The organism is Paraburkholderia sp. J8-2 (assembly GCF_905220195.1).
In the GTDB taxonomy this organism is placed as follows: domain Bacteria; phylum Pseudomonadota; class Gammaproteobacteria; order Burkholderiales; family Burkholderiaceae; genus Paraburkholderia.
In genome coordinates, this window is the sequence record NZ_CAJMZA010000045.1 from 1 (window position 1) to 48,681 (window position 48,681).

The following is a 48,681-nucleotide window of genomic DNA, read 5'->3' on the forward strand; positions in this document are numbered from 1 at the left end:
ATCTCCGAAAGAGAGCCGGGGTTCTGGCGTTTGGGCGTCGTGAACAAGCATTCACGGGTCCACACGCTCCCTGACGAATTCGGCACGGATGCTCATGTGCACATCGTCGCCGACAGCGGAGGACCATTTTGTTAGCCCGAAAGCTGCACGGCTGAAATGGCCGTCGGCGGAGAAGGCCAGCGTTTGGCGAGTGCCTGCCGGCTCGTGCGGGTCTGAGTCGAAGGTGACTGTGAGTGTGACGGGACGTGTCGTCGTGCGGATCGTTAGGTCACCTGTCAAAAGGCAATTCAGCGGACCGGTCCGGACAAGGCGAGTGCTGACGAAGTGAATGGCCGGATAGTGCATCACGTCCAGCATGCCACCGCCTTCAACAATTCCGGTGACAAACGGCGCGTTCGCTTCAAGGCTTGTCGCGTCGATCGTCACCATGACCCGGCCTGAAGCCACGCCCTCGAATCCATCGAGCTCGGCACCTATGCGGCTGAAGTGCATCGTGAGACTCGAGTGCCAGACGTTCGTGACGTCGAACGTCACACCCGAACGGCCTGGATCGAGTCGATACTGAGCCAGCGGAGAAGACACATCGACCGGATCGGCGCTAACCCCGGCCGCCGCACACGCAGTGCAGACAAACGTCGCAATTGCAATTGCGTGTGGCCTGAGACGACCGATGGACAGGCCACGTCGACAGATGGGGTTATGTTCCCGCACGCTCTACCTCCACTTTTCGGGATGCCCGCCAAGCGCGCTGCAGAAGTCGACAGCTATCGTGCGCAATTGACCCTCAGCCATCTGTGCTCGAGTCACTCGCACGGCCCCGTGACGTGCTGAGGGCACCGGGAAAACGCTCCGCATGCCCTCTTTATTCCGTCGCGTTTGAAAGTCGAAGCATTTTGTTGTGAATCTGTAAGGAAAAAATCTTCAGCAGCTGTGGAATAGGCATGCATGTGCGAGGTTTACCCACCAACACGGTGCGACCTCGGAACGAGCGAGCCGGGTCTGATCGCAGACGAACCACTTCCACGAAGCCTGCAAATGAGCCGAACGATAATTCAGCCTCTCTGGGTCCGCACGACACACTGGATCAACGCGGTGGCGGTCGTGCTGATGGTGACAAGCGGCTGGCAGATTTACGATGCCTCGCCTGTCTTTGCGCGACTGACGTTTCCCGCGAGCGTGACACTGGGCGGATGGCTGGGCGGCGCATTGCAGTGGCACTTCGCGATCATGTGGTTGCTGGTCGCGAATTATCTCGTCTACATGTTCCTCAACATCCTGTCGAAGCGCCTCTGGAGAAAGCTTCTGCCGATCCGTCCCGGGGCGCTAGCAAGGGATCTTTCCGCCGCGCTGCGCGGCAAGCTGAAGCATGAGGATCTGGCGCGCTACAACGCCGTTCAAAAGCTGGCATATGTGGTGGTGATTGCGGATATCGCGATCGTGATCCTTTCCGGGTTGGCGGTCTGGAAATCGGTTCAGTTCCCCTTGCTGCGAACGCTCATGGGGGGATACGACAACGCGCGTGTCGTCCACTTCTTCGCCATGAGCATTCTCGTAGCGTTTTTCGTCGTGCACGTCGTCATGGTCGCATTCGTGCCGCGCTCGCTGCTCCTGATGATTCGCGGACGGTAATTGCCCATGCGCTCCGGCAAAAGACAACCCAATGCCTTTCTCGTCTCGAACGCAGATTCGATCATCAAGGACGCGCGTAGCGAATTAAAGAGTCCCGCGCGCAGATTGCTCGGCAGACAGATACTCACGCTCGGCGGCATTGCCATGCTTTCGGGCTGCGATCTCTCGAGCGACAAGTCGGTGAATACCATGCTGCGCAAGATGTCGTTCTTCAACGACCGCGTGCAGGCGCTGCTCTTCGATCCGAACAAGATGGCGCCGACGTATCCAGAGTCGATGATCACGCGGCCTTTCCCGTTCAACGCGTTCTATGACATCGACGACGTACCGGAAGTCGACCCCGCAACCTGGCGGCTTCAGGTAGGCGGACTCGCGAACGGCAAACGCACATGGACGCTCGCCGAACTGCAAGCGATGCCCCAGGAAAGTCAGATCACACGTCACATCTGTATCGAGGGATGGAGTGCGATTGGACATTGGGGCGGCGTACGCTTTTCCGAATTCCTGCGCCGCGCCGGAGCAGACATGACTGCGAAGTACGTCGCGCTCCATTGCGCCGATAACTACTGGACCAGCATCGATATGCCGACAGCGCTGCACGCGCAGACGTTGCTGACGTTGACCTACGACGGGGACGTGCTGCCGCCGAAATACGGCTTTCCCGCGAAGCTGCGCATGCCGACCAAACTCGGCTACAAAAATCCCAAGCACATCGTCGCAATCACCGTGACGAACGAGTATCCCGGCGGTTATTGGGAGAACCAGGGATACAACTGGTTTGGCGGTTCCTGAAGGGGAATCGGCCTTTTCCTCAACGCGTATCTGCTATACGGAGTATTCATGACCATTCGACTGAAAGTTGGCGCGGCCATTGCCGCAATGGCGCTTGCCGGCGGCGCGCTGGCACAAACGCCCGATGCCAAGCCAACGCGTATTCGCGGCAATGTCGTGTCTCTCGACGGCGATGTTCTCAAGGTCCATCGCCGCAGTGGCGATACGGTCTCGATCGCCCTCGCGGCAAATGTTCCCGTGTCGGCCGTCAAGGCGATGCAGCTCTCCGACATCAAGCCGGGAACGTTCGTCGGCACGGCCGCGACGACCGGCACGGACGGCAAGCTGACTGCAACGGAAGTCGTCGTTTTCCCGGAAGCCGCACGCGGCACGGGGGAGGGCCACTACGCGTGGGACCTCGGCCCGAACAGCACGATGACCAATGCGAATGTCGATACCGTCGTGCAGGGCACGGACGGCCGCAATCTCAAGCTGTCGTACAAGGGCGGCAGCAATGAGGTAACGGTGCCGCCGAATGTACCCATCGTCACGTTCATGCCGGCGGCGCGCGCAGATCTGGCGCCGGGCAAGCAAGTCTTCGTGGTCGCGAAACCCGGGTCACAGGGCACGTATGCCGCGCAGCGCGTGGTGGTCGAAAAGGACGGCGTCGTCCCGCCAATGTAAGCGACAGCGTCGCGGCTCTCCCACCTGGGCGATGACTTTTGCCGAAAGCATGCTCATCGCCAGGTCGGAATGAGGGATGCTGCGAGCAGCACGCCCATCGCGAGATTGAGCATGCGCCAGTGACGCGGCGTTCGAAAGAACCGCGCGAGTAGCACGCCGAGCGCACACCAGAGTGCGAGCGACGCGCACGCAGCAACGCCGAATGCCGTGCCGAGCAGCATCGCGAGGCGGTTCGGATTGTTCGCGAACAGCGTGAACGACGCTGCCGCACCGACCGTCATCGCCCAGCTTTTTGGGTTGAGCCAGAGCAGCAGCAAACCGTTGACGAGCGTAACCGGACGCGCGGGGCCGTTGCCTGCACCCGGCGGCCCGCTACGCGCGATGCGCCACGCGAGCCACAACAGATACGCAGTGCCGAGCACCTTCACCGCCGTTTGCAGCGACGGGAGGGCGAGCAGCAAACCGCCTAGTCCAAGTGCAGCGACCGCAGCGAGCAAGGCAAGGCCTATCGCGATGCCTAGCATCAGTGGGATCGAACGTACGAAGCCGAAGCGCGCGCCCGACGCGGTGGCGAGCGTGGTAGCGCCGCCGGGCGTCACGGTCGAGACGGCGACGAAAAGCACGAGCGGCAGAATCGAGGTCATGGGTGCCCATCTGCGTGAGTGAGAGGTGCACTGTACGGATCGGCAACGCATCGTGAAAGGTAATAATATTGATGCGCTCCATTACGCGGAATAATGCATCGATGAGCCGGAACCTGGACCTCGACCTCATACGTACCTTCGTTGCCGTTGCCGATAGCGGCAGCATGACGGTTGCCGCGAATTTGCTGCACATGACGCAAGGCGCCGTGAGCCAGCAGGTGAAGCGCCTCGAAGACGTGCTGGATTGCCTTTTATTCGTACGCAAGACGCGCAAGCTGGAGCTTTCGCGCGAGGGCGAGGCGTTTCTCGTGAAAGCGCGCCAACTGCTGCGGCTCAACGATGAAATCTGGGCCGACATGACCGGCCAGCCGCTGCGTGGCGCGCTGCGTGTGGGCGTGCCTTACGACCTCGTGACGCGGCTCGCGCCCGCCATGAAGGCATTTGCCGAAGCCCATCCACACGTCGACATATCGCTGGTCTGCGCGGCTTCACCGGAACTCAGCGACGCAGTCGATAGCGGTCATGTGGACGTGTCGTTGCTCGAATATGTCGCGAGCGAAGCCGCGGGCGAAGTGGTCTGCATTGAGCCCCTGGTGTGGGCCAACGGGCGCGGCAGCGATGCGTGGCGCAAGCGGCCATTGCCACTGTCGATGGTGGACGAGCACTGTGCGTTCCGCCAGGTTGTACTCGGCGCGCTCGCGGACAAGGGCATTGCGTGGCGCACCGTGTTCGAGAGCGGCAACATCGAGGCGACCGCTGCGACGGTGCGCGCGGGCCTTGCGATCACGGCCTGGCTCGCCTCCACGGTGCCGGTCGGTGTGGAGATGCTCACGCCTGAAGCAACCGGCTTGCCTGCGCTGCCTGCGTTCGCGATCTGCCTGCGATTTCCAGCGACAGTTCAACCCGCAGCGCAGGAATTCGCGCGCTATGTGCGCGAATCGATGGCGAATGAACCAGGCACTCGGCGCGCGCAGCTAGCGAACATTGCGTGACGCACCTTACAAGCGCTACGGCAGCGTCTGCTGGGCGCGAAGCTGGTGAAAGCCTTCAACCACCTGCCTGCAGCCACGCTGGCACAGGGGCCAACGCCGCCGCATGGCGGGATGCGGCTCGAGGCATCCCGCCGACTAAGGCGCGATCCAGGTGCCGCGCCATTTCCCTTCATCAAACACGAGACTGGCCCGCATATGCCCCGCGGGATTCAGATCGAGGTAGTCGATTCTCGATACGGTCACTTCGACCAGGCAGAAGTTTTCGAATCCGTCTGTTGGGTCGAGATCTTCGCCATGCGCGGCAGCATGCGCTTCAGCGGGAGACGCAACCGGCGTCGCTGGCGCAAGCGGCGTGCGATAGACGATCAACGTTCGAGGTCGGCTTGCGTTCCATGCCGCTCTCGTTTCCGACGGCGCCTCGACAAGTCGTGCAACGCCATAGAGTCGTATTTGCACTCCAGCGTCAAGATCGCAGCCGACAAGCGATATGCGCGAGTCGCGCCGCAATTCAGCCACTTTCGTAGAGCGCACGTCGGTATGAAACATGACTGCACGCTGCTCGCGAGCGGCGCGTCGCAGCACAACCGTCCGCACGGCGGGTGCGCCGTCCAGCCCGATCGTCGCGGCCTGCAGCATCGTAAAGGGCGAGCGCTCCTTGCGGGCGTTTGCGCCGGCGTGCAGGTGTGCCCAGACCGCGTCGACGATCTGATCCATATCTGGCGCGTTACAGACCACGCACGATACCGCCATCGACTCGGATGTTTTGCCCCGTGATGTACCCCGCGGCATCCGACAAGAGGAACGCCACCGTTTGCGCGATCTCCTGTGTCTTGCCGAAGCGGCCAACCGGAATGCGGGCGACGATCTCGGGCGTTTCGGGCCAACTGTCGATAAATCCCGGCAGAACGGAATTGATTCGAATATTGTCCTTGGCGTAGCGATCGGCGTAGAGGCGTGTGAACGAACTCAACGCGGCGCGTAGCGCAGAAGAAACGGGCATGGCCTGCTCGGGCGCATCGGCGGCGAAGCTCGAAATATTCACCACCGCGCCGCCGCCTTGTTCGAGAAATGCAGGCGTCACACGGCGCAGCACGCGGGCGACGTTGAGCACGATGAGATCGAGCCCGAGATGCCACTGTTCGTCGGCGATAGAAAGCAGATCGCCCTTCGGTGGGTGCCCCGTGTTGTTCACCACGGCGTCGATGCGGCCGTACTTTTCGAGCGTTTCGCTAACGAACCGGTCGATACAGTCCGGATCGGTTACCGAGCCCGTAAAGCCGAATCCGCCCAGCTCTTTCGCCAGTTCGGCCGCGCTGCCAGAGGGCGACATCAAGGCCAGGCGGTAGCCGCTGGCTGCCAGTTCGCGCGCGATCGCTGCGCCCATGCCCTTGCCGGCCGCCGTGACGAGTGCTACTTTTTCTACTGCCATGTTGCTCTCTCCTTGAATGGATTCAGCGCCGCAGCGCTGCGCTGCATGGGACTTCGTGCAGAAACTGTATGGCGTTATGATTGAATTGTCGAATGATGTTTATTATGGTCTGACAATAAAATTTCTACTGGCTCGCTATTGAACCGCTGCTGGCGAATTGCCGACTTTTCAGTAGCCAATATATCCGTTGAAGCACTCATTGAAGCCACGCCATCTGCCGCCGCTGAATGCGCTCCGCGCGTTCGACGCATCCGCCCGGCACCTCAATTTCCGGCTCGCGTCGGAGGAACTCGGCGTGACGCAGGGCGCCGTCGCGCAACAGGTACGGGTGTTGGAGGAAGCCCTGAATTTGCCCCTTTTCGCAAGGGGGCCGCGGGGGCTTGCGCTCACGACCGAGGGGCATACTTACTTTGCTGCCGTCCAGCGGGCGCTCACGATCGTCGCCGACGCGACCGAGGCGCTGAACCGGCGTTCGACGTCCCTCACGATCAGCACGACGCCGTCATTTGCTTCGAAGTGGCTGATACCCAGGCTAGCAGAGTTTGCCGAAACACATCCGGAAATCGACGTCCGGATTATTGCTGATGCAACGCTGTGCAACTTCAAATCCGATGGCGTGGATATCGCGGTTCGGCTCGGCAAGCCACCGTTCGCGAAAGGTCTCGTCAGCGACCTGCTATTTCCGCTACAGGTGTTCGCCGTAGCCAGTCCGCAACTGCTCAAGCACGACTGCCCGGTGCGCATGATCGCGGACCTGGAAAACTATGTGCTGCTGCACGATTCTCATGACCTGTGGCCGGAGTTTTTCAACGCACTGGGCTACGCAAACGGCATCGACACGCTGAAAGGGCCGCGCTTCAGTCAGTCGTCGCTTGCCATCGACGCCGCCATTGCGGGGCAGGGCATCGCGCTCACGAGCGAGCATCTTGTCGAGCGCGATATCGCAGCCGGAAGATTGCAACGCCTGTTCGACTTTTCGCTGCCACTGTCGCTCGGTTATTACGTGGTCCTCCCCCAGGGCAGCGTGCGATGGGAGACAAGCCAAAAGCTTCGCACCTGGCTGCTCGCCCAATTCCATCTGGCTTCGAAAGCGGCTCCTTAGCGCGTTGACGCAGGCGTTCGCCGTTCGCAAGTTCTGCGCCAACATCCGCATCGCATCGCAACGCAACGCAGCGCGCGTGCAATGCCTCGCGGTGGGGCAGATCGTGCGCACGCATTCATCGTTCGATCACCTTACCGGTGCATAATGACTGAACCGCCGATGCAGTCGATGACTATCCGCCAAGGAGTTCGTCATGCTAGCGAGGAACGAAGAATTCGTCGCCCATCTGCTCTCCGACGTCGTGGAATTTGCGCGGGCGCGCTTGTCCGAGCCTACGTTCCAGATCGTCGAACCTTTCCTGCGGCACTACTACGATTTCGCCGACGCTGAAGATCTGCGCAGCCGCAGCATTGCCGACCTCTACGGCGCTGCCATGGCGCACTGGCGAACCGCGCAGCGCTTTGTGCCGGGCAGCGAGCGCATGCAGGTCTACAACCCGATCCTCGAACAGCACGGTTGGCATTCGGACCACACGGTCATTGAAATCGTCAACGACGACATGCCGTTTCTCGTCGATTCGGTTTCCATGGCCGTCAACCGCCTGGGTCTTGCGCTGCATTCCGCGCTGCACCCTGTATTCCGGATCTGGCGCGACAAGGACGGCGCAATTGAGCGCGTCGGCGAGGCCGGCGCCAGCGCCGGTGACGGGCAATCGCAACTCGCGTCGTTCATCCATTTCGAAGTCGACCGCTGCGGCGACGCAGCAAAGCTCGACGAATTGCGCCGCGATATAACCAAGGTGCTTGGCGACGTGCGGGCGTCCGTAGAAGACTGGCCGAACCTCCTCGAGGCCGCGCGCACCACCATCAAGACGATGAAAGCGCGCGAAACGAGCGCAGAGGACATCGAAGCGCGCGCATTTCTCGAATGGATGGTGGCCGACCATTTCACGTTCCTCGGCCAACGCGATTACGCGCTGGTTTCGCACGACGGCGGCTATGCCCTGCGCGGCGTGGAAGGCTCGGGTCTGGGCATTCTGCGCGAATCGCTGCGCGCGCCGGGCACGCCCGACATCACGCCGTTGCCTCCCGCGGCGCAAGAGATCATCGCAGGCGCGTGGCCCATTTTCCTGACGAAAGCGAACTCGCGCGCGACCGTCCACCGGCCTGGCTATCTCGACTACGTGGGCGTGAAGCTCGTCGGCGCGGATGGCAAGGTGTGCGGCGAGCGCCGCTTCGTGGGCCTCTACACGTCGACGGCCTATATGGTGTCCACCGCCGAAATCCCGATCGTGCGGCGCAAATGCGCGAATATCGTGCGGCGCGCGGGTTTTCTGCCCAAAGGCCATCTCGGCAAATCGCTGGTGACGGTGCTAGAGACTTATCCGCGCGACGAGCTGCTGCAGGCGAGTGAAGACGAACTTTTCGACATCGCGCTCGGCGTGCTGCGCTTGCAGGAACACCAGCGCACGCGCTTATTTGTGCGGCGCGACCGTTTCAATCGCTTCGTTTCGTGCCTCGTATATGTCTCGCGCGACAAGTACAACACCGATTTGCGGCGGCGCATTGCGAACCTGCTCGTGGAGGCGTTCAACGGCGTTTCCGTGGAGTTCACGCCGCTGCTTTCGGAGTCGGCCATCGCGCGGATTCACTTCGTCGTGCACGCCGAGCCCGGCACGATGCCCGAAGTCGACACGAACGAACTGGAAGCGCGGCTCGTGCAGGTCACGCGCCGCTGGCAGGACGACCTGGCCGACGCGCTGCTCGACGCATTCGGCGAAGAGCAGGGCACACGTCTGCTGCATCGCTACGCCGATTCGTTTCCGCCCGGCTATCGCGACGACTACCCCGCACGCACGGCGGTACGCGACATCGAACTGATCGAGCGCGTGCAGGGAACACAGCGCATCGCAATGAATCTGTATCGGCCCATCGAGGCGGGGCCGCGTACGTTCCGCTTCAAGGTGTATTGTGCGGGCGACGCCATTGCGCTCTCGCGCAGCCTGCCGATGCTCGAACATCTCGGCGTGCGCGTAGACGAAGAGCGGCCCTATGTGATCGAGGCGCCGTCCTGTGAGCCCGCGTGGGTCCACGATTTCGGCCTTGAACTTGCGGACGATGCCGAATTCGATATCGAGCGCGTGAAGAGCCTGTTCGAAGACGCGTTCGAAAGCGTGTGGACCGCGCGCATCGAAAACGACGATTTCAACCGGCTGGTGCTGCGCGCCTACCTGAGCGCGCGCGAAGTCACGATCTTGCGTGCCTATGCGAAGTATCTGCGCCAGGTGGGCTCGACCTTCAGCGACGCCTATATCGAGCGCGCGCTAACTGGAAATCCGGCGATCGCAAGGCAGTTCGTCGAACTGTTTGTACTCCGTTTCGATCCGCGCGATGCAGCGGCGCGTGAGGAACGCACGGCGCTCATGCTCAAGGCCATCGAAAGCGCGCTGGACCAGGTGCCCAATCTCGACGAAGACCGCATCCTGCGCCAGTTCCTCGGCGTGATCAACGCCACGGTGCGCACGAACTATTTCCGGCGCGAAGCCAATGGCGCAGAGCGGCCCTCGCTCTCGTTCAAATTCGATCCGTCGAAGGTGCCCGGCCTGCCCGAGCCCAAGCCCATGTTCGAGATCTGGGTCTATTCGCCGCGCGTGGAAGGCGTGCATTTACGCGGCGGACGCGTTGCGCGCGGCGGCCTGCGCTGGTCGGATCGCCGCGAGGACTTCCGCACTGAAGTGCTCGGCCTCATGAAAGCCCAGATGGTGAAGAACGTCGTGATCGTGCCGGTGGGATCGAAGGGCGGCTTCGTCGTGAAGAACCCGCCGCCGGCGAGCGAGCGCGAAGCGTGGATGCGTGAAGGCGTAGCGTGCTATCAAACCTTCCTGCGCGGCCTGCTCGATCTCACCGACAATCTCGTGAACAACGCGATTCAGCCGCCGCCCGATGTCGTGCGCCACGACCCGGACGACCCGTATCTCGTCGTGGCCGCCGACAAGGGCACGGCGACGTTCTCGGACTATGCGAACGCGATATCCGTCGAATACGGCTTCTGGCTCGACGACGCCTTCGCCTCGGGCGGCTCGGTGGGCTACGACCACAAGAAGATGGCGATCACGGCGCGCGGCGCGTGGGAGTCGGTCAAGCGGCACTTCCGCGAAATGGGAGTGGATACGCAGGCCACCGATTTCACCGTGGTCGGCATCGGCGACATGTCGGGCGACGTGTTCGGCAACGGCATGCTGCTTTCGCCGCATATCAAACTCGTCGCGGCGTTCGACCACCGGCACATTTTCCTCGACCCCAACCCCGATCCGGCTGTGAGCCTCGCCGAACGAGCGCGGCTTTTCGCGCTCGAACGCTCGAGCTGGGCCGACTACGATCCCGCCACGATTTCGGCTGGCGGCGGCGTGTTCGCGCGCACCATGAAAACGATTCCGCTCTCAGCCGCGGTCCGAACGGCGCTCGGCATCGAGGCGTCGGCACTCTCGCCAACCGAGCTGATTCGCGCGATCCTGCTGGCGAACGTCGATCTGCTCTATAACGGCGGCATTGGCACTTATGTGAAGGCCGCGCGCGAGACCAACTTGCAGGTCGGCGACCGCGCCAACGACGCCGTGCGCGTGAACGGCTCGGAGCTGCGTTGCAAGGTCGTGGGCGAGGGCGGCAATCTCGGGGTCACGCAGCTGGGCCGGATCGAATTCGCCCAGCATGGCGGCCGCATCAACACCGATGCGATCGACAACTCAGCAGGCGTGGATTGTTCGGACCACGAAGTGAACATCAAGATCCTGCTCGGAATCGTGGTCGCCGACGGCGAGATGACAACGAAGCAGCGCAACACCTTGCTGGCGGAGATGACCGACGAAGTCGGCCTGCTGGTGCTGAGCGACAACTACTACCAGACGCAGGCGCTTTCGATCGCGGGCCGCTACGCCGTGGAGCTGCTCGATGCCGAATCGCGCCTGATGCGCTGGCTCGAACGCGCAGGACGTCTGAATCGCCATATCGAATTCCTGCCGACCGACGACGAAATCGCCGAACGCCAGGTCGCCAAACTCGGGCTCACGTCGCCGGAGCGGGCCGTGCTGCTCGCGTACAGCAAGATGTGGCTCTACGATGCACTGCTCGATTCGTCCGTGCCGGAAGATCCGCTCGTTGCGAACCTGCTGATCGACTATTTCCCGCAGCCGCTGCAGCAGCGCTTTAGCGAACCGATGCATCGGCATCCGCTGAGGCGTGAAATCCTGGCGACGCATTTGACGAACGCGCTTGTGAACCGCGTGGGTTGCGAATTCGTGCACCGCTTGATGGAGGAAACCGATGCGCAGCCCGGCGAAATCGTGCGCGCGTGCGTCATGGCACAGGACGTATTCGGCCTCAACGATATCTGGCGCGCCATCGACGCGCTCGACAACCGGGTCGCCGACGACGTGCAGGCGCGCATGTTTGTCGCCGTCGCGCGGCTGCTCGAACGCGCGGCGTTATGGTTCCTGCGGCACCTGCAGGCGGCTGTGGTCAGCAACGACGGCGTGAGTACGCTGCTGGCGCGTTGCCGCGACGCCGTGCAGCGCCTCGCGCCGCAATTGCCGGCGCTGTTGCCTGAAACAGATCTCGAAGCGCTCTCGGCACGCCAGGGTGAACTCGTGAACGCCGGTGTTGAAAATGCCCTCGCGCTGCGCGTGGCTAGTGGCGATATTTCAGTAGCACTGCTCGACATTGCCGATGTGGCTGCCGCGTGCGATCAACCGCTCGAGCGCGTTGCGGCAGTGTATTTCGCCTTGGGCACGCGGCTCAATTACGGCTGGATTAGCGAGCGAGCCGCGACCTTGCCCACGCCGACGCATTGGGACACCATGGCGCGCGCGGCGGCGCTTGCCGAGGTGGCGCACCTCAAGCGCGCGCTGACCACGAGCGTGCTTGCGCAAGGCGCCGATTCCGCGGACCCGCAAACGCTTGTGGACGCATGGTGCGCGCAGCACGAGGCAGCGCTCGAACGTTATGCGCAGTTGCTTACGGAGCTGCGCGCGTCCACTGGCGTGAGTCTTTCGGTGCTGCTCGTTATCGTGAGAGCGATGGCGGCCCTCGAAAGGGGCTGAGGACCTGAACGACGGCGCCGCAAGCGGCCGCTCAAGCGGCGGCCGCTTCGGTCACCGCGTGCGTGCTCGCCACGGCCGCCGCATGCTCGCGAATCAGACGATAGACCGTTTCGCCGGGCACCGTCTCCGACTCGAGCAACTGATCGGCGATCGCGCGCAGCACCGGCTCGTTCGCACGCAGCAACGCGAAACACGCGTCGTTGAGTTCGTGCAGCAGCGCGTTGGCGTGCTCGATCGCGCTCTTTAGCTGCAAGCCCGCGACCTGCTGCGGCAGCGCGGCGAGGCTGAACAGATTTCCGTCCGCGTTGAAGCCGTGCTTCGATACCATATCGAGGCTGATGCGCGAAGCCTCCTGCAGATCCTGCGCCGCGCCGCTCGATGCTTCGCTGAACATGAGCAGTTCCGCGTTGCGGCCGCCCAGCAGCACCTGGATCTCGTTGCGCATTTCCGTCTCGCGATACAGGTACTTGTCCTGCATTTTCGTGATCAGCGCCACGCCCAGCGCGCCGCCGCGCGGCAAAATCGTGACTTCTTCGAGCACGCCAGTGCCGAGGAGGGCGGCGACGAGGCCATGTCCCGCTTCATGGATCGCAATGCGCGTGCGCTCGTCGTCCGAAAGCGCGCGCTCGGCGCCGTTGACGTCGCCAATGCGCGCAATCTTGATCGCTTCGAGAAAATCCACCGCGGCCACTTCCTGCTTGCCGGCCTTGCGCGCGACGAGACCCGCCTGATTCACGATCATCGAGAGCGTGGCCGGCGAAAGGCCCGTGGTTAGCCGCGCGAGCTGGTTGAAATCGATGTCGTCGGCTTTCGTCTTCAGATTGCCGGCGTAGAAGCGCAGAATCTCGGCGCGATCCTCCAGGTCGGGCAGACGCACCTGCACCGTGCGGTCGAAACGGCCGGGGCGGCGCAGCGCTTCGTCCAGATTGTCCGGGTGATTGGTCGCGGCGACGATGATCACGCCTTCGTTCGATTCGAACCCATCCATCTCCGCGAGCAGCTGGTTGATGATGCGGTTGCTTTCCGCCTCGACCGGGCCGCCGCCGGTGTCGGTCCGCTTGCCGAGACCGTCCGCCTCGTCGATGAAGATGACCGTGGGCGCGTTCTTGCGCGCGAGTTCGAACAGGCGCTTGACCTTCTGAATGCCCACGCCGTAATACTTCGCGCTGAAATAGCTGCCAGTGATGGCGATGAAGTTCGCGCCGCATTCGCCTGCAAGCGCCTGCGCGAGGCGCGTCTTGCCGACGCCCGGGCCACCCGTCATCAGCACGCCGCATGGCGCGCGCACGCCCATGCCCGTGAACTGCGCCGGCTCGGTGAGCCACGCACGCACGTCGGCGAGCGCGGCTTTGGCCTCGCCCGCGCCAATCACGTCGTCGAAGCGCAACGCGGGGGACTCGCCGAGCAATTGCGCGCCGCCGCCCATTTCGCGGCGCATGAACCAGAACAGACCGCCCACCATCAGCACGGGAAGCAGCAGACTGAGTGCGTCGCGCAGGCCGTCCAACGCTTCGGTCCACCGAGCGGCGCCAATGCGCACATCAGCGTGAGGCAGCCAGACGAGCTGCCAGGGCGGCGTGGCGCCCGGCTTCAGATCGCCGAGCAGCAGGGCGTTCGAGAACGCGCCGTTATGATCGGCCACATAATATTGTTCGCCTTTGAGCGTCGAGACGAGAATCGCTTCGCGGCTCACACCGATAGCGGCGACATCGCGGTCGTGAATATCGCGCAGCAATTCCGAGGCGTCTTTCTCTCGCTTCGTCCAGGGCGATGTGTCATGCCGCATTTCGCTGGCAATGCCGCCAAGCGCCGCAGGCTGGGACTGCGTGAGATTCGCTTCATGCCGCCAGTAGAGGAAGCCAGCCGTTGCCGCGACTGCGGCCGCGCAAACACCCAACGCAATGTATCGGCCAAAGCGTGACCACCGCGAATTACTTGCCGGTTTCATGAATCTATTCCTGCCTCGCGCCGCGATGGCGACGCCAGATAATCTATCGTGGGACCGGAGGCGCAAGAACGTCTCGCCTTGCGTAGTCCGTAGATGTTCAGGAATACGAAAACGACCCTTTTAATCGCGCTGCTCCATTGAAATTATGCCTGCGTTGTGCGGCGCGCGAAAAAAGGGATTGGCGGATAAATGCCTTTTAATCCGGCGATTTAGCGCGGTTGTGTGTTTTTTTGAGGGGCGGGATCGGCGCTTTGTGTATGAGCGTGATTGAGGTGATGAGGGGACATTAATCTGTTGCGATTCGTATTTGACATAACATAAAAACTAGTCGTTGCAGAGGCTAACTTTTAGCTGGCGTTACACCTGTGGGAGCCAAGTCCCACAAGCGTTAGCGGGTAGCGCCAGCAGCCGAAAACCCTTGGAAAAAATTTCCAAAGCGTGCAACCAAACGCCACGCGTTTCGGCATCTTTCGCGCTCTCGACCCTTGCGGACGCAATCACTTCCAGCGGATCAATCCCAAGAATCTCGGCGACTCGGATCGCCGTCTTTTCGTCAAAAACTGACTGCTGGTTGCGGTACTTGCTCACCGCGCCGCGCGTCACGTTCAGCGCCTTCGCGGCAGCGTAATCGGAGGGCAGGTCGAGGCGGATCTTCACCGCGTCGAGCCATTCGACTGTCGTTTTCATAGACAACCCCTTGTAAATCAAAGTGAATCAACCCGGCGTCAAAGGTACTGCGACGCTTCATTCAATGCAACAGTCTCTGGTAATGAGACGTATCAGCCATTGACACGTTTCCGTGACTGATACTATCCTTCGCCTGTCGCCTCGGCTACTGGTCCTCAACCCCGCCAGTGCTGGATTTGCTACCCGGCCGCCGGGGCGATGTTTCCCAAAAACATTGCTCTCGGGGTTGACAAGGGGAAAGCAAAATGCAAGCTTCACGGCAACAACTCGTTACAAATATCGCCAATTTGCAACGGCTCGCGACCCTCGAAAAGGGCGCGATCATCTATTTCGGCACCCGGTCCGCATCTGGTGAGCAGGCCGAATCGCACCGCAAACCCTCCCTCAAAACCGTCTCGCCAATACATTCCTCGGCGCTCGGCGGCTACACCATCGAAGGCCCGTTCTATCGTCGTCAGTCGCGCCTCATTCGCGCGCTCGACCGCTTCTTTTATTGGCTCGGCGCGTGACCGATATGCGCACGTCCACCGCTTTCGGGGAAATTGGATATCGCGTGGAGGATGGCGATATCGGCTATGCGGGCGATACGCATCTGTCGTTCCAGCCGCAGGCGGCGCCGAGCGTCGCGCATATCCGCGCTACGGAGCGCGGCGACGCGGAGCTGTCCCGCATCAAATCCATTCTCACCACCACCGCGAAGACAACGCACAGCGCGCGGCAAAGCACGACCCCGCGCCGCTTGAACGTGACGCCTGACGCGTATTGGGCTGCAATCTCCCGAGCGGTGCGGGGCTTCGCGTAATGCTCGGCGCTAACGACGTATGGGCCGCTGGGCTCGTCGCGCCGTTCCCGCGTCGCTGGCAGGCCAACATGATGCGCGAATGGGATCGCCGCCGCGCATCCTTCAACCCGAAGAAGGTCACGGGACAGAACGACGCGCAGCGCGCGGCCAACGTCGCATTGCGCAACGCGGTTGCGGCGCTCGCCGACCATGCCGTTAGCGATGAGTTGCCGCTCGATGCGCTCGACCACGACGTTGTCACGCATGCGCGCGAGTGCGCCGAGCAGGCGCGCGTGCGTATGCTCTCGCTCGAAGCGTGGCAGGAAGCAGGGCGATGCGCCGCGCGAGCCGCGGGCATTTCGGCGCTAGAGCTGGCACCTCTCGAAGTCCTCGAAGTGCGCGCGTTGCTCGCCGACTTCTGCGTATCGCGCGGCGTGATGCCCGCCACTGGCCGCATTACGGACGACGGCGCAGTGCGCCGGATGATCGCGCCAAAGTGGTGGACGATGCGCATGCGCCGCGCACACGCGCGCGCGGTTGAGGCGGCCGCCATCGATTTCGGGCTGGTCAATCGCACACGCGACGTGTACGTGTCGAATGAAGGGCTCGCCGCGCGCGAGGCGCAAAACGCGCGCAACGCTGCAATGCTCGAAACGACAATTGCGCACAACCTCGACACCGACCAAGAATTCACGTTAGCGGAGCTGTCGGCAAAGGGGCCGGCCAACAAGGCGATTCGTCGCGCCGAACTCATGACGCGCATCGCCGGTTTCGAGCGCATTGCCATAGCCTCGGCGCATGCGGGCCTGTTCCTCACGATCACCTGCCCGTCGAAAATGCACGCCTTCAAGATGGTCGGCACGCGTGCGATCCGAAACACGCGCTACGACGGTACAAAGCCCGATGAGGCTCAGGGCTATCTACGTGGCGTATGGGCGCGTATCCGTGCCGCGCTCGCGCGGCACGGCATCACGTTGTACGGTTTCCGTATCGCCGAGCCCCAACACGACGGAACGCCTCACTGGCATCTGCTCGTTTTCTACCCGCCACAGCACGATAAGACCGTCGAAGCGGTCGTACGCCGTTACGCGCTCGAAATGGATGGCGATGAAGCAGGCGCGCAGGAGAAGCGCTGCGACTTCAAGCGCATGGACGCCGCACTCGGCACGGCTGCTGCCTATATCGCGAAGTACGTCGCGAAGAACATCGACGGCTACAAGCTTGACAAGGACCTGATCGGAAACGACGCACTCGAAACGTCTGCACGCGTTGAGGCGTGGGCGTCGCGCTGGCGCATTCGGCAGTTCCAGCAGATCGGCGGCCCGCCGGTGACGGTATGGCGTGAGCTGCGACGCGTCGCATCTGTTCCGGCCGATGCACCTGACCATGTTCGCGCGGCGCATAACGCCGTGAACCGCGTCGCCAAGCTCGAAGGGCGCGACAACGCGTCCGTCGCATGGGATCACTACGTGAACGCGCAGGGCGGCGTGCATTGCGGGCGCGACTATCGCGTGCGCCTTGCGACGTTCCGCGATGGCTCGCGCACGGCTTACGGCGAGGAATCTGCAGCGAAGCCTGTCGGCGTTGAGTACTTCGAAGTTGCCAAGGTGCGCGACGCGATCGGCAACTGGGTCGATGTGATGCCGCGCACGGTTACGGTCGACTCGAAGCGCTACCAGTGGGAAGTCTCGCGCGCGGTAACGCGTGCGAGTGGTTTTGGTTTGGAGCGCGCGCAGCGCGCGCCTCGGACCTGTGTGAATAACTGTACGCGACCGGTCGCAGAGCCGGCATTCAAACGCCACGCGGCCGCGCCGGATGCAGAGTTTGACGGCGCGGCCCTGAATTTCGCCGGGGGCGGCGCCATTCGTACTGACCGGAGACCGGAATGACGACCATGAAAATAGAGTGTCCTTGCTGCGACGGCGAAATCGACGCGCGGCACACGGAAGGCCTGTCCGACACAATGCGCCGCATGTATTTTGTCTGCGACGAATGCGGCTATCGCACGCCGGCCGGTTTTGAAATCCTGTTCTCGCTGTCGGCGTCCGCCAAGCCGCGCGCCGACATTGCGCTCGAAGTACGGCCATCACCAATGCTGCGCGGCGGCGTCAATGCGCGCACGACCGTGGCGCTCGCGAGGGTGGTATGAGGTTCACCATCAAATGCCCGCACTGCGGCGCGCGCGGCATCGCTAGGTCGATCGAAAAGGAATCGCCCGTGTCGTGGCTGCTTGACTTCCAGTGCGATGACGTGACGTGCGGTCACACATATCGGACCAGACTTGAAATGTACCCGCCCGAAATTCCTATACCGCACCGGGAGCGACGCACAACACGAGAACTTGAGCTCGATATATAGACGGACAGGGCGGCTGCTAAGGCAGCATGTGGCCGACGTAGAGCGCGCCCGAAAAGGTTACGTCAGTTGCGATTGCCGGGCGGGTAGCGCTCACGTGAGCAAACAGAAGTTTGGCGTCTGCCTACCTTCCCCCGGACTAAAGAGCGCATTTTTTGGGTGGCTCGAATTTAATCACGCCGACCTTTTTGCTTGCCAAAATGTAATTTTCGTCTCCAAGCGACGCATATCGATAGCTCGAATCACTCTTGCACTCAGTTCCGGGATACATGTCGAATTCATATATTGATTTTCCAATTGTCGAATTGATTCCCTCCGCATTCCGGCTAGCCATGTTGAAAAAAAACTTTGGCACCACAAGGGCAACTGATAAATAAAAAATAATCTGAAAAATGAATGTCAACGTAACATAACGACGCTTCGTCTCATTGACTTGAAAACCAAGCAACCATTTCATTAGTTGCGGGGTTTTTTGGATAAATTGCAAAACATAAATTAAAATTGGAAATAATAATACAAAGACCGGAATATAGATTGCGCCGGCAAAAACAAATAAAAAAGGTATTGCGGCGATTGCCAAGAATGAAAGTGTATGTGGGAACGTCGATGGTGGAACATGAGTCAAATCACCAATAACCCTCCCAGCCAAAGCGAAAGCGAAATTTGACCCAACGGCAAATCCGACGGCCAATAGGGCTTTCCCAACTAACGTCGTTGAAAGGCGAACGTAGATTCGAATAATATCGAAAGCAACAACGCCAAGACAGTATATGAAAAATAGCGCCAAAAGCGGAATAAAAGCCTGCTGCACATCTATTGCGTACACGTAACCCAGAAAGGGTGTGATTGCGATGATATTAAAATATAACTGCTGTTGGCGTTCAAGTCCCTCATAAAAATTGAGCGCTCGATATTTGAATATAACAAATAAAAATTTCAATGACCCGCTGCGAACAATCAAGGCAAGGGGAATGCCCAGCGCAAGAGTCACGACCGCATTAACGACAAAAAAATGGTGCAACCCGGCAGGAACGATAAAAGATATTGCCCAAAGAAATAAAAACACGAATAAACTTCTGAGCAGCAAGCCGCCAAGGAATTTCTTTGAATACTTCGATTTTAGGTTTTCAAGTGAATTTTCAACTGAGACCATCCTCCAATCCATCGGCAAATCTCCGCTAAATATAAAAAAGGGGTTACGCTGAGTCTTATCGGCAAGAAATCCAAAAAACTTGAAAGAACTCGATGCACTGCGAGAATGTGATATCAAGCATGTGCTTTGCATTAGCCTTTGCCAGCGTCGCGCCTGCCCACGATGCTGTCGATCACGGCTTGCTGGCGCGGCGTGGGCTTGTGCGTGAGGCAGGGCTCGGCGTCAAGCTCTCGTTCGAAGCAACTCCAAACAGTGTGGAAGGCACGACGCCGGAGCCGCGAGAGCCGAGCAGACTGCGAATCTGGTGCGCGCGCATGATGGTCGCGCGCAGCCGGTGAATCTCCCATCGCAACTCCAGCACAAGCGGCTGCGGGCATTCCTCCCAGATTTCGACAGGGCGGGTGGCCGTGAGCGGCGGGCGGTGCGGCATGTCATCAACTCGGACTAAATACTGTACGAATATACAGTATAACTAGACGCGGGCGCACGGAATCGGCGGCGGTGAATGCGCCGGCAGACGTCATGCGTTCAGCGAGTTCGGGGGGAGGGAGCGGCGTGGAATGGCTAGTTGGCCGCCCCGAGGGGCAGTAGCGGCGCCGGGGGCGGGGCACGCGCAGCGGCAATGCAGAACCGAAAAACGCGGTCCCCCTCCCCGCCTGCGCGCTTTTAAAAGGGATCGTTTTGACGCAGACGGCGCGCGGCCAGTAAGTCTCGCCACTGCTACAGCACGACCGGTTCCTCACGCGTCGAAGTTGACGCACGTAAACGCAAGAAAACAGCACTTTGACGCAATGTTTGCACCCCATGTCGCCTGAGGCGTCGAGCTTTTGAAACGTGCAGAAGCCCCGACTGTCGCCGGACCACACCCATCGCGTCAGGACGGGAAGGCAGACTTCCACATTCCCCCAAAGCCCGACTTAGACGGGCTGGTAGCGCTGGGCGTCACACGAATTTTGTCTTTTCGGGAGGCCTTTGACGTAAAGTTGTTGACGTTTTTGCGGAAAACATCCGAAAATCCCCAAAGTTTTCGGAGATATGCCATGTTGCTACGTTTCAGCGCTCAGAACCATCGATCCATAAAGGAAGTGCAAGAGATTTCTTGGATTGCGGCCACTCACCTGAGGGACGAGCTTCCTCATCCAGTCACCGGCCGACTTCAAAAGGAACCATCAACCGGCGTTCTGCCAATCCTCGTCCTATATGGGGCCAATGCCGCAGGGAAGAGCAACATGCTGGATGCACTTGTGACGTTTGCCCAAGGCGTTGAAGAGGCCGATGGCGATTGGACCGGTGCAAAGCAGATCATCTACGAACCGTTTGCGTTGGATGAAGAGTCCAAGCTGCAACCCACGACGCTTGAGGCTGACGTTGAGATTGAGGGCGTAAGGTATACGTATGGCTTCTCGTTCAACGCCGGCGGCATTGTCAGAGAATGGCTTTACTCCTACCCGAAGAAGGCCCGTAATATTTTATTTCAAAGAGATTTTCTCAGTGAATCGCCACACGCATACTTTGGCCCATCGCTCAAAAATGTCGACAAGACGTTGAGGCAGATGGGTGAGATAAGCACGTCCCTGTTACTTACACGGGCTCGTGAATTAGATCATTCTCAGCTAACCCCGATAGCCAAGTTCTTTAATGAACTAATAGGCCGCGTGAGAATGACGGAGGCGGCAGAAGAGTCTATAGCAAAAAGACTGCTTGAGTTTCCGGGCAAGAAACGTTTGCTGCAATTCTTATCAAACATTGATGCGGGCATTGTTGATTATGAGGTCGAGCAAACTGATACGTCGGTAAGTCGCCGTGAGATGTTCGCAAAAATGTCTGCGTTCATGCGAGAAACATTCCAGGTTGAACTGCCGTCCGAGATGAGTCAGGAGAAAGAGCACCGTCTATATTTCACGCACCGTGGTGCCGATGGAAAAACATATAAGTTGCGCTACGGAGTCGAAAGTTCAGGCACCAAGCAGCTCGTAAATTTGCTTCTGCCCATGACTGTAACCTTGGTGTTGGGAGGCGTGCTCATCATTGATGAGATCGCGACAAATTTGCATACGAAATTGGGGGAAAAAATCATTCAACATTTTACCGATCCAAAGTTGAACCCTAAGCACGCACAGCTGGTTTTTTCAACGCACGATACAAATCTGCTATCTAGCGATCTGCTTCGAAGAGATGAAGTTTGGTTTTCTGAAAAGAACGACGTTGGGGAAACATGTTGCTATCCTCTAACCGATTTCAGTGCCAGGAAAAAGGAAAACATAGAGAAAGGTTATCTCGAAGGACGATACGGGGCTATTCCTTTTTTTGGTCGTGATTTGACGCTGGTGAGCTGACCATGGCGCGCGCACCGAAACCATTCGGCCAGGATAAACCGCTCGAGCGGCGAGGGCCGCGTAGAGAACGGAAAATTGGAATTTTCGTTTACTGCGAGGGGGAGGTAACTGAGCGGTTTTATATTGAAGATTATTTTTCGAAAATCGCCAAGAACTCCGGGGTAGTGCTGCTTGACATCGCGGATGGCGCGGGGTCGCCAGACACAATCGTGAAAGCGTGTCTGGCGCATGAAGCTGAGGACGACGACACGATCGTCTGGGCGGTTTTTGACGTAGACGAGCACAAGGACTTGGATGCCGCGCTGGCAAGGGCGCGCGAAAATTCTATTCCTGTCTCTTTGTCCGATCCGTGTTTTGAATTATGGGGCCTGTTGCATGCTGACTGTTGTGATAAACCGATGTCACGAAAGGAAGCGCAAAGGGCGCTCGCGAAAGTGATGCCTGGTTTTCATCACGATAAAAACCCTCGCTTTGACTGGACTTGGTGTGTCGATAAAATTCCAGCCGCAATGAAAAATGCTGAGAGCGGCCTCCATAATCGCCTGAAGGAAAGATCGGTCGCTCCAGTGGCGAACCCGTCATCAAATTTTCATTATCTTCTCCTGTTCGCCGTCCAGCCTGACGAAGAGCATCGTAAGCTGATACTGGAAGCAGCTCGGAATGTATGCAGCCCACCGACCAAAAAGCCGGCCGCCGTATTCCCAGCGGTCGGCAAAGGCCCAGCGTCTCTGACCAAGAAAAAGCGGGGCACGAAACATTGATCCCATGCAACGGCGGCTCTTAAGCGTCAACCCGAGTTCGTTTGGCGAATAAAACTTGACCTCTGGGAGCCGCTGATTCACAGGCACGAGATCGAAGGCTGCGGGATTCCAACTCCCACCACACCACTCGCGGAAGAGTTCCTCAGGCGCCAGATCCACAGTCTCACGAATTCCCTTTCCCGGGAGAAGGTTCGACGAGATCGATGGTGTACGGCGCGAACCTTACGATATCGTCGCCCGCCCACTCGTTGAAAGCGAGAAATTGCGTCTGCAACGGCGCGATTTCATTGCGTCCGAACACCTTCGCAGCCGTATCGGCAGCGCCAAAGCCGCCCGTGTTGCTCGGCACAATGCCGAGCAGTTGCGGCGGCACGCGATGCGCGGCAAGCAGGTCGTCGCGCGTGATGTTCTTGATGTTGAAAAACTCGTCTTTCGCCGCGACTTCCGACACCGGAATGAGCTGCAATCCGTCTTTCTTGCCGTTCGGCGCGTAGTAAAACAGGTTGCGGAAATTGCCCGGGCCTTTTGCGCTCTTGAGCGCATCGCGCAGTGCGTCGACATCACCCTGATTCGCGGCCGCATCCGTGAGGTACAGGATAAAGCCCGCGTGACTGCCGTTCTCGTAGTAGCGCCGGCGAAAGAGCGTCGACGATTCATTGAGCCATGCCGCGTGCAGTGCGCCAAGGTACTCCGGCAGGCCGTACACCTCTTGATTGATGTCCGGTTCAATCAGATGATGCACCGACCCCGCCTCGAACTCGTGAACGGCTTTCCATCCGTCCGTCTGGACATAGCTCTCCAGGTCGGCGCGCCGGCGCATATATTTCGCCGGCGGCGCCGAGTACTGCAGCGTTCCGCCGAGCCTGTTCTTCTCCCGATTCAGGTACGCATTGCCGAACATCAGGAAATCGAGAGCCCAGCGCCTGAACGTGTCGCGCGAGAGCAGCTTGTGAGGGATGAACGTTGACGCGAGCACGTTGCGCTTGAAGTAAAGCGCCGATGCGTGATGCGTGCCAGCGCGAAACGACTTTGCGAGCCCCGTCCAGCTGATCGGCGGCTCAAACCATCCGTTGATCTGCACCAGCTCGGCATAGTCCAGCAGCTCGGCACGGTTGAGCACGGGCATGGGATCGCCGAACGTGAACGCCGTCGCCGGGGCGGCGCGCGATGCAATCGCTGCGGCTGGCGTGGTTTCGCGCGAGAGCTGCGTGCGCTTGTGTCTTGCCTTCATGCGGATATCTCCATAAAACCGGTATTGCGGGCCACAGTGCCTTCCAGCGGCTCGTTTGAAATTGCGTGGAGGGTTGCCCAGGCGAGGTCAGCGTGTCCGGTTTGCTCGTTGCGGCCTGCCTCATATGTGACCTGCCGGCCGCTCGCCGTAACGGTCTTTTTGATCGCCATGAACGCGGCCGCAAGGTCTGTCCAGCCGGCATCGAACTGCAGGCGCGCATTGCCGACGACAGAGAGCCCCTTGAGCACGAGACGCCCCTTTACCTCGGGCGAGTAGTTGAACGCCACCACGGCCGGATAGAACTGCTTCGCGAGCTGATAGACGCCCTGGCCTATGCCGGTTGTGTCGATCGCCATGTACGCGACGTGGTAGCGCTGTGTGATCTGCCGGATGGATTCGGCTTGCGCCTCGAAATCCATGCCGCGGAATTGGTGCTTTTCGAGCACGCGCAGCGGGCCGCCTTCGACCACGGGCGGCGCGACGACAACGCAGCCGGCCGAGTCACCGGAAAGGGCAGGGTCATAGCCGACCCATACGGGCCGATGGCCGAACGGCCGCAGCGTGAGCGGTTCGAAATCGGTCCATTCCTCCCACGAGTCGACCATGCAGCGCTGCAGGTTCGCCAGCGTGAATATCGACGCCGTATCGTCGATAAACTGGCACATGAGCAGGTTGGCGTATTCCTCGGCGCTGTATTCGAGCTGCAGCTCGGCGAGGTCGAACAGCGTGCAGCCGAGCCGCGCAGCATCCTCGACCGTGACGATCTGCCGCCATTGCCTGTCTTCGCACAGCCGGCCGTGCGCGAGCGCCTGGTGCGTGACATCGAAGTGAACGTGATCGGCCTTCGCGCGGCCGCGATTGATATGCTCACCGCTCCAGAACTTGTACGCCTCATGCCCGATGCTCGAAGGCGTCGAAAAGTACGTCTTGCGCCAGTGCTTGTGCATGGCCATGCCTGACGCGACTTTATTGAGCGCCGTGAATTTCGGCACCCAGAAATATTCATCGAAATAGAAGTTGCCGTGATAGCTCTGTGCGGTTCGCGCGTTCGTGCCGAGAAAGTAAAGAATCGCCTCGTTGGGTAGCGCGATCGGGTCGCCGCTCAGGTCGACATCGGCCGCCTCACGCGCAAACTGCGTGATGTACTGCTTGAATACGTGCGCTTGGGCCTTGCTCGCCGATAGAAAAATCTGGTTCCGGCCTGTGTTGAGCGCGTCGACAAGCGCCTCGCGTGCGAAATACCACGTCGCGCCGATCTGCCGCGATTTGAGGATGTTGCGCGTGCGCTGATCGCCGTTTCGATACCAGACCTTCTGATAGTCGAACAGCGAATCACGAAACGCGTCGTTGATCTTTTCGATCTGCGCTTCGCTGAACGTGTTGCGCGTCGACTTCTTCGGCGCTGCATTGCGCGCCTCGATGTTCGGATTCAGGTCCGATTCCTTCCCGGTCTCCCCGTATTTTCTCACCCGTGCGATGCGTTCGAGCTGCCGCATGAGCAGGTCGATTTCCTTGTAATCGCCCGGGTCCTTCTTTTCCTTGGCGATGAGCGCATTGACGCGCATTTCGGTCGTCAGCTCGATCGTGTCGATCGGCGCGGCCTTGTCCCAGCCGTCGCGCTGCTTCCACGTTTCGACGGTCGAACGTTTCAGCTCCAGATGACGGGCGATCGACGACACGCGCCAGCCCTGCCAGTAGAGGGCGCGTGCGGCCTTCTTTGGGTCCGCTGCTGTTGTCGTGATGTCGGTAGTTTCGAGCATGGCAGAAGCGTACCGGCCCGTCGCACGCGCGCGCAGAACTGCGATTTGTGCCCGGCCGCATCACGTTCTCACGTCGTTGTGAGCACAACCTCCGCACGGCACCATACATAAAAGAAGAAGCAACCCAAACATTCACCTGTCGGAGTACATACGATGTTCAAACGCAAGTTGTCGCTCGTGGCTCTCGCCGTTGGTTCGATGGCCTCGCTCATTGCGTTCGACGCTCACGCCGCTACGGCCACCGCGTCGGCGATCGGCGAAGGCCTGCAACATGGCGACATGCTCGCCGGCCTCGGCACCGCAGGCGCGGCGATCGGCCGCGGCATCGGCTCGACCTCCAACGCAGACGGCAACCACGCCAGCACGTCGAAATGGTTCCGCGTGGCCGTCGAAGGCGCGACCACGGACGGCCGCAACATCGAACGCGAATGGATTCAGCAGATGGCCGCGCAGTACAACACGGCCCTCTATGGCGCACGCGTGAACTGCGAGCACATTCGCGGTTATGCCCCCCTGTCCGATACGAACCCTTTCGGCGCGTACGGCGACGTGTCCGCGCTCAAGGCCGAAGCCCTCACCGATGGCCCGCTCAAGGGCAAGCTCGCGCTGTACGCGCAAATCACGCCGACGCAGGCGCTGCTCGATCTGCAGAAGTCGCGCCAGAAGCTGTACACGTCGATCGAAATCAACTTTTCGTTTGCCGACACGAAACAGGCCTATCTCATCGGCCTCGCTGTGACCGACAGCCCCGCGAGCCTCGGCACCGAAATGCTCGCATTCGCCGCCGGCCAGGGCGATAACAGCCCGCTCAAGGCGCGCAAGCAGGCACCCGAAAACGTGTTTTCGGCCGCCGAAGAAACCGTGATCGAGTTCGAGCCCGCGACGCAAACGCCGGCGGGCGCCGTTGCCGGCCTGTTTCATCGCGTGGGCGAAATGCTCGGCTTCGTGAAAGAGAAGGGCGCCACCGACGACAAGCGCTTTACGGACATCACGCAAGCCGTCGAACTGCTCGCGACGTTCTCGCAGGAACAGGCGAACACCGTGCAGGCGTACGCGGCGAAGCTCGACGAGCTGCGCGCCGAGCTGGACACCGAAAAGGCCGCGCATGCCGACACGTCGAAAAAGCTCGACGAGCTGACTGCAGCACTTTCGACGCAACCGGCCGGACAGCAACGGCCGCCGGCAACCGGCGCGACTGGCGTCCAGCAAACGGATTGCTGATCGCACGCCCCCCAAGGCCTTTCCCTCAACGTTTCGGAGAAACACCCCATGCGTAACCCGACCCGCGCCGCGTTCAATGCCTACGTGGAGGCGATCGCGCAACTGAACGCCGTACCCGATGCGACCGTGAAATTCACGGTCGACCCTTCCGTGCAGCAAACGCTCGAAACGCGCATCCAGCAATCGAGCGCCTTCCTGCAGCGCATCAACATGGTCGGCGTCGACGAGCAGAGCGGCGAGAAAATCGGCCTCGGCATCGGCTCGCCGATCGCGAGCACGACCGACACGAGCAAGCAGGACCGCACGCCGGTCGACCCGACCACCCTCGACGGGAGCGGCTATGTCTGCACGCAAACCAATTTCGACACGGCGCTGAAGTACGCGCGCCTCGATGCCTGGGCGTACTTTCCCGACTTCCAGACGCGCATTCGCGACGCAATCGTGCAGCGCACGGCGCTCGACCGCATCTGCATCGGTTTCAATGGCGCATCGCGCGCCGCAACGTCTGACCGCGCTGCGAAGCCTCTCCTGCAAGATGTCAATGTAGGCTGGCTGCAGAAGTACCGCGATAACGCGGCCGATCGCGTGATGCACGAAGCCGTCGAAGGCTCGAAAAAGGTCAAGGTCGGCACGGCCGCCGGCACCGATTACAAGAATCTCGACGCGCTCGTGCTCGACGCCCTGCAGCTGCTCGACGAGTGGTATCGCGACGATCCGGCCGTCGTCGTGGTGATGGGTAGCGCGCTGCTGCATGACAAGTATTTCCCGATCGTGAGCAGCGCGAACGTCGCGACCGAGCAGGCCGCGCTCGATATGGTTATCAGCGGCAAGCGCATTGGCGGCAAGCAGGCCGTGAGCGCGCCGTTTGTCCCGGCCAACACGCTGCTCATCACGCGCCTCGACAACCTGTCGATTTACTTCCAGAACGGCGCACGCCGCCGCTCGATCATCGACAACCCGAAGCGCGACCAGATCGAGAACTACGAATCGAGCAATGAGGCGTATGTCGTGGAGGATTACGGCTGCGGCGCGATCGTGGAAAACATCGAAATCGAACCGGCGGCCTGACCATGAGCACCCCCGCCCGACGACATCAGGCGCGCGTACGCGCCGAACAGGCGGCCGCCTCGGCGGCCCCCGGTCGAAGCCTCGCCGGCGCGAGCCATTACGAGCTGATGCTCGCAAAGCTCGCCGCCGATCGCCGCCGCCTGAAAGCGCTGCAATCCGTGGCGCGCAAGGTCGAGGTGAAACGCGAGGTATTGCCCGAATACGCCGACTATGTGAGCGGCGCGCTGAAAGGCGGGCGGGGCGCTCAGGATGACGTGCTGACGACGGTCATGATCTGGCGCGTCGACGCCGGCGACTATGCCGGCGCGCTCGACATCGCCCGCTATGCGCTGCAGTACGGATTGACGCTGCCCGCGCACTACGAGCGTGCGGCGCCGGCCGCGATCGCCGAAGAATTCGCCGACGCTGCGCTCATTGCGATCGCCGACGGCGGCACGTTCGACGTTGACCAGCTCAACGAAGTGCGCGAGCTGACCGAAGCGGTCGACATGCACGACCAGATTCGATCGAAGCTGTACAAGGCGCTCGGCCTCGCGGCGATGAAGCTGATCGGCGACGACCAGCTCGACGAAATGCACGATTGGGGTCGCGCAGCGCAAGCACTTCAGAACCTACAGACGGCGCTGCAGCTCAACGCGCGCGCCGGCGTGAAACAGAACATTGCTCGGCTCGAAAAGATGCTGAGCGATGCGGACGGCCGCCGCAAGGCCGCCCGCACGTAAAGAGCCCCCCCGGCAATGGCGGCACCGGCGTTCACTCCCTACACCTGACGGCAACGGGATTCGAACGCCGGTCCACCGCCACCTACCCAAAGCCCTGTCATGAGCAGCTTTATCGCCACCGAACCCACGGCCAGCAGCACGACGCCCGACCCGTCAACGACGCTCACAAATGACGGTTGGTTTCCCGACATCGAACTCGCCGTGCTGCGCGAAGAAACGCGCCTCGACGGCACCGTGACCGATACGCGCCTGCGCTCGGCCGCGCTCGATGCGATGGCGAGCTGTAACGCCGAGCTGGGATCGTGGCAGGCCTCGCAGCTCGCGGCGGGGTATGCAGACCTCGACGGCGTTCCGGCGCCGAAGCTCGGCGGCCAAAGCACGCACGTTATCCGGTATCGCCGTGCGATTTACAACCTCGTGCGCGCAGACCTGACCGAGCAATACCGCGGCCTTGACACAACCAAAACGGGCGGCCAGAAAGCCGAAGAACTCGAAGCGACGATATGCGAGGCGAGGCGCAATGTCCGCAATGCGCTCGCCGATATTCGCGGCATCCGGCGCACGACGATCGAGCTGATCTGATGAAAGTCACCGCACTGCAAGGCGATACCGTCGACGCGATCTGCTGGCGATACTACGGCCGCACCGATGGCACGGTCGAAGCGGTTCTAGAGGCGAATGAAGGCCTCGCCGATTACGGCGTCGTGCTGCCGCTCGGCACGCTCGTTGATCTGCCCGATCTGACGACCGTCCAAACCACGAAACCCCTGTTGCAACTGTTTGAGTGACGCGAGGAGCCGAACGCATGGCCGAACCGAACACCACCACCGCCGCAGCAATCTCGGCCGCGATCGGGCTCGCAGGCTTGGCTCCCGGTATCGACGGAAACGCGCTCATCGGTGCTTTCACGGGCGCCGCGCTCGTCGTCGTCACGTCGAAAGACATCGGCATCCTCAAGCGCGCCGCGTACATGCTCATCTCGCTCGTGATGGGCTACCTCGCCGCGCCGGAAATCGTCAACGCAACGCCGATCCGCTCCAGTGGCGTGGCGGCCTTTTTCGCGGCCGCGCTCGTGATTACCGTGACGCTGCAGCTGATCGAGCGCGTCAAAAGCGTCGACCTGCTTGCGTTCCTGAAGAAAGGGGGCTGACATGCACATCACCCTCGCGACGATCGCGCTCGTGGTGCAGCTCGCGGCCGCGCTGCTGCTGCTGACCTATCGCCGCAACGGCGCTCGCCACCGGCATCACGTTTCATGGCTCGCCTGGCTGCTCGTCGTCGTGCTCGGCGGCTCGTCCATCGAACTCGCACTGCACGCGAAGCAGGTCGGAATTTTTGAAGCAGGGAAGGCCGTTCTGCTCTCCCTGTTCGTCTTGTGCGCGCGCGGTAATGTCGCGCGCCTTTTGCGGAGTGATGCCCCATGAAAACGCACCGCCTCGGCGACTTTGGCGCCGACGTTGGCCTGCTTCAAACGCGCCTGAATCGCGCCGGCTATGCGCTCGCCGTGTCGCACGTCTACGATGCCGCCACCGAAGCCGCAGTAAGCGCGCTGCAGGCGAAAACCGGCCTCGTTGTCGACGGCATCGCCGGCCCCAAGACGTACGCCGCGCTCGCGACCGGCCAGCGCGACCCGAAGCACCTCGCCGACGCGGACCTCGTACGGGCCGCCGATACGCTCGGCGTGCCGCTCGCGTGCGTGCGTGCCGTGAACGAAGTCGAATCGACTGGCTCGGGCTATCTCGTCGACGGCCGGCCGAAAATCCTGTTCGAGCGTCATGTTTTCTGGCGCCGCCTCAAGGCGCGCGGCATCGACCCGGCACCGCTCGCCGCGAAATACCCGAACATCGTTTCCCAGACACCCGGCGGCTATCAGGGCGGCGCGGCCGAGTACACCCGGCTCGCGTTGGCCGAGCTGATCGACCCGGCGGCCGCATACGAGTCGGCGAGCTGGGGCGCGTTTCAGGTGATGGGCGAGAACTGGGAGCGCCTGGGCTATGCAAGCGTCGACGACTTCGTGAGCCGCATGGAGAACAGCGAGGGCGACCAGCTCGACGCATTCGTGCGCTTTGTGGCGGCCGACAGCAGCCTGCTTGCCGCTCTCAAGGCCTGCAAGTTCGGCCCGTTCGCCAAGGGCTACAACGGGCCGGATTGCGCCCGCAACCTGTACGACGTGAAGCTCACGCGCGCGTATGACAAATACGCCGGCACCGAAAAGGCGGCCGCATGAGCATCGCCGCAAGGATTGGCGCCGCGCTCGTCGCGCTGCTCGCCGTGGCGGTCGCCGTGTTCTACGTGCGCGAGCTGCGCGCTGAACTCGCCGAGAGCGCGCTGCAGCTCGCCGGCGCGAATCAGGGCATTGCCGACCGCGACGACACGATCAAGCGCCTGCAGGACGATGCGGCCGAAAAGGCGAAGCAGCGGAAGCAGCTCGACAGCACGCGCACCGCGATCGCTTCCCAGCTCGAGACAGTGCAGCAGGAAAACCGGAGGCTCAAGAGTGAAAACGCCGAGATTCGCGCATGGGCTGATACGCCTTTGCCTTTTGACATTGCCCGCCTGCACAACACTCCCGCCCAAACCGGCGCCGACGATTACGCTGCAGCAGTGTCAGACCGTGCCGCGCTGCACGCTCCCGGCGATGGCTCCGCGCACTAACGGCGACCTCGACGACGCGCTCACGATCGCACGCGCCGCATGGGCCTCGTGCGCGGCGATCGTCGACATGGTGTTCAACTGCCAGGAGAAGGGCACGAAGGGGAGCGAGGCGCATGATTAAGCCGGCAAGCCTGCGCGCGGCTATCGTCGCGGCGATTCCCTCTCTCAAGGCCTTGCCCGAAAACCTCACCGTGTTCATTGACCAGGGAAGTATCGCGGCCACGGGCGCGCGCTCGCCGTCGTTTGAATACCGCTATATCTGCAATGTCATGCTGCTCGATTTCGCAGGCGATTCCGACGATCTTTTCATCGCAATTGTGGAGTGGGCGCGGCGCTACCAGTCTGACCTGTTCACGAACCTCGACCAGCGCACGAACGGCATCACGTACGAAGTCGACATACTCGCCAACGCGACAGCCGACGTGTCCGTAAAGCTGCAGCTCACCGAGAGCGTCGTCGTCAAGGTCGGCGAGGATGGAAAGCGCACAATCACGCACGTCGACGACTCCCAGCTCGACGCGAATGGTCTTTCATGGTGCGCGCAGTACGCGGGCGATCCACTCGACGTGATCGCGCGCAGCGATCGCGATGGCTCTGAGGTTCCCGCGTGAGCGGCGCCGACGATCTGCAAGCCGTCGAAAGGTGGGCGGGCGCGCTGCTTATGCAGCTCTCGCCGGCGGGCCGTCGAAAGGCGATGCTCGACATTGCGCGCGAGCTGCGACGCAGCCAGCAGGCCCGCATTGCGTCACAGCAGGACCCGGACGGCACCGCATACACGCCGCGAAAGATCAAGGCGAAGAAAGACGGCAAGAAACTGCGCGGCAAGCGCGGGCGCATCAAGCGCGCGGCGATGTTCGCGAAGCTGCGCACAGCGCGATACATGCAAATCGAAGCGACACCAGCAGGCCTCGCGCTCGGATTCGCCGGCCGCGTTGCGCGTATCGCGCGCATTCACCAGCTCGGCGAAGTGGCGCCCGTTGCACCGGGCGGCCCCCAGGTGCGCTATCCGGCGCGAGTACTCCTCGGCTTTTCGCATACTGAGCGCGCTCTGATAAGCGATAAGCTACTCTCGCATCTTACGGAGAGCCCTTGAACATCGGAGCCTTCTTTTCGTTCATCGGGAATTGCAGGGGAGCGGCAAGTCCGTCAATCAATGCATGGGCGCCGGGCTTCAACTCTCCGAGAACGGATACGCTCGAAGCCGACTAACTGGACAACGGGCAAGACTAGCAGCGCAATGCGCGGATCCGATCAATCGCTTTCATCAGGTAGATTCACCGAACAAGAGCATGAGGCTGGTGCGAGCCTCAAAATATGCCCAGAGAAATCCTGCAACTCCATAGGCTAATCCGATCGATATAGCGACTGCCCCTCCGTTTTCCAATGGCACAAGAGCGCTATTCAGCGTGACGTCAAGTGCCGAGATGCCACTTCGGAGGCTACGAATTTCCGTTAAGCCAACGCCAACCAGTATTTTGGTTAGCCAGTCAGATATCTGCTCCAAGTTAGTATTTGGAGCCACATTCAGTGGAGCCTTCTGTTGCCGGACTTGACTGACTGAAGCCGTCGACGATGATGCATTAGGGGTGGGTGCTGCTGGTGCTGGTGCTGCTGCTGCTGGTGTTGGGGGGGGAGAGGAGGTGTTTTCGGTTGCTGGATTCACGTTGAGCGTCTGCGCAGACGCTGTCGCTACTTTGGAATTGGAATCCCCTGAGACCTTTGGATCGCCCGACTGCTGGCTGCCATTAGTTGCTGCCGAATCCGGAATAATCAGATTTCCAGCCACGCCAGTCATACTACGCGGTATTCCAAACAAAAAACCAAGAAACGCACCGCAAATAATCGATGCACCAGAAACCAATCCCATTGTTCCCAGAACTCGGAGGAGGTCCAAATGATTCGTCACACTTTTCGCGACTAGAATTATCCACACAAGGTTGCCAAACATAAAAATTATCAAAAACCAACGAACATGATTGCTCATGCTTTCTTTGTGAAAAAAAGTCCATCTCGTCTGTTGACTATCATTTCCCCGTTTCATGAGATCCTCCGTCCGCAGACCGGAAGCGCGCCGATAATTCACGAGCGCGCTTCGTTTTTAATGCACAGTGGGAAGGAATTCGAATGCGAAAAGACGAAGTCGTCACATCCCTTTATTTTCCAATCACCTAAATAAGAGCCCATCCAATAGCTGTGTCGATTGCCTTGGCGAGGACTGCCATCGCGGCGTTCCATGCATTTTGAATCATTAAATTTGTCAATCCTTCGACGGAAAATAGGACTCCACGTGCCGCTGCCTGATATTGGTCCATTAAGAATTCTGCGTTTACCTCGGTAATTGTTCCTTGACTCTTACGCGTCTCGATCTGACTAGCAACCGTCGTAAGATTTTCGAACTGATTTTCCGCGAAATCCCTCAGTTTAGGCCAATCGGCTCCTGCGGAGGTCTCTGCTGCTGATAACATATCCTGCGCAACTTGTCCCCAATCCATAATAAAATCTCCTATTTACTGGAAGATGAGTCACCGGTTTTTTTCGCCAATTCGAAGGTCAGAATTGACTGTATTAGAATGCCGGATGTCATGGTTAAGTCATTCAAATCCGCCACGCTAATAGGCGCATTTTTCAGTTGCTGTCGTTCCTGTATGGACATCTCCGGTTTTTTCGCGTTTTCGGGTGGCGTGCCTGTTGCAGAGGCTGTAGTGTTAGAAGTATTAAGAACCTGCGACGGATATTGGAGGATCGCCCCCTCAAGGTTAATTAACGAATTCGTTGTGGGTTGATTGTGAGGATTCGATTGCGAGCGCACTATTAATGTATCAAGCTGATTCTGTATTTTATTGTAATCATCCGCGGAATAAGTGGTGCTCGTATCTTGGCAAATAATTTGCGCAGGATCCTTTGGCAAAGGATTATTGCCGATGTGCGACCGCGTATCTTTCAATGCGCAATCACGCATTTTTGCGACTATTTGATTAACGGATGTCTGAACATCAGTAACGCCTTTATCCATGTCGGCGTCATAGTCCGACACCAAATGAATTGCGCAGCCCCCCGTAATGATTGACGAGACAAGAAGTGTTGAAAAGATAGCAAATTTTTTCTTGTTCATATTCCCCTCCAACTAAATTGCACTCGAATCTTTTTTTTGTTTTAGCGCAGCCCGAGTCGGTGTTCAAGATTTCTACTTGAATAAACATCATGTCGTATGAGCGGAAGCCGCTTGACAACTCGAAAACAAATTGCCGCAAAAGCATGCTCGATGCAGCACGATCTTGTCTGCATCATCAGTTCCAGCCACTCTAAGATTATGCATTTTGCATAAACGGAGTTAAGGATATCTAACAACAAGTGATACCACTTGGTTGGTGCGCCCCATAAATGACTTGGGGTGCTCGATGTCTGCGCCACGCTGGTTAGTCCCATCCATTCCTTGGAAATCCCCAAACTCCCTTTGTACCCAGCCCCCTGACACACGGGTCCGCTCGCCCCGCGCGCGTGCGGCCGGCAACATGAGCGGTATGGACGCCAACGAATTCCGCCGCCTCATCGTGAACATGATCCGCAAGGGTTCCGTGTTCGACGTTGACCTCACGAGTAACCCGCCAACCTGCCGGGTTTCCGTCGGCGACCCCGACGACGCCGACAATCCCGGCCTCACGACGAACTGGATTCCGTTCGCGACAACGCGCGCCGGCACAACCCGCGAATGGAACCCGCTCACGAAGGGCGAACAGGTCATTCTCCTGTGCCCGATGGGCGACCCCGCGCAGGGTATTGCCGTGGCCGGCATCAATTCCGACGCAGCGCCGGCGCCAAGCAACAGCCCCGACAAGCATCTGCGCGTCTACCCGGACGGCGCCCAGCTCGAATACGACCATGCAGCACACGCTCTCACGGCGACGCTGCCCGAAGGCGCGACCGTGCTGATCGTGGCACCGGGCACCGTGAACGTGCAGACGAAAGCCGCGAGTGTGCAGGCCGACGACATCACGCTCGACGCCAGGCAAACCACCGTCACGGGCGCGATGCTCGTCAAGGGTGCATTCGTGTTCGAGAACGGCATGAGCGGCCACGCAGGCGAAAGCGGCGGCCCCGCCGCGGTCATTTCCGGCACTGTCGCTGTAAGTGATGACGTGATCGCCGGCGGCAAAAGCTCGGCGCACCACAAACACCAGGAACAAGGCGACAACGCGCCGACGAGCGAGCCACTATGAAAGGCATGAACGCCACCACCGGCCGCGCGATTGTCGACCTCTCACACCTGTACCAATCGATCGCGAAGATTCTCACGACGCCGCTCGTGTCGTGCGTGAAGCGCCGCACGTTCGGCTCTGAGTTGCCCGACCTTGTTGATGCTCCGTTCAACGGCGCCACGCGCACGCGCCTCTATGCGGCCGTGGCAACTGCGCTGATGACCTGGGAGCCGCGCGTAACGCTGCAGCGCGTACAGCTGAGCATCGACGATGCCGGCGAACAGGTGATCGACCTCGAAGGCTATACGACCGTATCGGGCGACTCCGTTCGCACGAGTGTCAATCTCACGAACGGGACCGCAGCATGACGACCGCCAACCTCATCGACCTCGCAAGCCTGCCGGTTCCCGACGTGCTCGAAATCCTCGATTTCGAAACGATCTACGCCGAGCGCAAGGCCTCGCTCGTGTCGCTCTGGCCTGAAGACGAGCAGGCCGAGATTGCAGCGACCGTCGAACTCGAATCCGAACCGCTCGCGCGGCTGCTGCAGGAAAACAGTTACCGCGAGCTTGTATGGCGCCAGCGCGTCAACGATGCCGTGCGCGCCGTGATGCTCGCATTTGCCAAGGGAAACGACCTCACGCAGCGCGCGGCCCTGTTCGGCCTTCAACGCCTGATCGTCACGCCGGCCGACACCGCCAACAGCATCGCCGAAGTCGACGAAGACGACGACGACCTGCGTTTGCGCGTGCAGCTCGCGCCGCAGGGTTTCAGCGTAGCGGGGCCGGCGGCCGCCTACGAATCCAAGGCGCTTGCCGTCGACGGCCGCCTGCTCGACGCGACCGTGACCCGCCCGCAACCGGGCGACGTGCTCGTGACGCTGCTTTCCCGCGAGGGCGATGGATCGGTCGACGACGAACTCTGCGCAGCCGTCACGACGGCACTCAGCGCGGAGGATCAACGGCCGATGAATGACACCGTCTATGCGCGCTCGGCCGAAATCATTACGTATCGAATCCATGCGAAGGGTTACACGCGTTCGGCCGTGGGCGCTGACGTGCTGATCGAGCAGGCGAAGCTCAACGCGCAGGCCTACGCCGACAAGGTGCGCCGCCTCGGCGTGGGCGTGGCCGAGTCCGGCATCAAGGGCGTATGCCAGGCGGCCGGCCTCACGAAAACCGAGCTGATCGAGCCCGCCGGCGACATCGTGATCGGCGCGACGCAGGCCTCGTACTGCGTCGAAATCATCATTGAAATCGGCGGCATCTATGCCTGATCTGCTGCCACCGAACGCCACACCGCTCGAACGGCGCACCGCGACCACGCTCGCCGTGGTCGACGACGTGCCGACGATGGCGCGCGAGTACTGGAACCCGGACACCTGTCCGGCCGCGTTGCTGCCTTATCTCGCCGCCGAAGTGTCTGTCGACGGATGGGAACTCGCCGAATCGGACGAAGTGCGCCGCGCGCTCATCAAGGGCGCCATCCAGCTGCACCAGAAGCGCGGCACGCCGTGGGCCGTGCGCGAAGTAATCCGGCGCCTGGGCTTTGGCGAGATCGACCTGATCGAAGGGCGCAACGTGCGTCGGCGTGACGGCACTGCGCGCTATAGCGGCGAATGGGTTCACGGCAATGAACGGGGCGAGTGGGCGCAGTACATCGTTCGCCTGCATCGGCCGATCACACGCGACCAGGCCGACAGCCTGAAAGCCGTGCTCGAACGGTATGCGCCGAAGCGCTCAGAGCTGTATCTGCTCGACTACACCGCCGCACCACTGCGCCGCAACGCCACGGGCCGCTATGACGGTCAATACACGAGAGGGAGCATCGAAGCATGAGTTATCTACCCGAAACCGGCGATTGGGCTGACGGGATTTACCAGTTCGAGACATCGGACCCGGTACAGGGCGGCCTTGACGGGATCGACAACGTGCCGACCAAGCAGCTCGCGAACCGCACGAGCTGGCTGCGCCGCGCGTTGCAGTTCGGCCGCACGACCTACACGACCGACACCGGCACGAAAAACAACATTGTCGCGAACCTGTCGCCGACCATCACCGAACTCGTCGACGGCATGGAGGCATGTTTTCGTGTCGCCGTGACGAACGACAATTCCTGCACGTTCACGCCGACGAGCGCAGCGGGTAGCACGATTCCGAAGCTGCCCCTGCTCGGCGCCGATCATGCGGACCTCGGCGCGGGCGATCTGCCGGCCGGCGCGGGCGTGCGCGCGCGCCTTAATACGCAGCTCAACAAGGCGAACGGCGGCGCCTGGGTGATTCAATCCATCTCGGGCGGGACGGCGCGCATTGTGACGCCACCTGTCGGCGACAAATCGAGCCGGGCTGCAAACATGGCGGCCGTGTTCGCCGCGACGGACGGCCGCCAGGTTGTCGACGTGGGCGTTGACGACACGACGATCACGCTCACGGCCGCGCAGTATGGCGTTGCAATGCTCACGCTCTCGGGCACGCTCAAGGCCTCGAAAGACCTCGTATTCCCGGCGCAATCGGGTCAGTGGATCATCGAAAACAGCGCTGACGGCAACTTCAACATCACGGCGAAAGTCGCCGGCGGCACGGGCGTTGTGCTGCCGGCCGGCTCGCCCGTGATCGTGTGCAGTGATGGCGCGGCGATGAAGTTCGCGAGCGCGGGAGGCCAGGCGGGTTTTCGGCCTGTGCCGATCACGGGCATTACCGGCAACACGATCAACATTGTCGGCGGCTACACCCCCGGCGCCGTGATGCTCGAACGCAACGGCGCGCTGCAGCAACCCGGCACTGCCGCCTCGCCCGACTTCCTCGCGACGGACGGCCTCACGATCAAGCTCACCAACGCGGCGACGGCCGACGAGCAATTCACGGCTTACCTGTTCTCGACGTTCAGCGTTGCGGACGCTGTGAAGCGCTCAGGCGATGCGATGGGCGGCCCGCTCGCGCTGTATGCGGGCTCGACTGTCTCGGCGCCGGCGGCCGGCGACAACAGCCAGAACGTCATCAGCTCGGGATGGTTCAAGAGCGAAGCGGCGAGCGAGGCGAACATCGGCACCGCGAAGGTTGCGACGCAGGCGCAGACCAATGCCGGCACCGACGACGCGACGATCGTCACGCCGAAGAAGCTGCGCGCCGGCTTCTCTGCATCTTTGGGTGCGAGCGGGTATGTAGCGTTCCCGACGTGGATGGGCGGTTTCATCATCCAGTGGGGTGGCGGTGCGTCATCGACTAGCGCGGCCGTTGTGCAGAGCTTGCCAATCACCTATCCAACCGCGCACTGGCGTTGTCTTGCGTGCTCCGTTGACCAGGTGAACATCAACACCGTCTCCGTGAACAACTCCGCGAATTCGTCTGTGACTTTCTCCGCGTGGAGTGGCGGCGCGCGTGTCTCGACAACCGTTTATTGGCTTTCGATCGGGTGGTAATTCAAATGTCTCTCGCATCCAATCTTGCCGCCCTTGGGCGGGTTCTCACGGCCGCAGCAGGCGGCATTGTCAAAGCCATTGCGCCGGCCGCCGGCGACAGCAGTACGGCGCTTATCACCTCGGCTTGGTTCAAGGGCGAGCAGGCCGCCGAAGCAACGCAGGGCACCGCGAAGGTTGCCACGCAGGCGCAGACCAATGCAGGCACCGACGACGCAACGATCGTCACACCGAAGAAGCTGCGCGCAGGGTTTGCAATCTCGCTTGGCGCGATTGGCTATATCGCGTTTCCGACCTGGCTCGGCGGCGTGATTATCCAATGGGGGATGACGACGGGTAGCGGCACCTCTGCGGGCGCCGTAGTGACGTTGCCGATTGCCATGCCTACCGCAATTTGCCAAATCGTGACGTCCGATAGCGGTAGTTCGCTTTTTACGGGCGGCACGTTGTGGACGGGTAAAACGCAATTCACTCTCTACACCGGCAACTCTGGCGGCGGGTACTACTCAACCGGCGTCCTGCGATGGATCGCAATCGGCTACTAACTGAGGAAAATCATGGGCCAAAAATACGCAACTTTTAATGACGCCACGCGGGCAATCACCGGCTTCTACGACGACGCTATCAGCTCGCCGCCGCAGGGCTCGCCGGCTGTAAAGCTCACGGCCACGCAGTACAGCGCGATGCTCGAAGGGCAGAGCGCCGGCAAGCTGCCGGGCGTCGACGCGAGCGGCAATCCCGTGCTGCTCGATCCTGCGCCGCCATCTGGCGACGCGCTCGCCGAGCTGAAGCGCGTCGAACGTAATGCGGCCATCACGGCGACCGACTGGATCGTTGCACGCCACCAGGACGAGCTGGCGCTTGGCGGCGCCACCACACTCACGGCCGAGCAATACGCAACGCTGCTCGCGTATCGAAAGACCCTGCGCGATCTGCCCGAACAGGCCGAATGGCCGAACGTTGAACTGCCGGCCGTGCCGGATTTCGTCACGGCCCTGTAACGGCCGCCTTTCCTCTCTCACCCTCATCGGAGAAATTGAACATGCCGCAGGACTATCACCACGGCGTACGCGTGCTGGAAATCAACGAAGGCACGCGGCCTATCCGTACCGTGTCGACGGCCGTGCTCGGCCTTGTCGCGACTGCCGAAGATGCCGACGAAGCGACGTTCCCGCTCAATACGCCCGTGCTGCTCACGAACGTCGTTGCAGCGCTCGGCAAGGCCGGCACCAGGGGCACGCTTTACAAGGCGCTGAACGCGATCGGCCTGCAGACCAAACCGGTCACCGTTGTCGTGCGCGTGGCCGAAGGCAAGGACGACGCCGAGACGACGACCAACGTGATCGGCACCGTCACGGCCGATGGCAAATACACCGGCATCAAGGCACTGCTCACGGCGCAGGCGAAGCTCGGCGTAAAGCCCCGGATTCTCGGCGCTCCGTTCCTCGACACGCAACCCGTGGCCGCCGAGCTCGCCTCGATCGCGCAGACCCTTCGCGGTTTCGTCTACGCCTTCGCGAACGGCTGCAAGACCAAGGAGGAAGTCACGACCTACCGCAAGCAGTTCAGCCAGCGCGAAGTCATGGTGATCTGGCCGAATTTCCTCGCATGGGACGAGACGACGGGCGCAGCGGTCGAAGCGCCGGCCGTCGCGTATGCGATGGGCCTGCGCGCCAGGATCGACAACGATACGGGCTGGCACAAGACGCTCTCGAACGTCGCCGTGAATGGCGTGACGGGGATCAGTGCTGACGTGTCCTGGGATCTGCAGGACCCGTCGACCGATGCGGGCTACCTGAACGAGCAGGACGTGACGACCCTCATCAACCGCAATGGTTACCGTTTTTGGGGATCGCGCACCTGTTCCGACGATCCGCTTTTCATGTTCGAGAACTACACGCGCACCGCGCAGGTAATCGCCGATTCGATCGCAGAAGCGCAGATGCCCGTTGTCGACGGCCCCCTCAATCCCTCGCTGCCCCGCGACATCATCGAGAGCATCAACGCAAAGATGCGCGAATGGACCTCGCAGGGCTATCTCATCGGCGGGTCGTCGTGGTGGGATGCCGAGCCGAACACGACCGACGTGCTCAAGTCCGGCAAGGCGTATATCGATTACGACTATACGCCCGTGCCGCCGCTCGAAAACCTGCTGCTGCGCCAGCGCATCACCGACCAATACCTCGCCGATTTCGCCTCGCGCGTCAACGCGTAAGCCGGCACTACACAGGAGCAAAACACAATGGCACTGCCGAGCAAACTGAAGGGGTTCAACCTCTTTCACAACGGCGAGAACTTCGCCGGCAAGGTTCCCGAAATCACGCTGCCGAAGCTGACCCGCAAGATGGAGGACTATCAGGCCGGCGGCATGAGCGGCCCGGTCAAGGTCGACTTTGGCCAGGAAGCTATCCAGATGGAATGGACGTGCGGCGGCCTCGTGAAGTCGGTTCTCACGCAGTACGCCGCGCTGAAGCACGACGCGGTACTGCTGCGTTTCGCCGGCGGCTATCAGGCGGAGGATTCCGACAAGTACGACGCGATCGAAGTCGTCGTGCGCGGCCGTCACTCGGAAATTGACCTCGGCAACGCGAAGGCGAAGGAAGACACCGCCGTCAAGATCACGACCGCAGCGAGCTACTACAAGCTTACCGTGAACGGCGAAACGATCATCGAACTCGACTTCGTGAACATGATCGAGAACATCAACGGCACCGATCTGCTGCAGGCGCTTCGCACCGCGATCGGCCTGTAATGCCACGGCAGACCGGAAACGGGCCGCCACGCCTTTCTAACCTCACCCCCTATACCCAGACGATGCAACGAGCAGACCAAGCCAACAGCGCCCCGGAAAACGAATCCAACACGTCGGCGGCCGCCGATCCGAACACGCACATTCTCGACACCCCGCTCGTGCGCGGCGAAGGAAAGCAGGTAATCGACCGCGTGACGCTGCGCAAGCCGCGATCGGGCGAGCTGCGCGGCGTGTCACTTTCCGACCTCGTGAACCTCGACGTTACGGCGCTTTCGAAAGTGCTCCCGCGTATCTCGACGCCGACCCTCACCGAGTTCGATGTCGCCAACATCGACCCGGCCGACCTCGTGCAACTGGGAGGTATCTTTGCCGGTTTTTTGATGCCGAAGGCCGCGAAAGCGCGCATGGAATCCCTGAGCATGTAGAAGACGCGATGGCTGATATCGCGACCATTTTCACAGGATGGACGCCTGTCGTAATGGACGAGTTCGGCCTTGCGGAATTGATGGAATGGCGCGAGCATGCGCGCCTCAGAAGCGGAAACGGAAACGATGGATAACGCCCTGAAACTTCGCGTCATGTTCGATATGGTCGACAACATGACGAAGCCCCTAAAAAACATCCTCGCCGGTAACAAGGGGCTCGCCGGCTCACTCAAGGAAACGCGGCGCGAGCTGGCCGAAATGGGCAAGACGCAAACGACCATCGGCGAGTTTCGCGAGGTGCGCAAGGGGCTCGCCTCGACCGCTTCCCAGCTCGACACCGCGCGCGGCCGCGTGAGCGAGCTGGCCGCCACGTTGAAGGCAACCGCCAATCCTTCGCGCCAGATGTCCGCGGAGTTCGAGAAGGCCAGGCAGACGGCCGCGAGCCTTGGAACCGAACACGAGCGGCAATCGGCCCGCGTGCGTGAGCTGCGCAACCAGCTCGCGGCCGCCGGCGTGAACACGGGAAACCTGTCCCGGCACGAGCGCGACCTGCGCAGCAGCATCGCATCGACCACCTCGACGATGAACGATCAAATGCGCAAGCTCGAAGCGATCGGCGATCGCGAAAAGCGCGTGGCGTCTGCTCGCCGAAGCATGGAGAAAATGCAGGGCGTTGCGGCCGGCATGGCTGTCGGCGGCTACGCAGCACGCTCGACCGGCACGCACGTACTCGGCGACCTGCGCGAATCGCTCAACGAGGCGAAGGAATTCCAGCGCGAGGAAATGCGCGTTCGTGCGCTCGGCCTCGGCGATCGCGCATCGAATGACGCCGTGGGTTACGTCAAATCGATGAACCAGTACGGCGTATCGCGCAACGACAACATGGTGATGATGCGCGACGCGCTGAGCGTTTTCGCCGACGAGCATCACGCGCAAATGGTGATGCCGACACTCGCGAAAATGAAGTTCGCCAATGATTCCCTTTATGGGAGTGAGGACGCGCACGCGAACGAAGAAAAGTTCATGAACATGCTGAAGGTGATCGAGCTGCGCGGCGGCACGAAAAACGAAGCGACGTTCAAGGACGAAGCGAACATGGTGCAAAAGGTTCTCACGGCGACCGGCGGCCGCGTGGGCGGCGACGAGTGGCGCAACTTCATTCAGACCGGCGGCGTTGCTGCGAAACAGATGCGCAAAGACGCGTTCTATTACCAGATGGAACCGCTCATTCAGGAAATGGGCGGCCATGCTGTCGGCACTGGCCTGATGTCGGCGTACAGCAACATCTATCAGGGCAAAACGACCGTGAAGGCGGCGAAGGTCATGCAAGGCCTCGGACTGCTCGACCCGAAGATGGTCGAATACAACAAGATCGGCATGATCAAGCAAATCAAACCCGGCGCGCTCGCCGGCGGCGACGTGCTGAAAGCCTCGCCGCTCGAATGGATGGAAAAGGTCCTGCTTCCGAAGCTCGCCGCGAAGGGCATCACGGACCCGGACAAGGTTAAGGACATGATCGCGACGATTTTCACGAATCGCACGGCCGCGAACCTGTTCACGACGATGTACATGCAGCGCGAGCAGATTCACAAGAATGAACACCGGAACGCCGGCGCCGATGGTATCGACGGCGCGGCCGGGAAGGGCGCGCAGCTATCGCAGGGCCGCGAGCTGGAAGCGTACCGACAGCTCAAGGACCTGAAAACGGAAATGGGCGAGAAAATCACGCCGATGTACAACGCAGGCCTCGAACTGACGGCGAGCGCTACACAGAAGGTTGTCGGGTTCATGAAGGAACACGGCACGGCCGCGAAAGTGATCCTCACGGTTCTCGCCGCGCTCGCCGCGATCCTCGTTGTTTGCGGCACGCTGACGATCGCGCTCGCGGGCGTGCTCGGCCCGATGGCCGTGCTCAAGTTCAGTATGTCGACGCTCGGGATGCAGGGCGGCATTCTGGCGCGCGTACTCGGCATGGGGGCCGGCGCATTCCGTATGCTCGGCTCGGCGATCATGTTTGTGGGCCGCATGATGCTGATGAACCCGATCGGCCTCGCGATCACCGCGATCGCGCTCGGCGCGTACCTGATTTACCAATACTGGGAACCTATCAAGACGTTTTTTGGCAGCCTGTGGGATGGCGTGCGCGCGACGTTCGCGGGCGCGATGACGTGGTTTTCTACGCTGCCGGCGCAATTCACGGCGTTCGGCTCGAACATTGTCAGCGGCCTCGTGAATGGCCTCACGGGCGGCCTCGGCACGGTCAAGGATGCGATCGTGAACGTCGCCAGCTCGACGGTCGGATGGTTCAAGGAAAAGCTCGGCATTCACAGCCCTAGCCGGGTATTCGCTGAACTCGGCGGCTTTATGAGTGAGGGCGCCGCGATCGGCATGGAGGGCGGGCAAGGGCGCATCGCCAGGGCCGCCGCAGGCCTCGCCACCGTTGCGGCAACAACGTTCGGCGTGCCGGGGATGGCCGGCGCCGCGCCGCTCGTGCGGCCGACCGTGCCGATCGACACCCGCGCGCCGATCGCGAGCCAGCCGGCGGCCGCTGCTGCCGCGAGCACGCCGGCGCCGATCCTCATCAACATTTATCCGCAGGCCGGCGCCGATCCGCAGGCGATCGCTCGCGCTGTCGCGGCCGAGCTGGACCGCCGCGAGAGTGCGAAGCGTTCGCGCATCGGTTCGAGCCTTTCCGATCGCGGGTAATCGATAAGCCAGGAGGAAACCCAAAATGATGATGGCGCTCGATCAATTCGTGTTCAGCCTGTCGACTGCGCCTTACAAGGAGCTGCAGCGTCAACGCAACTGGAAGCACCGCACCAGCTCGCGCGTTGGCGTGCGTGATGCGAGCCAGTACACCGGCGCCGGCGACGACACGATCACGCTCAACGGAACCGTCGTTCCGGCCGAGTCGTTCGGCTCAGTCGCATCCATCAAGCAGCTCGCGACGATGGCCGATGCCGGCGACGCTTACGTGCTCGTCGACGGCGCCGGCAATGTGTACGGCGCCTATATCATCGACGGCCTGAACGAAACGCAGACGTTTCACACGGCCGAAGGGGCGCCGAAGAAAATCGAATTCACGCTCACGCTCAAGCGCGTCGCCGACGAAACACTCGCCGTTACTGCCGACAGCGACAAGACGCAGAGCGAGGCAAAGCAATTGCTCACGCAGGCGGGCGCCGTCGCCAAGGTCGGCACGCAGGTTGTCGACAACGTGAAAAACCTGAAACTCAGCAACGTGAAATCCGCGGCGATCACTGCCGTCGTCACTGTCGCGCCTGACGTTGCCGAAGCGACCGTCAAGGGGCTCTCGACCGCTAGCGGCATCTCGCTTGATAAAGCCCTGAAGGCGGCGAAGACGATTAGCAGGGACACCGGCGAAGCCGTGAACACGGTCGTTGCGTATGTTCTCGAAAAGACGGGGGGCGCATGACGGACAAGGCCGCCGAAGTCGTATTGCGCAAAGAGCCGCAGGCCGATTACCGCATCACGCTCGACGGGCGCGACCTCTCGCGCCTGATCGCGCCGAACCTTATCAGCCTGTCGCTTTCCGAATCACGCGCTGAAGAAGCCGACACGCTCGACCTCGTGCTAGACGACTCGAAAGGATCGTTCGCGATTCCGAAGCGCGGCGCCGCGATCAAGGTTGCGATCGGATGGGTCGGCGAGACGCTTGTCGACAAAGGCACGTTCACCGTCGACGAAGTTGAACACAGCGGCGCCCCCGATATCATCACGATCCGCGCGCGCTCGGCCTCGATGACAGAAGCGATGCACGAGCGGCGGGAACAGAGCTGGCACGCGCAGACGATCGGCGCGATCGTGAGCGCGATCGCCGGCCGCCACTCGCTCAAGCCGGCCATTGCCGAAGCGCTCGCGAAAATCGTCATCGCGCATATCGACCAGACGCACGAGAGCGATATGTCTTTTCTCACGCGCGTCGCGAAGCGTTACGACGCCGTGATGAACGTCAAGGATTTGCGCCTGCTGTTCATGCCGATCGGCACCGGCAAGACCGCGAGCGGAAAGGCGCTCAGCGTGCTCAACATCACGCGCAGGAGCGGCGACCAGCACCGCTATCACGTATCGCAGCGCGAGAGCTATGCGGCCGTGCGTGCGCATTACCATTCAAACGGGCAGGGAAAGCGCAAGTCGGTCATAGTCGGCGGCGAGAACAATCACAACGTCAAGGTATTGCCCGAAGACTATGCGACCGAAGCCGAAGCGCGCGCGGCCGCCGAAGCGGAGTTTGCGCGCACGCAGCGCAGTCAGGCAACGCTCGACTACACGCTCGCGCTCGGGCAGGCGGAGATTTTCCCTGAGCTGCCAGTGATCGTTTCAGGATTCAAAGCTGAAATGGACGAAACGCCCTGGCTCGTAAAGAAAGCGACGCACACGATCGGCGATGGAGGTTTTACGACCACGCTGGAACTGGAAGTGCGCGACGACCCGACAAGCGACAGGCACCGGTCGCATTTCCATAAGGTCGGGTAGGGGATGATGTGATTACCCCCATGCCGCCACTTCCGGCCACTCGTCTGACCCGCGGAGTTGCCATTCTGACGGCTGCTATGCACCGTTGCAGGACATTTATGACGGTAGTCGGCGGGGGGCGGGGCACAGTGAATCCCATATCATTGCCACCACCACCATCGCGATTGGCTACAGGTATAGCAGCCGCTTTGCGTATCAGCTTGTGGACAAAGTATCCACAATGTCCCGTGGCACCCAGCGATCTATCACACGTAATGTATCCCATAGCAACCGTACGGACGTATGGCCAGTGTTCTATGGAGTGCCGGTACACTGATACTCTACAGTGACCCTCCAACGGTCGCAGCTGCCGCCCGATGACTCGACGCAATCTTTTGTCGCACCGCCGAATGGTTCAGCTTCCTTATACCCCCATGCCGCACATCGTTGTGTGGCTGCCGCAGCGCCTTGTGCTGCGTTCACTTCGGGCACCTCGAACATGCCATATTCATATGACATTCTTACGGTGCCGTCGGCCTTGCTGCCGCCTGTAGCGACCATTTCTTTAGGTGCTGCGCAGGCCCCTAAGAGAATTGCTGCGCCCAAGAACATTGCGATTTTCTTGCCCATTTTTCCCTCCGCCGTTTGACAAGTGCCAATTAGCGCTGACTTGCAACGCTAAGCAATGCTTACTTTTGTTGTACGCGGACTAACCAACCAAGTTTCGCACCCATCGGCCTTTTCACTCTCCGACGCGCCGGGAATTCGGCGAAGTGTGCGTAGTAGCCTGGTCGATGCCCACCTAAATTCGACTGCTCACTACGCTCGAGCTGGAGATGCGCGACGATCCGACAACCGACCTGCATCGACGACATTTCCGTAAGGTCGAGTAGGGGAGGTTGAGATTGCCCCATGCGCGCGGGAAGGGACACTTATCAAGCCATACGCTGGAAGTCCAACCGACCATCAATTTTCGAGACATAAACCGTCCTTCGGAACCTCTCCCACTAACGAGTTCGTCGGAATATCCCAATTAACGTAGGCGCGGTAATCAGGCACAGGCCAATGACCACAAAGACCCAGAATACAACTATGCCAAGTCTTGTTAGCTTTACCGCGTCATATCGTTCAAGAACGTCCGCAGCGATATACCAGGTAACATGCGAGTTGCCGGGTGAGCAGGCCCCTATCGATCCGGGGCTGAAGCAATAGGTTGTGTGTTGATCTGCATTGCTTATGCAATTCGGTTCCACGACTTCATATGTGCAAGAGGCATCGACTTGCTTGACGTGGACATTCCTGTAGTTGAGGTTGTCAGGTATTGCGAGCCGCGCGAATCCTTTTGGCCCGCCGTGCCCTCCGTCCAAAGTCATCGTGTCGCCCCGAATCTCTGTGTAGGGTGTGAATTGAATCATCCCCGCCAAATACATGGCTTGCTTGATATCGTCCGCGACGTTTTTACTAAACGCATCATCCAATTTCCCCATCGCCGTAATAAGTGAAGCCAGCGCGGCGACTACGAAGGCCAACCCTCCAAGCCACCGACCAAATGTCTTGGCCCATTGTGGGTGGTCGGCCATCTTTGAAGCGGATTTGCGTTGTTGGGGAGCCGTGCTCATGGACGCCTCAATTGTTGTGGTGAGCCAAGATGGATATCAAGTTGCAGTTTAGTCGCAGCGGGCCAAAACGAAAGCTCGCCAAAGCGGCTCGATACCATGAATGACCCTTGGCGCGTGGACGCGGTTGTGAGGTCCGACGAGCGGAGAGCATCGTTCGCGCTCCTTGCGGTCAGTTCACAGTGTGATAGTAAGCGGGCGGCCCATTGTCGTTGACCAAACGGCCCGATCGCCAGGACTTTGGCAATTCGTGCGCAAGAACGCGCCAGCTCGCGAGAACGTCGGAAAACGTGCCTTCGCGTTTCGCGCGGCGGATCTTGTCAATGACGTTCCAGCCGCGCACGTAGAGGGCGAAGCTGCGTTGGCTCGAAAGGTAATGCGGAGCGTGGACGCCGACCCATGCCAGCAGTTCGGCGGGGGGTACATCAGGTGCCGCCGGATCAGGTTCAATGTTGGCCGCCAATACAACGTCGGGATCGGCGGACCGGGCTTCAGCAGCTGGAGTTGCAGCAGCACTTGGCTCGTGCTTGAGCAAGCGCAGGAGCTCGATGCGATGCCAAGGAATTGGGGAGCGGCCGGCGACGTAGTTACGGACGGTGCGGGTGCAGCAGCGAAGGATATTGGCGACATGGGCGACTGACAGACCATCCGTCAGCTTCAGGAAGTCGGACAATTCGCCATGTCGGGGAGCTGCGGCAATCATGGGCGGTAAGGCTGAATTTCTGTAAGTGTTTGTAAGTATGTTTACAAACGTATAACTCAACCTGTCGAAATTGATAGCTTCTCAATTCGTTAGCCCCCGCAATTTGACATAACATAAATTATCAACTTTTTCAC

General features: G+C 60.7%; 54 protein-coding genes and 1 pseudogene. 39 read left to right on the top strand and 16 right to left on the bottom strand.

The window, feature by feature from the left end:
• Positions 1 to 51: 51 nt before the first annotated feature.
• Positions 52 to 711: a YceI family protein gene (locus U5A52_RS39990; protein WP_321939745.1), complete on the bottom strand. Its 660-nt coding sequence runs from the start codon at positions 709 to 711 to the stop codon at positions 52 to 54.
• Between the two features lie 324 nt (positions 712 to 1,035).
• Here U5A52_RS39990 and U5A52_RS39995 point away from each other — a divergent pair, with 324 nt between their 5' ends.
• The 3 genes from U5A52_RS39995 to U5A52_RS40005 are packed head-to-tail and all read left to right on the top strand — an operon-like array spanning position 1,036 to position 3,084.
• Positions 1,036 to 1,629, top strand: coding sequence for a cytochrome b/b6 domain-containing protein (locus tag U5A52_RS39995; protein WP_321917966.1), 594 nt, complete (start codon positions 1,036 to 1,038; stop codon positions 1,627 to 1,629).
• Positions 1,630 to 1,635: 6 nt separating this feature from the next.
• Positions 1,636 to 2,421 (top strand): molybdopterin-dependent oxidoreductase, encoded by a 786-nt coding sequence (locus U5A52_RS40000; RefSeq protein WP_321939747.1) that lies wholly within the window; start codon positions 1,636 to 1,638, stop codon positions 2,419 to 2,421.
• 48 nt (positions 2,422 to 2,469) lie between these two features.
• Positions 2,470 to 3,084, top strand: coding sequence for a hypothetical protein (locus U5A52_RS40005; protein ID WP_321917969.1), 615 nt, complete (start codon positions 2,470 to 2,472; stop codon positions 3,082 to 3,084).
• Between the two features lie 53 nt (positions 3,085 to 3,137).
• Here U5A52_RS40005 and U5A52_RS40010 read toward each other — a convergent pair whose 3' ends face one another.
• Positions 3,138 to 3,728, bottom strand: coding sequence for a LysE family translocator (locus tag U5A52_RS40010; protein WP_321917970.1), 591 nt, complete (start codon positions 3,726 to 3,728; stop codon positions 3,138 to 3,140).
• Positions 3,729 to 3,829: 101 nt separating this feature from the next.
• Between U5A52_RS40010 and U5A52_RS40015 the strand changes: the two genes are divergently transcribed.
• Positions 3,830 to 4,720, top strand: coding sequence for a LysR substrate-binding domain-containing protein (locus U5A52_RS40015; RefSeq protein WP_321939748.1), 891 nt, complete (start codon positions 3,830 to 3,832; stop codon positions 4,718 to 4,720).
• A 135-nt stretch (positions 4,721 to 4,855) separates the two neighbouring features.
• On the opposite strand, the gene U5A52_RS40020 is transcribed toward U5A52_RS40015, so the two are convergent.
• Together U5A52_RS40020 and U5A52_RS40025 are read right to left on the bottom strand one after the other, a co-directional pair.
• Positions 4,856 to 5,434, bottom strand: a complete 579-nt coding sequence (locus U5A52_RS40020; protein WP_321939750.1) for a pyridoxamine 5'-phosphate oxidase family protein — start codon at positions 5,432 to 5,434, stop codon at positions 4,856 to 4,858.
• Positions 5,435 to 5,444: 10 nt separating this feature from the next.
• Positions 5,445 to 6,149 (bottom strand): SDR family oxidoreductase, encoded by a 705-nt coding sequence (locus U5A52_RS40025; protein ID WP_321917975.1) that lies wholly within the window; start codon positions 6,147 to 6,149, stop codon positions 5,445 to 5,447.
• Positions 6,150 to 6,336: 187 nt separating this feature from the next.
• On the opposite strand from U5A52_RS40025, the gene gcvA reads away from it, so the two are divergent.
• Positions 6,337 to 7,251: a transcriptional regulator GcvA gene (gene gcvA, locus U5A52_RS40030; protein ID WP_321939752.1), complete on the top strand. Its 915-nt coding sequence runs from the start codon at positions 6,337 to 6,339 to the stop codon at positions 7,249 to 7,251.
• A 193-nt stretch (positions 7,252 to 7,444) separates the two neighbouring features.
• Positions 7,445 to 12,286, top strand: a complete 4,842-nt coding sequence (locus tag U5A52_RS40035; RefSeq protein ID WP_321939753.1) for an NAD-glutamate dehydrogenase — start codon at positions 7,445 to 7,447, stop codon at positions 12,284 to 12,286.
• 31 nt (positions 12,287 to 12,317) lie between these two features.
• Here U5A52_RS40035 and U5A52_RS40040 read toward each other — a convergent pair whose 3' ends face one another.
• On the bottom strand, positions 12,318 to 14,234 hold the full coding sequence (locus U5A52_RS40040; RefSeq protein WP_321939755.1) for an AAA family ATPase: 1,917 nt from the start codon (positions 14,232 to 14,234) through the stop codon (positions 12,318 to 12,320).
• 357 nt (positions 14,235 to 14,591) lie between these two features.
• Entirely contained in the window at positions 14,592 to 14,921 is a 330-nt protein-coding gene (locus U5A52_RS40045) for a helix-turn-helix transcriptional regulator (RefSeq protein WP_321939757.1), read from the bottom strand.
• Between the two features lie 245 nt (positions 14,922 to 15,166).
• Here U5A52_RS40045 and U5A52_RS40050 point away from each other — a divergent pair, with 245 nt between their 5' ends.
• From U5A52_RS40050 to U5A52_RS40070, 5 genes are read left to right on the top strand one after another with little or no spacing between them, the layout of a single operon-like run.
• Complete coding sequence (locus U5A52_RS40050; RefSeq protein WP_321939759.1) at positions 15,167 to 15,430, top strand: hypothetical protein; 264 nt, start codon at positions 15,167 to 15,169, stop codon at positions 15,428 to 15,430.
• A 44-nt stretch (positions 15,431 to 15,474) separates the two neighbouring features.
• Positions 15,475 to 15,723 carry a hypothetical protein gene (locus U5A52_RS40055; protein WP_321939760.1) on the top strand — a complete coding sequence of 83 codons (249 nt, stop codon included), beginning with the start codon at positions 15,475 to 15,477 and terminating at the stop codon, positions 15,721 to 15,723.
• Positions 15,723 to 17,591, top strand: a complete 1,869-nt coding sequence (locus tag U5A52_RS40060) for a replication endonuclease (protein ID WP_321939762.1) — start codon at positions 15,723 to 15,725, stop codon at positions 17,589 to 17,591. Before U5A52_RS40055 ends, U5A52_RS40060 begins: the two co-directional genes overlap by 1 nt.
• Positions 17,588 to 17,851 carry an ogr/Delta-like zinc finger family protein gene (locus U5A52_RS40065; RefSeq protein ID WP_321939764.1) on the top strand — a complete coding sequence of 88 codons (264 nt, stop codon included), beginning with the start codon at positions 17,588 to 17,590 and terminating at the stop codon, positions 17,849 to 17,851. The genes U5A52_RS40060 and U5A52_RS40065 overlap by 4 nt, the downstream gene beginning before the upstream one ends.
• Positions 17,848 to 18,060 (top strand): ogr/Delta-like zinc finger family protein, encoded by a 213-nt coding sequence (locus tag U5A52_RS40070; RefSeq protein ID WP_321939766.1) that lies wholly within the window; start codon positions 17,848 to 17,850, stop codon positions 18,058 to 18,060. The genes U5A52_RS40065 and U5A52_RS40070 overlap by 4 nt, the downstream gene beginning before the upstream one ends.
• 136 nt (positions 18,061 to 18,196) lie before the next feature.
• Here U5A52_RS40070 and U5A52_RS40075 read toward each other — a convergent pair whose 3' ends face one another.
• The gene (locus tag U5A52_RS40075; RefSeq protein ID WP_321939768.1) at positions 18,197 to 19,222 is read right to left on the bottom strand and encodes a hypothetical protein; all 1,026 of its coding nucleotides are present in this window, start codon (positions 19,220 to 19,222) and stop codon (positions 18,197 to 18,199) included.
• 160 nt (positions 19,223 to 19,382) lie between these two features.
• Positions 19,383 to 19,640 carry a hypothetical protein gene (locus U5A52_RS40080; protein WP_321939770.1) on the bottom strand — a complete coding sequence of 86 codons (258 nt, stop codon included), beginning with the start codon at positions 19,638 to 19,640 and terminating at the stop codon, positions 19,383 to 19,385.
• A 610-nt stretch (positions 19,641 to 20,250) separates the two neighbouring features.
• On the opposite strand from U5A52_RS40080, the gene U5A52_RS40085 reads away from it, so the two are divergent.
• On the top strand, positions 20,251 to 21,546 hold the full coding sequence (locus U5A52_RS40085; protein WP_321939771.1) for an ATP-binding protein: 1,296 nt from the start codon (positions 20,251 to 20,253) through the stop codon (positions 21,544 to 21,546).
• Between the two features lie 2 nt (positions 21,547 to 21,548).
• Entirely contained in the window at positions 21,549 to 22,307 is a 759-nt protein-coding gene (locus U5A52_RS40090) for an RloB family protein (RefSeq protein ID WP_321939772.1), read from the top strand.
• Between the two features lie 163 nt (positions 22,308 to 22,470).
• Here U5A52_RS40090 and U5A52_RS40095 read toward each other — a convergent pair whose 3' ends face one another.
• Positions 22,471 to 23,538, bottom strand: coding sequence for a phage portal protein (locus U5A52_RS40095; RefSeq protein ID WP_321939774.1), 1,068 nt, complete (start codon positions 23,536 to 23,538; stop codon positions 22,471 to 22,473).
• A complete protein-coding gene (locus tag U5A52_RS40100; RefSeq protein ID WP_321939776.1) occupies positions 23,535 to 25,298 on the bottom strand; it encodes a terminase ATPase subunit family protein in 1,764 nt (587 codons plus the stop codon). The genes U5A52_RS40095 and U5A52_RS40100 overlap by 4 nt, the downstream gene beginning before the upstream one ends.
• Before the next feature lie 153 nt (positions 25,299 to 25,451).
• On the opposite strand from U5A52_RS40100, the gene U5A52_RS40105 reads away from it, so the two are divergent.
• The 12 genes from U5A52_RS40105 (at position 25,452) to U5A52_RS40160 (ending at position 32,057) form a co-directional block, all read left to right on the top strand.
• Positions 25,452 to 26,519: a GPO family capsid scaffolding protein gene (locus tag U5A52_RS40105; protein ID WP_321939777.1), complete on the top strand. Its 1,068-nt coding sequence runs from the start codon at positions 25,452 to 25,454 to the stop codon at positions 26,517 to 26,519.
• Positions 26,520 to 26,567: 48 nt separating this feature from the next.
• On the top strand, positions 26,568 to 27,587 hold the full coding sequence (locus tag U5A52_RS40110) for a phage major capsid protein, P2 family (protein WP_321939778.1): 1,020 nt from the start codon (positions 26,568 to 26,570) through the stop codon (positions 27,585 to 27,587).
• Entirely contained in the window at positions 27,584 to 28,309 is a 726-nt protein-coding gene (gene gpM / locus U5A52_RS40115) for a phage terminase small subunit (protein ID WP_321939828.1), read from the top strand. The genes U5A52_RS40110 and gpM overlap by 4 nt, the downstream gene beginning before the upstream one ends.
• A gap of 99 nt (positions 28,310 to 28,408) precedes the next feature.
• Complete coding sequence (locus U5A52_RS40120; RefSeq protein WP_321939780.1) at positions 28,409 to 28,891, top strand: head completion/stabilization protein; 483 nt, start codon at positions 28,409 to 28,411, stop codon at positions 28,889 to 28,891.
• Positions 28,891 to 29,097, top strand: coding sequence for a tail protein X (locus U5A52_RS40125; RefSeq protein WP_321939782.1), 207 nt, complete (start codon positions 28,891 to 28,893; stop codon positions 29,095 to 29,097). The genes U5A52_RS40120 and U5A52_RS40125 overlap by 1 nt, the downstream gene beginning before the upstream one ends.
• Before the next feature lie 17 nt (positions 29,098 to 29,114).
• Positions 29,115 to 29,459, top strand: a complete 345-nt coding sequence (locus U5A52_RS40130) for a putative holin (RefSeq protein ID WP_321939783.1) — start codon at positions 29,115 to 29,117, stop codon at positions 29,457 to 29,459.
• A gap of 1 nt (position 29,460) precedes the next feature.
• On the top strand, positions 29,461 to 29,733 hold the full coding sequence (locus U5A52_RS40135) for a phage holin family protein (RefSeq protein WP_321939785.1): 273 nt from the start codon (positions 29,461 to 29,463) through the stop codon (positions 29,731 to 29,733).
• Positions 29,730 to 30,536 carry an N-acetylmuramidase family protein gene (locus U5A52_RS40140; RefSeq protein WP_321939787.1) on the top strand — a complete coding sequence of 269 codons (807 nt, stop codon included), beginning with the start codon at positions 29,730 to 29,732 and terminating at the stop codon, positions 30,534 to 30,536. The genes U5A52_RS40135 and U5A52_RS40140 overlap by 4 nt, the downstream gene beginning before the upstream one ends.
• Positions 30,533 to 30,964, top strand: coding sequence for an Rz-like lysis system protein LysB (lysB, locus tag U5A52_RS40145; protein ID WP_321939788.1), 432 nt, complete (start codon positions 30,533 to 30,535; stop codon positions 30,962 to 30,964). The genes U5A52_RS40140 and lysB overlap by 4 nt, the downstream gene beginning before the upstream one ends.
• Positions 30,852 to 31,085: an Rz1-like lysis system protein LysC gene (gene lysC, locus U5A52_RS40150; RefSeq protein ID WP_321939790.1), complete on the top strand. Its 234-nt coding sequence runs from the start codon at positions 30,852 to 30,854 to the stop codon at positions 31,083 to 31,085. The genes lysB and lysC overlap by 113 nt, the downstream gene beginning before the upstream one ends.
• Entirely contained in the window at positions 31,078 to 31,575 is a 498-nt protein-coding gene (locus tag U5A52_RS40155) for a phage tail protein (RefSeq protein WP_321939792.1), read from the top strand. Before lysC ends, U5A52_RS40155 begins: the two co-directional genes overlap by 8 nt.
• Positions 31,572 to 32,057, top strand: coding sequence for a phage virion morphogenesis protein (locus U5A52_RS40160; RefSeq protein ID WP_321939794.1), 486 nt, complete (start codon positions 31,572 to 31,574; stop codon positions 32,055 to 32,057). The genes U5A52_RS40155 and U5A52_RS40160 overlap by 4 nt, the downstream gene beginning before the upstream one ends.
• A gap of 171 nt (positions 32,058 to 32,228) precedes the next feature.
• Here the strand turns inward: U5A52_RS40160 and U5A52_RS40165 are convergent, their stop codons facing one another.
• The 3 genes from U5A52_RS40165 to U5A52_RS40175 form a co-directional block, all read right to left on the bottom strand.
• On the bottom strand, positions 32,229 to 33,005 hold the full coding sequence (locus U5A52_RS40165; RefSeq protein ID WP_321939796.1) for a hypothetical protein: 777 nt from the start codon (positions 33,003 to 33,005) through the stop codon (positions 32,229 to 32,231).
• A gap of 127 nt (positions 33,006 to 33,132) precedes the next feature.
• Entirely contained in the window at positions 33,133 to 33,456 is a 324-nt protein-coding gene (locus U5A52_RS40170) for a hypothetical protein (RefSeq protein WP_321939798.1), read from the bottom strand.
• Between the two features lie 11 nt (positions 33,457 to 33,467).
• Positions 33,468 to 34,076 carry a hypothetical protein gene (locus tag U5A52_RS40175; RefSeq protein ID WP_321939800.1) on the bottom strand — a complete coding sequence of 203 codons (609 nt, stop codon included), beginning with the start codon at positions 34,074 to 34,076 and terminating at the stop codon, positions 33,468 to 33,470.
• 409 nt (positions 34,077 to 34,485) lie between these two features.
• On the opposite strand from U5A52_RS40175, the gene U5A52_RS40180 reads away from it, so the two are divergent.
• From U5A52_RS40180 to U5A52_RS40245, 14 genes and pseudogenes are all read left to right on the top strand, one after another.
• Complete coding sequence (locus tag U5A52_RS40180; RefSeq protein WP_321939802.1) at positions 34,486 to 35,181, top strand: phage baseplate assembly protein V; 696 nt, start codon at positions 34,486 to 34,488, stop codon at positions 35,179 to 35,181.
• Positions 35,178 to 35,528 carry a GPW/gp25 family protein gene (locus U5A52_RS40185; protein ID WP_321939804.1) on the top strand — a complete coding sequence of 117 codons (351 nt, stop codon included), beginning with the start codon at positions 35,178 to 35,180 and terminating at the stop codon, positions 35,526 to 35,528. Before U5A52_RS40180 ends, U5A52_RS40185 begins: the two co-directional genes overlap by 4 nt.
• Positions 35,525 to 36,436, top strand: coding sequence for a baseplate J/gp47 family protein (locus tag U5A52_RS40190; RefSeq protein ID WP_321939806.1), 912 nt, complete (start codon positions 35,525 to 35,527; stop codon positions 36,434 to 36,436). The genes U5A52_RS40185 and U5A52_RS40190 overlap by 4 nt, the downstream gene beginning before the upstream one ends.
• Positions 36,429 to 36,998: a phage tail protein I gene (locus U5A52_RS40195; RefSeq protein ID WP_321939807.1), complete on the top strand. Its 570-nt coding sequence runs from the start codon at positions 36,429 to 36,431 to the stop codon at positions 36,996 to 36,998. The genes U5A52_RS40190 and U5A52_RS40195 overlap by 8 nt, the downstream gene beginning before the upstream one ends.
• Entirely contained in the window at positions 36,995 to 38,578 is a 1,584-nt protein-coding gene (locus U5A52_RS40200; RefSeq protein ID WP_321939809.1) for a hypothetical protein, read from the top strand. Before U5A52_RS40195 ends, U5A52_RS40200 begins: the two co-directional genes overlap by 4 nt.
• Positions 38,557 to 39,120: a gp53-like domain-containing protein gene (locus tag U5A52_RS40205; RefSeq protein ID WP_321939811.1), complete on the top strand. Its 564-nt coding sequence runs from the start codon at positions 38,557 to 38,559 to the stop codon at positions 39,118 to 39,120. Before U5A52_RS40200 ends, U5A52_RS40205 begins: the two co-directional genes overlap by 22 nt.
• A gap of 12 nt (positions 39,121 to 39,132) precedes the next feature.
• A complete protein-coding gene (locus U5A52_RS40210) occupies positions 39,133 to 39,576 on the top strand; it encodes a phage tail assembly chaperone (RefSeq protein ID WP_321939813.1) in 444 nt (147 codons plus the stop codon).
• A 41-nt stretch (positions 39,577 to 39,617) separates the two neighbouring features.
• Positions 39,618 to 40,790, top strand: a complete 1,173-nt coding sequence (locus U5A52_RS40215) for a phage tail sheath protein (RefSeq protein WP_321939815.1) — start codon at positions 39,618 to 39,620, stop codon at positions 40,788 to 40,790.
• Between the two features lie 27 nt (positions 40,791 to 40,817).
• Entirely contained in the window at positions 40,818 to 41,327 is a 510-nt protein-coding gene (locus tag U5A52_RS40220) for a phage major tail tube protein (RefSeq protein WP_042266769.1), read from the top strand.
• A 62-nt stretch (positions 41,328 to 41,389) separates the two neighbouring features.
• A complete protein-coding gene (locus tag U5A52_RS40225; protein ID WP_321939830.1) occupies positions 41,390 to 41,752 on the top strand; it encodes a phage tail assembly protein in 363 nt (120 codons plus the stop codon).
• Between the two features lie 8 nt (positions 41,753 to 41,760).
• Complete coding sequence (locus U5A52_RS40230; protein ID WP_321939817.1) at positions 41,761 to 41,886, top strand: GpE family phage tail protein; 126 nt, start codon at positions 41,761 to 41,763, stop codon at positions 41,884 to 41,886.
• A complete protein-coding gene (locus tag U5A52_RS40235) occupies positions 41,879 to 44,458 on the top strand; it encodes a hypothetical protein (RefSeq protein ID WP_321939819.1) in 2,580 nt (859 codons plus the stop codon). The genes U5A52_RS40230 and U5A52_RS40235 overlap by 8 nt, the downstream gene beginning before the upstream one ends.
• Positions 44,459 to 44,483: 25 nt before the next feature.
• Positions 44,484 to 44,870 (top strand): annotated as a pseudogene (locus U5A52_RS40240) (phage tail protein); the annotation flags it as partial.
• Between the two features lie 314 nt (positions 44,871 to 45,184).
• Positions 45,185 to 46,249, top strand: a complete 1,065-nt coding sequence (locus tag U5A52_RS40245) for a phage late control D family protein (RefSeq protein WP_321939820.1) — start codon at positions 45,185 to 45,187, stop codon at positions 46,247 to 46,249.
• A gap of 294 nt (positions 46,250 to 46,543) precedes the next feature.
• On the opposite strand, the gene yecR is transcribed toward U5A52_RS40245, so the two are convergent.
• The 3 genes from yecR to U5A52_RS40260 all read right to left on the bottom strand — a co-directional run bounded on the left by yecR (position 46,544) and on the right by U5A52_RS40260 (position 48,517).
• Positions 46,544 to 46,858 carry a YecR family lipoprotein gene (gene yecR, locus U5A52_RS40250; RefSeq protein WP_321939822.1) on the bottom strand — a complete coding sequence of 105 codons (315 nt, stop codon included), beginning with the start codon at positions 46,856 to 46,858 and terminating at the stop codon, positions 46,544 to 46,546.
• 377 nt (positions 46,859 to 47,235) lie between these two features.
• The gene (locus U5A52_RS40255; protein ID WP_321939824.1) at positions 47,236 to 47,847 is read right to left on the bottom strand and encodes a hypothetical protein; all 612 of its coding nucleotides are present in this window, start codon (positions 47,845 to 47,847) and stop codon (positions 47,236 to 47,238) included.
• A 169-nt stretch (positions 47,848 to 48,016) separates the two neighbouring features.
• The gene (locus U5A52_RS40260) at positions 48,017 to 48,517 is read right to left on the bottom strand and encodes an IS21 family transposase (protein WP_321939826.1); all 501 of its coding nucleotides are present in this window, start codon (positions 48,515 to 48,517) and stop codon (positions 48,017 to 48,019) included.
• Between the last annotated feature and the right edge of the window lie 164 nt (positions 48,518 to 48,681).

Bases quoted from the DNA above. Each gene is read 5' to 3' on its own strand.
- U5A52_RS40165 (WP_321939796.1), bottom strand. From the start codon at position 33,005: ATGAAACGGGGAAATGATAGTCAACAGACGAGATGGACTTTTTTTCAC.
- U5A52_RS40120 (WP_321939780.1), top strand. From the start codon at position 28,409: ATGAGCAGCTTTATCGCCACCGAACCCACGGCCAGCAGCACGACGCCC.
- U5A52_RS39995 (WP_321917966.1), top strand. From the start codon at position 1,036: ATGAGCCGAACGATAATTCAGCCTCTCTGGGTCCGCACGACACACTGG.
- U5A52_RS40025 (WP_321917975.1), bottom strand. From the start codon at position 6,149: ATGGCAGTAGAAAAAGTAGCACTCGTCACGGCGGCCGGCAAGGGCATG.
- U5A52_RS40220 (WP_042266769.1), top strand. From the start codon at position 40,818: ATGGCACTGCCGAGCAAACTGAAGGGGTTCAACCTCTTTCACAACGGC.
- U5A52_RS40225 (WP_321939830.1), top strand. From the start codon at position 41,390: ATGCAACGAGCAGACCAAGCCAACAGCGCCCCGGAAAACGAATCCAAC.
- U5A52_RS40175 (WP_321939800.1), bottom strand. From the start codon at position 34,076: ATGAACAAGAAAAAATTTGCTATCTTTTCAACACTTCTTGTCTCGTCA.
- U5A52_RS40195 (WP_321939807.1), top strand. From the start codon at position 36,429: ATGCCTGATCTGCTGCCACCGAACGCCACACCGCTCGAACGGCGCACC.
- U5A52_RS40020 (WP_321939750.1), bottom strand. From the start codon at position 5,434: ATGGATCAGATCGTCGACGCGGTCTGGGCACACCTGCACGCCGGCGCA.
- U5A52_RS40060 (WP_321939762.1), top strand. From the start codon at position 15,723: ATGCTCGGCGCTAACGACGTATGGGCCGCTGGGCTCGTCGCGCCGTTC.
- U5A52_RS40065 (WP_321939764.1), top strand. From the start codon at position 17,588: ATGACGACCATGAAAATAGAGTGTCCTTGCTGCGACGGCGAAATCGAC.
- U5A52_RS40185 (WP_321939804.1), top strand. From the start codon at position 35,178: ATGAAAGGCATGAACGCCACCACCGGCCGCGCGATTGTCGACCTCTCA.
- U5A52_RS40130 (WP_321939783.1), top strand. From the start codon at position 29,115: ATGGCCGAACCGAACACCACCACCGCCGCAGCAATCTCGGCCGCGATC.
- U5A52_RS40095 (WP_321939774.1), bottom strand. From the start codon at position 23,538: ATGAAGGCAAGACACAAGCGCACGCAGCTCTCGCGCGAAACCACGCCA.
- U5A52_RS40255 (WP_321939824.1), bottom strand. From the start codon at position 47,847: ATGAGCACGGCTCCCCAACAACGCAAATCCGCTTCAAAGATGGCCGAC.
- U5A52_RS40035 (WP_321939753.1), top strand. From the start codon at position 7,445: ATGCTAGCGAGGAACGAAGAATTCGTCGCCCATCTGCTCTCCGACGTC.
- U5A52_RS40015 (WP_321939748.1), top strand. From the start codon at position 3,830: ATGAGCCGGAACCTGGACCTCGACCTCATACGTACCTTCGTTGCCGTT.
- U5A52_RS40100 (WP_321939776.1), bottom strand. From the start codon at position 25,298: ATGCTCGAAACTACCGACATCACGACAACAGCAGCGGACCCAAAGAAG.
- U5A52_RS40190 (WP_321939806.1), top strand. From the start codon at position 35,525: ATGACGACCGCCAACCTCATCGACCTCGCAAGCCTGCCGGTTCCCGAC.
- U5A52_RS40005 (WP_321917969.1), top strand. From the start codon at position 2,470: ATGACCATTCGACTGAAAGTTGGCGCGGCCATTGCCGCAATGGCGCTT.
- U5A52_RS40135 (WP_321939785.1), top strand. From the start codon at position 29,461: ATGCACATCACCCTCGCGACGATCGCGCTCGTGGTGCAGCTCGCGGCC.
- U5A52_RS40180 (WP_321939802.1), top strand. From the start codon at position 34,486: ATGGACGCCAACGAATTCCGCCGCCTCATCGTGAACATGATCCGCAAG.
- U5A52_RS40215 (WP_321939815.1), top strand. From the start codon at position 39,618: ATGCCGCAGGACTATCACCACGGCGTACGCGTGCTGGAAATCAACGAA.
- lysB (WP_321939788.1), top strand. From the start codon at position 30,533: ATGAGCATCGCCGCAAGGATTGGCGCCGCGCTCGTCGCGCTGCTCGCC.
- U5A52_RS40125 (WP_321939782.1), top strand. From the start codon at position 28,891: ATGAAAGTCACCGCACTGCAAGGCGATACCGTCGACGCGATCTGCTGG.
- U5A52_RS40230 (WP_321939817.1), top strand. From the start codon at position 41,761: ATGGCTGATATCGCGACCATTTTCACAGGATGGACGCCTGTCGTAATG.
- U5A52_RS40155 (WP_321939792.1), top strand. From the start codon at position 31,078: ATGATTAAGCCGGCAAGCCTGCGCGCGGCTATCGTCGCGGCGATTCCC.
- U5A52_RS40105 (WP_321939777.1), top strand. From the start codon at position 25,452: ATGTTCAAACGCAAGTTGTCGCTCGTGGCTCTCGCCGTTGGTTCGATG.
- U5A52_RS40040 (WP_321939755.1), bottom strand. From the start codon at position 14,234: ATGAAACCGGCAAGTAATTCGCGGTGGTCACGCTTTGGCCGATACATT.
- U5A52_RS40140 (WP_321939787.1), top strand. From the start codon at position 29,730: ATGAAAACGCACCGCCTCGGCGACTTTGGCGCCGACGTTGGCCTGCTT.
- U5A52_RS40210 (WP_321939813.1), top strand. From the start codon at position 39,133: ATGGGCCAAAAATACGCAACTTTTAATGACGCCACGCGGGCAATCACC.
- U5A52_RS40075 (WP_321939768.1), bottom strand. From the start codon at position 19,222: ATGGATTGGAGGATGGTCTCAGTTGAAAATTCACTTGAAAACCTAAAA.
- U5A52_RS40200 (WP_321939809.1), top strand. From the start codon at position 36,995: ATGAGTTATCTACCCGAAACCGGCGATTGGGCTGACGGGATTTACCAG.
- U5A52_RS40085 (WP_321939771.1), top strand. From the start codon at position 20,251: ATGTTGCTACGTTTCAGCGCTCAGAACCATCGATCCATAAAGGAAGTG.
- U5A52_RS40090 (WP_321939772.1), top strand. From the start codon at position 21,549: ATGGCGCGCGCACCGAAACCATTCGGCCAGGATAAACCGCTCGAGCGG.
- U5A52_RS40110 (WP_321939778.1), top strand. From the start codon at position 26,568: ATGCGTAACCCGACCCGCGCCGCGTTCAATGCCTACGTGGAGGCGATC.
- U5A52_RS40080 (WP_321939770.1), bottom strand. From the start codon at position 19,640: ATGCCGCACCGCCCGCCGCTCACGGCCACCCGCCCTGTCGAAATCTGG.
- U5A52_RS40045 (WP_321939757.1), bottom strand. From the start codon at position 14,921: ATGAAAACGACAGTCGAATGGCTCGACGCGGTGAAGATCCGCCTCGAC.
- U5A52_RS40000 (WP_321939747.1), top strand. From the start codon at position 1,636: ATGCGCTCCGGCAAAAGACAACCCAATGCCTTTCTCGTCTCGAACGCA.
- U5A52_RS40010 (WP_321917970.1), bottom strand. From the start codon at position 3,728: ATGACCTCGATTCTGCCGCTCGTGCTTTTCGTCGCCGTCTCGACCGTG.
- U5A52_RS40235 (WP_321939819.1), top strand. From the start codon at position 41,879: ATGGATAACGCCCTGAAACTTCGCGTCATGTTCGATATGGTCGACAAC.
- U5A52_RS40070 (WP_321939766.1), top strand. From the start codon at position 17,848: ATGAGGTTCACCATCAAATGCCCGCACTGCGGCGCGCGCGGCATCGCT.
- U5A52_RS40050 (WP_321939759.1), top strand. From the start codon at position 15,167: ATGCAAGCTTCACGGCAACAACTCGTTACAAATATCGCCAATTTGCAA.
- U5A52_RS40245 (WP_321939820.1), top strand. From the start codon at position 45,185: ATGACGGACAAGGCCGCCGAAGTCGTATTGCGCAAAGAGCCGCAGGCC.
- U5A52_RS40170 (WP_321939798.1), bottom strand. From the start codon at position 33,456: ATGGATTGGGGACAAGTTGCGCAGGATATGTTATCAGCAGCAGAGACC.
- yecR (WP_321939822.1), bottom strand. From the start codon at position 46,858: ATGGGCAAGAAAATCGCAATGTTCTTGGGCGCAGCAATTCTCTTAGGG.